44 protein-coding genes and 3 pseudogenes (2 of these 47 running past the window's edge) are annotated in these 57,671 nt (G+C 68.6%); 27 read left to right on the forward strand and 20 right to left on the reverse strand.

Annotated features, from left to right (window positions below):
- The 4 genes and pseudogenes from ACZ3IC_RS05540 to ACZ3IC_RS05555 form a co-directional block, all read right to left on the reverse strand.
- Positions 1–310: the 5' end (the start) of a transposase gene (locus ACZ3IC_RS05540; RefSeq protein ID WP_467413156.1), read on the reverse strand. Its footprint begins 692 nt before the window's first position; only the first 310 of its 1,002 coding nucleotides appear in the window; its start codon is at positions 308–310; its stop codon lies off the left edge, out of view.
- Positions 311–380: 70 nt separating this feature from the next.
- Positions 381–551 (reverse strand): annotated as a pseudogene (locus tag ACZ3IC_RS05545) (transposase domain-containing protein); the annotation flags it as partial.
- A gap of 333 nt (positions 552–884) precedes the next feature.
- Positions 885–1,982, reverse strand: coding sequence for a helix-turn-helix transcriptional regulator (locus ACZ3IC_RS05550; protein ID WP_467412855.1), 1,098 nt, complete (start codon positions 1,980–1,982; stop codon positions 885–887).
- A 349-nt stretch (positions 1,983–2,331) separates the two neighbouring features.
- Positions 2,332–3,183: pseudogene (locus tag ACZ3IC_RS05555) on the reverse strand (IS5 family transposase).
- A 143-nt stretch (positions 3,184–3,326) separates the two neighbouring features.
- Between ACZ3IC_RS05555 and ACZ3IC_RS05560 the strand changes: the two are divergent.
- The 6 genes from ACZ3IC_RS05560 (at position 3,327) to ACZ3IC_RS05585 (ending at position 12,342) form a co-directional block, all read left to right on the forward strand.
- Positions 3,327–3,611: a CopG family transcriptional regulator gene (locus ACZ3IC_RS05560; RefSeq protein WP_467412857.1), complete on the forward strand. Its 285-nt coding sequence runs from the start codon at positions 3,327–3,329 to the stop codon at positions 3,609–3,611.
- A 313-nt stretch (positions 3,612–3,924) separates the two neighbouring features.
- Positions 3,925–7,605: a DEAD/DEAH box helicase family protein gene (locus ACZ3IC_RS05565; protein WP_467412858.1), complete on the forward strand. Its 3,681-nt coding sequence runs from the start codon at positions 3,925–3,927 to the stop codon at positions 7,603–7,605.
- Positions 7,602–9,068: a restriction endonuclease subunit S gene (locus tag ACZ3IC_RS05570; RefSeq protein ID WP_467412861.1), complete on the forward strand. Its 1,467-nt coding sequence runs from the start codon at positions 7,602–7,604 to the stop codon at positions 9,066–9,068. The genes ACZ3IC_RS05565 and ACZ3IC_RS05570 overlap by 4 nt, the downstream gene beginning before the upstream one ends.
- Positions 9,065–10,684 carry a class I SAM-dependent DNA methyltransferase gene (locus tag ACZ3IC_RS05575; protein WP_467412862.1) on the forward strand — a complete coding sequence of 540 codons (1,620 nt, stop codon included), beginning with the start codon at positions 9,065–9,067 and terminating at the stop codon, positions 10,682–10,684. Before ACZ3IC_RS05570 ends, ACZ3IC_RS05575 begins: the two co-directional genes overlap by 4 nt.
- Positions 10,685–10,837: 153 nt before the next feature.
- Positions 10,838–12,181 carry an HsdM family class I SAM-dependent methyltransferase gene (locus ACZ3IC_RS05580; protein WP_467412864.1) on the forward strand — a complete coding sequence of 448 codons (1,344 nt, stop codon included), beginning with the start codon at positions 10,838–10,840 and terminating at the stop codon, positions 12,179–12,181.
- The gene (locus ACZ3IC_RS05585; RefSeq protein ID WP_467412865.1) at positions 12,178–12,342 is read left to right on the forward strand and encodes a hypothetical protein; all 165 of its coding nucleotides are present in this window, start codon (positions 12,178–12,180) and stop codon (positions 12,340–12,342) included. Before ACZ3IC_RS05580 ends, ACZ3IC_RS05585 begins: the two co-directional genes overlap by 4 nt.
- An 86-nt stretch (positions 12,343–12,428) precedes the next feature.
- Here the strand turns inward: ACZ3IC_RS05585 and ACZ3IC_RS05590 are convergent, their stop codons facing one another.
- Together ACZ3IC_RS05590 and ACZ3IC_RS05595 are read right to left on the reverse strand one after the other, a co-directional pair.
- Positions 12,429–12,623, reverse strand: coding sequence for a DUF397 domain-containing protein (locus tag ACZ3IC_RS05590; RefSeq protein WP_467412867.1), 195 nt, complete (start codon positions 12,621–12,623; stop codon positions 12,429–12,431).
- Entirely contained in the window at positions 12,613–13,449 is an 837-nt protein-coding gene (locus ACZ3IC_RS05595) for a helix-turn-helix domain-containing protein (protein ID WP_467413157.1), read from the reverse strand. Before ACZ3IC_RS05595 ends, ACZ3IC_RS05590 begins: the two co-directional genes overlap by 11 nt.
- Before the next feature lie 220 nt (positions 13,450–13,669).
- On the opposite strand from ACZ3IC_RS05595, the gene ACZ3IC_RS05600 reads away from it, so the two are divergent.
- Complete coding sequence (locus ACZ3IC_RS05600; protein ID WP_467412870.1) at positions 13,670–14,074, forward strand: ATP-binding protein; 405 nt, start codon at positions 13,670–13,672, stop codon at positions 14,072–14,074.
- Positions 14,075–14,149: 75 nt separating this feature from the next.
- On the opposite strand, the gene ACZ3IC_RS05605 is transcribed toward ACZ3IC_RS05600, so the two are convergent.
- From ACZ3IC_RS05605 to ACZ3IC_RS05620, 4 genes are all read right to left on the reverse strand, one after another.
- Positions 14,150–16,300 (reverse strand): AIPR family protein, encoded by a 2,151-nt coding sequence (locus tag ACZ3IC_RS05605; protein ID WP_467412871.1) that lies wholly within the window; start codon positions 16,298–16,300, stop codon positions 14,150–14,152.
- A 1,004-nt stretch (positions 16,301–17,304) separates the two neighbouring features.
- Positions 17,305–17,682 (reverse strand): hypothetical protein, encoded by a 378-nt coding sequence (locus tag ACZ3IC_RS05610; RefSeq protein WP_467412874.1) that lies wholly within the window; start codon positions 17,680–17,682, stop codon positions 17,305–17,307.
- 273 nt (positions 17,683–17,955) lie between these two features.
- Positions 17,956–18,354 (reverse strand): PIN domain-containing protein, encoded by a 399-nt coding sequence (locus tag ACZ3IC_RS05615; RefSeq protein ID WP_467412875.1) that lies wholly within the window; start codon positions 18,352–18,354, stop codon positions 17,956–17,958.
- Positions 18,351–18,629 carry a hypothetical protein gene (locus ACZ3IC_RS05620; RefSeq protein ID WP_467412877.1) on the reverse strand — a complete coding sequence of 93 codons (279 nt, stop codon included), beginning with the start codon at positions 18,627–18,629 and terminating at the stop codon, positions 18,351–18,353. The genes ACZ3IC_RS05615 and ACZ3IC_RS05620 overlap by 4 nt, the downstream gene beginning before the upstream one ends.
- Before the next feature lie 123 nt (positions 18,630–18,752).
- On the opposite strand from ACZ3IC_RS05620, the pseudogene ACZ3IC_RS05625 reads away from it, so the two are divergent.
- Positions 18,753–18,941, forward strand: a pseudogene (locus ACZ3IC_RS05625) (leucine zipper domain-containing protein); the annotation flags it as partial.
- A 148-nt stretch (positions 18,942–19,089) separates the two neighbouring features.
- On the opposite strand, the gene ku reads toward ACZ3IC_RS05625, so the two are convergent.
- Positions 19,090–20,151, reverse strand: a complete 1,062-nt coding sequence (gene ku, locus ACZ3IC_RS05630) for a non-homologous end joining protein Ku (RefSeq protein WP_467412880.1) — start codon at positions 20,149–20,151, stop codon at positions 19,090–19,092.
- A 61-nt stretch (positions 20,152–20,212) separates the two neighbouring features.
- Here ku and ligD point away from each other — a divergent pair, with 61 nt between their 5' ends.
- From ligD to ACZ3IC_RS05660, 6 genes are all read left to right on the forward strand, one after another.
- Positions 20,213–21,109 carry a non-homologous end-joining DNA ligase gene (ligD, locus tag ACZ3IC_RS05635; protein ID WP_467412881.1) on the forward strand — a complete coding sequence of 299 codons (897 nt, stop codon included), beginning with the start codon at positions 20,213–20,215 and terminating at the stop codon, positions 21,107–21,109.
- A 243-nt stretch (positions 21,110–21,352) separates the two neighbouring features.
- Positions 21,353–23,533: a HEAT repeat domain-containing protein gene (locus tag ACZ3IC_RS05640; RefSeq protein ID WP_467412882.1), complete on the forward strand. Its 2,181-nt coding sequence runs from the start codon at positions 21,353–21,355 to the stop codon at positions 23,531–23,533.
- On the forward strand, positions 23,530–23,865 hold the full coding sequence (locus tag ACZ3IC_RS05645; RefSeq protein ID WP_467412884.1) for a zinc ribbon domain-containing protein: 336 nt from the start codon (positions 23,530–23,532) through the stop codon (positions 23,863–23,865). The genes ACZ3IC_RS05640 and ACZ3IC_RS05645 overlap by 4 nt, the downstream gene beginning before the upstream one ends.
- A 275-nt stretch (positions 23,866–24,140) precedes the next feature.
- Positions 24,141–25,520 (forward strand): FtsW/RodA/SpoVE family cell cycle protein, encoded by a 1,380-nt coding sequence (locus ACZ3IC_RS05650; RefSeq protein ID WP_467412886.1) that lies wholly within the window; start codon positions 24,141–24,143, stop codon positions 25,518–25,520.
- Between the two features lie 124 nt (positions 25,521–25,644).
- Entirely contained in the window at positions 25,645–27,102 is a 1,458-nt protein-coding gene (locus ACZ3IC_RS05655) for a peptidoglycan D,D-transpeptidase FtsI family protein (protein ID WP_467412887.1), read from the forward strand.
- A gap of 4 nt (positions 27,103–27,106) precedes the next feature.
- Entirely contained in the window at positions 27,107–28,174 is a 1,068-nt protein-coding gene (locus tag ACZ3IC_RS05660) for an amidase family protein (RefSeq protein WP_467412889.1), read from the forward strand.
- A gap of 167 nt (positions 28,175–28,341) precedes the next feature.
- Here ACZ3IC_RS05660 and ACZ3IC_RS05665 read toward each other — a convergent pair whose 3' ends face one another.
- Positions 28,342–29,460: a ferritin-like domain-containing protein gene (locus ACZ3IC_RS05665; protein ID WP_467412892.1), complete on the reverse strand. Its 1,119-nt coding sequence runs from the start codon at positions 29,458–29,460 to the stop codon at positions 28,342–28,344.
- Between the two features lie 178 nt (positions 29,461–29,638).
- On the opposite strand from ACZ3IC_RS05665, the gene ACZ3IC_RS05670 reads away from it, so the two are divergent.
- The 4 genes from ACZ3IC_RS05670 to ACZ3IC_RS05685 all read left to right on the forward strand — a co-directional run bounded on the left by ACZ3IC_RS05670 (position 29,639) and on the right by ACZ3IC_RS05685 (position 33,147).
- Positions 29,639–30,574 (forward strand): AurF N-oxygenase family protein, encoded by a 936-nt coding sequence (locus tag ACZ3IC_RS05670; RefSeq protein WP_467412893.1) that lies wholly within the window; start codon positions 29,639–29,641, stop codon positions 30,572–30,574.
- Positions 30,575–30,615: 41 nt separating this feature from the next.
- A complete protein-coding gene (locus tag ACZ3IC_RS05675; RefSeq protein WP_467412895.1) occupies positions 30,616–31,365 on the forward strand; it encodes a TetR/AcrR family transcriptional regulator in 750 nt (249 codons plus the stop codon).
- A gap of 17 nt (positions 31,366–31,382) precedes the next feature.
- Positions 31,383–31,649, forward strand: coding sequence for a hypothetical protein (locus ACZ3IC_RS05680; RefSeq protein WP_467412896.1), 267 nt, complete (start codon positions 31,383–31,385; stop codon positions 31,647–31,649).
- A 316-nt stretch (positions 31,650–31,965) separates the two neighbouring features.
- Positions 31,966–33,147, forward strand: coding sequence for a C40 family peptidase (locus tag ACZ3IC_RS05685; RefSeq protein ID WP_467412899.1), 1,182 nt, complete (start codon positions 31,966–31,968; stop codon positions 33,145–33,147).
- Positions 33,148–33,233: 86 nt separating this feature from the next.
- Here the strand turns inward: ACZ3IC_RS05685 and ACZ3IC_RS05690 are convergent, their stop codons facing one another.
- Genes ACZ3IC_RS05690 through ACZ3IC_RS05710 form a run of 5 tightly spaced genes read right to left on the reverse strand, consistent with a single transcriptional unit; the run spans position 33,234 to position 39,055 of the window.
- Positions 33,234–34,481, reverse strand: a complete 1,248-nt coding sequence (locus ACZ3IC_RS05690) for a styrene monooxygenase/indole monooxygenase family protein (protein WP_467412901.1) — start codon at positions 34,479–34,481, stop codon at positions 33,234–33,236.
- A gap of 30 nt (positions 34,482–34,511) precedes the next feature.
- Positions 34,512–35,162: a GTP-binding protein gene (locus tag ACZ3IC_RS05695; RefSeq protein WP_467412902.1), complete on the reverse strand. Its 651-nt coding sequence runs from the start codon at positions 35,160–35,162 to the stop codon at positions 34,512–34,514.
- A complete protein-coding gene (locus ACZ3IC_RS05700) occupies positions 35,143–35,556 on the reverse strand; it encodes a DUF742 domain-containing protein (RefSeq protein WP_467412904.1) in 414 nt (137 codons plus the stop codon). Before ACZ3IC_RS05700 ends, ACZ3IC_RS05695 begins: the two co-directional genes overlap by 20 nt.
- On the reverse strand, positions 35,553–36,032 hold the full coding sequence (locus ACZ3IC_RS05705; protein WP_467412906.1) for a roadblock/LC7 domain-containing protein: 480 nt from the start codon (positions 36,030–36,032) through the stop codon (positions 35,553–35,555). The genes ACZ3IC_RS05700 and ACZ3IC_RS05705 overlap by 4 nt, the downstream gene beginning before the upstream one ends.
- Positions 36,029–39,055: a sensor histidine kinase gene (locus ACZ3IC_RS05710; RefSeq protein ID WP_467413159.1), complete on the reverse strand. Its 3,027-nt coding sequence runs from the start codon at positions 39,053–39,055 to the stop codon at positions 36,029–36,031. The genes ACZ3IC_RS05705 and ACZ3IC_RS05710 overlap by 4 nt, the downstream gene beginning before the upstream one ends.
- Before the next feature lie 365 nt (positions 39,056–39,420).
- Between ACZ3IC_RS05710 and ACZ3IC_RS05715 the strand changes: the two genes are divergently transcribed.
- Positions 39,421–40,206 carry a protein phosphatase 2C domain-containing protein gene (locus tag ACZ3IC_RS05715; protein ID WP_467412907.1) on the forward strand — a complete coding sequence of 262 codons (786 nt, stop codon included), beginning with the start codon at positions 39,421–39,423 and terminating at the stop codon, positions 40,204–40,206.
- 33 nt (positions 40,207–40,239) lie between these two features.
- Here the strand turns inward: ACZ3IC_RS05715 and ACZ3IC_RS05720 are convergent, their stop codons facing one another.
- Positions 40,240–40,737, reverse strand: a complete 498-nt coding sequence (locus ACZ3IC_RS05720) for a MarR family winged helix-turn-helix transcriptional regulator (RefSeq protein WP_467412910.1) — start codon at positions 40,735–40,737, stop codon at positions 40,240–40,242.
- 227 nt (positions 40,738–40,964) lie between these two features.
- Between ACZ3IC_RS05720 and ACZ3IC_RS05725 the strand changes: the two genes are divergently transcribed.
- On the forward strand, positions 40,965–41,822 hold the full coding sequence (locus ACZ3IC_RS05725; RefSeq protein ID WP_467412911.1) for a lysozyme: 858 nt from the start codon (positions 40,965–40,967) through the stop codon (positions 41,820–41,822).
- Positions 41,823–42,114: 292 nt separating this feature from the next.
- Positions 42,115–42,795 carry a polysaccharide deacetylase family protein gene (locus tag ACZ3IC_RS05730; protein ID WP_467413161.1) on the forward strand — a complete coding sequence of 227 codons (681 nt, stop codon included), beginning with the start codon at positions 42,115–42,117 and terminating at the stop codon, positions 42,793–42,795.
- A 269-nt stretch (positions 42,796–43,064) separates the two neighbouring features.
- Here the strand turns inward: ACZ3IC_RS05730 and lon are convergent, their stop codons facing one another.
- Complete coding sequence (gene lon / locus ACZ3IC_RS05735) at positions 43,065–45,497, reverse strand: endopeptidase La (protein ID WP_467412912.1); 2,433 nt, start codon at positions 45,495–45,497, stop codon at positions 43,065–43,067.
- Positions 45,498–45,731: 234 nt separating this feature from the next.
- Here lon and ACZ3IC_RS05740 point away from each other — a divergent pair, with 234 nt between their 5' ends.
- From ACZ3IC_RS05740 to ACZ3IC_RS05765, 6 genes are all read left to right on the forward strand, one after another.
- Complete coding sequence (locus tag ACZ3IC_RS05740; protein ID WP_467412914.1) at positions 45,732–46,550, forward strand: nucleotidyltransferase; 819 nt, start codon at positions 45,732–45,734, stop codon at positions 46,548–46,550.
- Between the two features lie 359 nt (positions 46,551–46,909).
- The gene (locus ACZ3IC_RS05745) at positions 46,910–47,722 is read left to right on the forward strand and encodes a hypothetical protein (RefSeq protein WP_467412916.1); all 813 of its coding nucleotides are present in this window, start codon (positions 46,910–46,912) and stop codon (positions 47,720–47,722) included.
- Between the two features lie 236 nt (positions 47,723–47,958).
- Complete coding sequence (locus ACZ3IC_RS05750; RefSeq protein WP_467412918.1) at positions 47,959–48,651, forward strand: spermidine synthase family protein; 693 nt, start codon at positions 47,959–47,961, stop codon at positions 48,649–48,651.
- Positions 48,652–48,875: 224 nt separating this feature from the next.
- Positions 48,876–49,613: a response regulator transcription factor gene (locus ACZ3IC_RS05755; RefSeq protein ID WP_467412920.1), complete on the forward strand. Its 738-nt coding sequence runs from the start codon at positions 48,876–48,878 to the stop codon at positions 49,611–49,613.
- The gene (locus ACZ3IC_RS05760; RefSeq protein WP_467412922.1) at positions 49,610–50,686 is read left to right on the forward strand and encodes a HAMP domain-containing sensor histidine kinase; all 1,077 of its coding nucleotides are present in this window, start codon (positions 49,610–49,612) and stop codon (positions 50,684–50,686) included. The genes ACZ3IC_RS05755 and ACZ3IC_RS05760 overlap by 4 nt, the downstream gene beginning before the upstream one ends.
- 257 nt (positions 50,687–50,943) lie before the next feature.
- Positions 50,944–54,792 (forward strand): multifunctional oxoglutarate decarboxylase/oxoglutarate dehydrogenase thiamine pyrophosphate-binding subunit/dihydrolipoyllysine-residue succinyltransferase subunit, encoded by a 3,849-nt coding sequence (locus ACZ3IC_RS05765; RefSeq protein ID WP_467412925.1) that lies wholly within the window; start codon positions 50,944–50,946, stop codon positions 54,790–54,792.
- A 137-nt stretch (positions 54,793–54,929) separates the two neighbouring features.
- Here the strand turns inward: ACZ3IC_RS05765 and fxsT are convergent, their stop codons facing one another.
- On the reverse strand, positions 54,930–57,671 hold the 3' portion of the coding sequence (gene fxsT / locus ACZ3IC_RS05770; RefSeq protein WP_467412927.1) for an FxSxx-COOH system tetratricopeptide repeat protein. 252 nt of this gene lie beyond the right edge of the window; 2,742 of the gene's 2,994 nt are visible here — the last part of the coding sequence; the start codon falls outside the window, past its right edge; it ends in the stop codon at positions 54,930–54,932.

A 57,671-nucleotide genomic window follows, 5' to 3' on the forward strand; every position in this document is an offset into this window, starting at 1 on the left:
CGGCCAGGAACGTATTGCCGGAGAAGCCCCGGTCGAGCAGGACGATCATTCCGGCGTGAAGGGAGCGTGTCAGTCGCTTGCCGTAGACGGTCTCGCCGCTGGACCGGGGCCCGAAGGCGGCGTCCAGGACTGCCCGCGTGCCGCAGGCCACCAGCGCGGTCAGGCAGATCTGCGGGTAGCCGGAAGCCGCGTACTGGTTGGTGCCCTTTCCCAGGCGGGCCCGGTGTAGCGGGGTGTCGGGGACATCGAGGTAGGTGCCGTCGATCGCGACGGTCAGTAAGCCTTTGAAACGGGCGCCGACGGTACGGATTGCCGTGGCCGGCCCGCATGGGACGGACGCCGAGACGGGCCCGGGCGTGCCAGAGTGCCGTGCCGGTGACCTTCGCGACCGGTATCGTCTCCAGCGCGGCGGTGAGCTTGCGCCAGACGGCCAGGTAGCCGCATTCCTCGAACAGGGCTGCGGCCAGCAGCAGGTAGACCACCACCCGGGCGGGGATCTTCCGCAGTCGTTGCTGGAGGGCACCGGTCTCGATGAGGGCCGCATCGACCATCTCGAACGGGACGATCTGGGTGAGCTCCCCCAGGTGCCCGGGGGCGAACAGGCCCTTGGCTACCCTGATTTCACGCGTGACGACACACTGATCGGACAGCGGAGCCTCCGGTGCTGTGAACGGCTTTCTTGGTCCGACTGCCAGTTCTACCGGGGCTCCGCTTCTCACGTCCGAAGTTGCCGCAGATCAGAGCGCGCTTGCCAACGCCCCCAGAGCCGTAACTTCACGGCCTTGGGCTATAGCCCGTCAGGGCGCGGGCTGAAGGTCCGGGACATGGCGCATGTGTGCCAGTTGTGAAGGCAGGGGCTCTTGGGGGACCGGGAGGGATGCGCCTCACGCGTCGGGGCGCTCGGACCACGTGTCGCGTGGGGTCCGGCGCCCCGACCACGTCCCGCTGTCCGCTACGCCTGAACCGGTCCCGGGGCAACTACCTGGCGCGACGCTTCCACCCAGCCGCGCCTGGCCGCATACCATGCGAGCTGCATCCGGGTAGCGAACCCGGTCCATCAGGCTACGGGCGCGACGCAGTACGGTACGTCGGCCGACGCCCAGGTGCCGGGCGATCGCGTCGTCGGTCAGCCCGCTGAGCAGCAAGGTCAGCAACCGCTTGTCCTCGGTGCCCAGTTCGTCCCTGGCGACACCGACCGCGGTGCCCCCGCGGTCGAAGGGCCAGCTATCGGCCCATACCCGATCGAACAGCTCGATCAGGCCGTCGAGCAGTGGACTGGGGTCGACGATCACCAACTCCCCCGGGTCGCCCTCGCCCTCGCCGAAGGCACAGATGATGGCATGCTCCCGGTCGACGATCATCATCTTCATCGGCAGCCGGGACGTCACCCGGGCCTGCTCCCCGGCCTCCAGGCACTGGTCGATCCGCACCATCGCCCCCGGATACTCGATCGCGTGCCGACCGTAGACGGTGCGGTACGACACTCCGTCCGACAGCTTCCCCAGCTGGACGGTGTTGTCCACGGACCAGTACGGGGGCGCGTCGAAGTACAGCACCTCGTGCCGCGCGCCCCGCTGGATCCGCGCGGCGTGGTCAGGTCCGGCCGGCCGCAGCGCCCCGGGCGCGGGGCCGCGCCCGGACGCGGCAGCGCCCGGCGAACTCTCTTCGGCGACCCCGAGCAGCGCGGACCGAAGAGCAACCGACTGAGCTGCGAGTGGGTGATTCTGAGTTCTCGTCAGGAAGCTCTCCCGCCCTGGAGCGGGCGACGGCGCGGGGACGGGGGGCAACGCCACGGTCCGGGAGCCGACATCGTCCTTCCACATGACCACGCCTCGGGCGAGCAATGCGTCAAGGGCGTGCGCAATATGCGACGTCGGAAACCTGAGTCGCACAGCGAGCCGGCCCGCCTCGCAGACTCCGTCCCGCAGCAGCTCACTGTGGATACGCTCCTCGACATCGGCCAGGTCCAGAGCCCTGGGCATCGCGACCCCTTTCTCCACAATCCGCCTCGCGCCACACAGCATCGGTGAGATCCGTGGCTTTACCGATCTTGAGAAGCTATTCGTTCGGTGGCAATGGCATACGGCGTCCGGGATCGAGATCGATCACACGTTTTGGCAGCAACGCAGCGGGGCAACTGCCCGGCGTCGGCAGGAAGAATCGCGTTATTGACCGGTCGATGGGTAAGCAGGAAAGGGTCCAGCCAAGGCGGTGTGGGCCCCTCGCCGGGGAAGCGGGACGGCGGCGCTACCGGGCGGACGCGACAGGGCGGACGCGGTGCCGTCGCCGAACACCGGATTGTCCGTCGGCTAAGACCGACCGGCAAATGGATCACTTGAGGCGTCGGGTGGTGGGGCGGCCGTCCCAGCGGTAACGCTTGGTCGCGCGTCGGATGAGCACGCGGAGCGTGACGAGGGCGGCGGCGAGGTAGAAGTAGAAGTCCACGACCTCAGCGCGTTTCTCGGTGCAGCGTCACAGCTTGCCGTAGTCGTTCATCCAGGAGTGCGTGCGCTCGATCACCCAGCGTTTCCCGGCCTGGATCGACGCCGGGACTCCCTTGCGGGCGATCTCGGCCGTGAAGCCCAACTCGGCTATCAGCGCACGGGACTTGGCGCTGTCGTAGCTGCGGTCCAGGTTGACATTGACGCCTTCGGGTATCGCGCCGGCCTGGGTGCGGGCCGCCTCCAAGGTCGGGCCGAGCATGGGCGAGTCATGCCGGTTGGCTCCGTCGGAGACGATGCCGAGCGGGACGCCGCAGGCGTCGGAGGCGACCGAGCGTTTCAGTCCCCGCTTGCCCCGGTCGACCGGTGACCGCCCCGCCTTCTCGCCACCGGACGGGGCCTTGGTGATGCAGCCGTCAACCGAGATCTCGGCCAGCCCCAGCCCGATCGTGCGGTCGTAGGCTTCCAGGGCGAGGGCATGAACCTTCTCGGATATCCCCAGCTCAGCCCACTCTTTGACACGCCGTCGGATAGTGCGGTCGGAGCATCCGGGACTGGAGATGCGCTCGTAGCCGGAGCCGTGGACCAGCGCAAGCACGATGTGCTCGAAGACGGTCCGGTCGGCGACCCGGCGGCGGTGACAGCCCAGCGGGTGGTCCGCAACGAACGCCCCCCGCGCGGGCAGGAGCGCGGCGAACTGGTCCCACAGGGGTTCGAGCAGGCAAGATGGCACCGCAGGCACGGGCCCTCCGTGTGATCACTGAGCGTAGAGAACTCCATGATCACGCAGAGCCCGTGCCTGTCTCGCATCCCGGCCCCTCAGTCGACGAGCGGCCAACCATTTGCCGGTCGGTCTAACCCAGGGGAACCGGGAGGATGAGGAGTATGAGGAGTACGGGCGAGCCTACCGACAAGTACTCGATCACCAGGCCTCGCGACATCGCGGAGGCAGCCCGTGCCCGCAGCGGCCCCTCCGGCCTGTCTGCTTATGTCGCCGCCGCCGTCGCCCGCCAGATCGAACGCGACAACCTCACCGAGGTCATCCACGTCGCCGAAGCCGAGCACGGGCCCATCACCAACGAAGAGCTCCAGGCGCTGCGTGACCAGCTTCACCAGGCCTGCCATCAGCAGACTCACAGTGGGGCGGATGCGTACCAAAAGGCCCTCTGACCAACAGCAATGTTGGTCAGGATGCCTTTTCATGTGCCCCTGCGCTCGCGATAAACCACTGCGCGCGGACGCATCACATCGTCGAATGCCCAAGTAAATCTAGGCCAAATCTAGGCCACTTGTGCTCAGCAACTTCCAGAACGTCGACGATCTGGAGCAGCTCCATCCTTGCTTCGTCGCCTCGCCTATCCCGAGGCCGAAAGTCGTGGCACCGCCACCCCCGCGACGCTAGGCTCAAAGATCCCCGCTGCACCCGAACAGCCCGAGGCTACCCGGGTGCCCACAGCTAGCCCAGAGAGAGCATACGCATCTGATGAGCGCAGGTGGCGCGTCACGAACGCCGGACCCAAATCTTGCTCAACTTGCCCGGACTTCACGCAACTTCGGTTTTCTGTACGCCCATCTGCCGCTGCTCGTCGCCTACGGCGCTGCCGCCGAGGCCCATGTCTTCACCGATCCCAACACCTCCCTGCTCAAGTCCCGCCAGTTCGGCGAAGCCCTCGCCTCCGATCTCGTTCTCCGAGGCCGCGTCCAGTACTCCGGCAGCAAGCAGATCGAGCGCCTGGCGGCCCTGGACCGCGAGGGCTATCTGCACGGCAACGTGAAAGACGCCTTCCACGAGGTCCGCGTCCTGGGTAACAAGGCCAACCATGATGGCTACGACAACCCCGACGACGCCTTCCGTGCGCTGCGGACCTGCCACCGCCTGGGCGTCTGGTACTACCGACTCCTGACCGCCTCCCGCGACCAGCAGACCTTCGTGCCGCCGGACCCGGCGCGCACCCCGGCCGGAGAGAGCAGGGCCCTGCGCACGCAGGTGGCGGAGGCCCGTCGTGCTCTGGTAGAGGCCCGCCTCAGTTACGAGGGGCAGGCTTCGCAGGCGCAGGCCGAGCAAGCTGCACGCGCCGCCGCCGAACGGGAACTGGCCGCCGCCACCGCCGAGCGTAAGGATCTGGCCCGCCAAGTCGAAGCCATGCGCGAGCGGCTCGCGGCGCTCCAGCAGGCGCAGTCCGAGGACGACGCCCGGGTGCTGCGCGCGCAGGCCATCGACCGTACTGCCGCCTCCGAGGCGGTGGCGGAACGCGCCCGTCTGCTGGACAACGCCGAGCAGGCCGCCCGCGAGCCCCTCACTGAGGCCCAGGTGCGCACGCGCCTGGACGAAATGCTCACCGAGGCCGGCTGGAGCGTCCAGGACGCCGGGGCCGACCTCAACCTGTACGTACAGGGCGACCGGCGTGGCAGTGGTGTCGCTGTCCGGGAGACGACCACCGCGACGGGCCGCGCGGACTACGCCCTGTACGTGGAGCACAAGCTTGTTGGGGTGATCGAGGCCAAGCGTGAGGGCGCGGACCTGACCGCTGCCCAGGAGCAGGCCGACCGGTACGCGGACCACCCCACCGACGCACAACAGCGCCTCATCGCCTGGCGCACTCCGCTTCCGTTCCGCTACGTCTCGGACGGCGGCGAGACGCGATTCCGCAACACCCTCGACCCGGACTCGCGCACCCGGCGGATCTTCTCCTTCCATCAGCCCCGCACTCTGGCCCGGTGGATTCGCCAGGCAGAGCAGGACCCGCAGGCGCCCTCGTACCGGGCGCGGCTGCGGACCCGGATGCCCGATCTCGACGAACGCCCTCTCCGTCCCGCCCAGATCAAAGCGGTGCGCGGGGTCGAGGAGTCCGTCGCGCTCGGCAAGGGCCAGCAGGGAACAGGCCAGTCCCGTTCCCTCGTACAGATGGCGACCGGTGCCGGCAAGACGTACACGGCCGTTACGTTCGCCTACCGGATGCTCAAGCATGCCCAGGCGGAGCGTGTCCTGTTCCTGGTGGACCGCAACAACCTGGGCGCTCAGGCGCAGACCGAGTTCGAGAACTTCGTCACGCCGGATACCAACCGAGTCTTTGCCGATCTGTTTAACGTCCAGCGTCTTGGCGCCGAGGGCATGAACGCGTCCGCGAAAGTCGTCGTCTCCACGGTGCAGCGCCTGTACATGGAGTTGACGGGTGCAAGCGTGCCCACGAGGACCGGCGCGGACGGCGAGGAGGAGTACTCGTACGAAGTGCCCGGCGGCATCACCGTCGGATACAACCAGGGCATCCCTCCCGAGTCCTTCGACCTGATCGTCGTCGACGAATGCCACCGTTCCATCTACGGCAGGTGGCGCTCCGTCCTGGAGTACTTCGACGCGCCGATCGTCGGCCTGACCGCGACACCCGTCGCGCAGACCTTCGGCTACTTCAACGGCAACCTGGTCAGCGAGTACACCTACCCGGAGGCCGTCGCCGACGGCGTCAACGTCGACTTCCAGGTGTACGAAATCCTGACCCGGATAACGGGTGAGGGTGGTGTCATCGCCCAGGGAACCATCCCGGTCCGCGACCGGCGCACCCGGCGGCAGCGCTACGAGGACTTCGACGAGGACATCACATACAGCGCCGGGCAAGTCGGTGTCGGCGTGATCAGCAAGGACCAGTTGCGGACCGTCATCCGTACCTTCCGCGAGCGACTGTTCACCGAGATCTTCCCCGAGCGCGCCAAACGCGATGAGCAGACCGGTGAGCTTCTGTGGGACGAGATGTACGTCCCGAAGACGCTCATCTTCGCGAAGAACGACAACCACGCCGAGGAAATTGTCGAAGTCGTCCGCGACATCTTCGGCAAGGGCGACGACTTCTGCGCAAAGATCACGCACGCCGCGAAGAAGCCCGCCGAACGCCTCTCAGACTTCCGTAACCTGCCGCAGCTGCGTATCGCGGTCACCGTGGACATGATCGCGACCGGCACGGACGTCAAACCGCTGGAGTGCCTACTCTTCCTGCGGGACGTCAACAGCTGGGCGTACTTCGAGCAGATGAAGGGCCGGGGTGCGCGGACCCTGTCGCTGACCGAGTTCGAGCGTGTCACTCCGGGCGTCGGCCCCAAAACACGCTTCGTGATCGTCGACGCAGTGGGGGTCACCCGGAAGGACAAGGTGGACGCGGGTCCACTGGAGCGACACACGGAGAAGGACCTCAACCTGGAGAAACTCCTCCGCCTCACCGCCCGTGGCATCGCGGAGGACGAGCATGTCTCCACCCTGGCTGCCCGTCTCGCCAAGCTCGATCTCCAAATGACGGACGAGGAACGGGCCGAGACGGAGAGCCTCACCGGCGGCGTGCCGCTGAAGACCATCGTGCACAACATGGTCGAGGCCGTCGCCGTCGACGAACAGGCCAAGACCCGCGAAGCCGCGGAACGCCTGGGCCTCGATCCGGAGCGGGCCATCCGGGACGCGGTCGAGCGCGCCCTCCGGCCGCTGGCATCCAACCCCGAGCTGCGCAACCGCCTGCTGGAGATGCGCCGGGCGAAGGACATCCTGTACGACGAGAACAGCCGGGATGCCCTGGTGTCAGCCGGCGCCGTTCCGGAGGACGAGTCGGCGGCAAACGACACCGTGCAGGACTGGCGTGCCTACATAGACGAGCACCGAGACGAGATCGCGGCGCTCTCCATCGCCTTCGCAGCCGATTCACAGGTCCCGCCTCGCGAAGCTCTCAAGCGCCTCAAGGACCTGGCCCGGTCCATCTCCCGCCCACCACGTGCTTGGACTGCTGACCGGCTCTGGCGCGCTTATGAGCAGGTGGGCGAGGCCGTAGCCGCGGACCGTTCCGCCGCCCGGACAGCAGCCGATCTACTCGCCCTGCTGCGGTACGAGCTGGCGGGGGGAGCGAGGCAGGGCACCGAGCCGCCCCGCCCGCATGCGGAGGTGGTACGGGAGCGGTACGCGGCCTGGCTCGCCCAGCAGGAACAGGCCGGAGTGACCTTTACCAGGGCCGAGCGGTGGTGGCTGGACCACATCGCCGGTGCCACAGTCGAGCGTGTACGCTTCGACACCGCCGACCTCGATTACGCCCCGTTCACTATGAGGAACGGCACGGACGGCTTGCTCGCGGAGTTCGGCGAGACGAGGGCGGAAGAGATCCTCGACGAACTGGACAGGGAGCTGGGCGCGTGACGCTGGAACTGGATGTGGCTGTGGGGGGCGGGGCCGGAGGGCCTGAGGTGCCTTCTGCGGGAGCCCGGGAGGGGTTGCCAGCAGGGTGGGCATGGGCAACCATCGCTGATCTGTGCGATGTGAACCCGCGCGGCTTCGATGAGGAACCTGAAGACGACGACTTCATCTCCCAGGTCCCTATGGCGGCAGTTGAGGCTGAAACCGGACGTATGGAGGCTTCGACGCGCGTACAGTACGGAGCCCTCAAGAAGAAGTCTCTGACTCACTTCCAGGAAAACGACGTTCTCTTCGCGAAGATCACACCGTGTATGGAAAACGGAAAGATCGCAAAGGCGCAAGGGCTCGTTGGCGGTCGCGCCCTAGGCAGTACCGAATTCCACGTGCTTCGCAGTCGTGGAGCTGTCCTCCCTGAGTACTTGATGCACTATCTTTTGCAGGCTTCCGTACGCAGCGCAGCCGAGCACCAAATGTCGGGAGCGGTGGGCCAGCGTCGCGTACCTCGACCCTATCTAGAATCCCTCGAGATCCCGGTTCCACCGATTACCGAGCAAAGAAGAATCGTAGCCGAAATCGAGCAGCAGATCGCTCGCATCGAAGCCGGGGAAAGCGCCGTGCATGGGGCTCGGGAGAAGGTTGCTAATCTAGTTCAGGCAATCCGCACTCAAGCCCTATGGCCGAGCCCCGAGAAGCCGCTCGGCGACGACTGGGAATGGGGAGTCGTCGGCGACGTGCTGGCCGGGATCGAGGCTGGAAGGTCCTTCACCTGCCTTCCCCGCCCCGCAGAAGATGACGAATGGGGCATCATCAAAGTCAGCGCAATGACTTGGGGGGAGTTTCGACCGGAAGAAAATAAGGCATTTCCTCCCGAGAGGGACCCTGATCCCAGTTATGAGATCCAGAGCGGCGACATTCTAGTGAGCCGGGCGAACACCGTTGATTATGTCGGTGCACCGGTACTAGTCGGCCCCACCCGTGAAAAACTACTCCTCAGCGACAAGAGCCTACGCCTCGTCCCGAAGCCTGAAGTATCCCCCGACTGGCTTATCCATGTTCTTTCATCGCCGCCAGTGAGAGCCTACTATTCCGAGTCCGCTACCGGAACAAGCGATTCTATGCGAAACATCTCGCAAAAAATCGTCCAGAGCGCCAGAATCCCAATTCCCCGAAGCGATATCACACGCAAGGAAATCGCTCAGGAAATAAACCGTCGCATCGAGTTGGTAGACGGATTCCGTCGGCCCCTCACGGAACACACCGAACAGGCCCGAGGTCTCCGCGCTGCTCTTCTGTATGCCGCCTTCACCGGAGCCCTCGTCCCCCAAGACCCCACCGACGAACCGGCATCGGCTCTCCTCCACCGTATCCGCGCCGAGCAAGGGACTCGGGCCAAGAAGGCCCCTCGTAAGCGCACGGCACGCAAGCCCCGTCCCTCAGCGCCCGGTCAGGAAGAACTGCCCTCATGAGCACCACCCCCGCCCTAGTGAACAGCGCCACCGCTCCCACCCGGTCCGCCGGGGAGACGACCTCGACACTCGTCAACCGCCTCTGGTCGTACTGCGAGCTGTTGCGGCACTCAGGCGTCTCCACCCTCGACTATGTCGAGCAGTTGACCTATCTCCTCTTCCTGAAGATGGCCGACGAGCGCGCCAACCGCCCGGCGAAGTTCCGCAAGAACATGCCGGAAGAGCCGCTCGTCCCGGAAGGTCTGGACTGGCCAAGTCTCACCAGTCGTTCGGCCGAGGATCTCCTGGACCACTACGAGCACGTCCTGCGGGAGCTGGGCCGCAAGGGCGGCACCATGCTCGGCGAGGTCTTCACCAAGGCGCAGAACAAGATCCATGAGCCTGCCGTCCTGGAGCGGCTCGTCAAGGATCTGATCGACCCCTACACCTGGACCCGCGAGAACCAGGACCTCAAGGGCGATGCCTACGAAGGTCTCCTCCAGCGTGGTGCCGAGGACCGCAAGACCGGTGCTGGCCAGTACTTCACGCCCCGCCCGCTCATCGACGCGATGGTCGACTGCGTACAGCCCCGGCCCGGCGAGTCGATCACCGACCCCGCCTGCGGCACTGGCGGCTTTCTGATCGCCGCGCACGCCCACATTGCCGAGCGCTACGAGGACCAGCTGTACGGCGACCAGGCGCGCAAGCTTCAGACCGGCGCCATCACCGGCTACGAGCTCGTCCGGGAGACCGCCCGGCTCGCGCTGATGAACATGCTGCTGCACGGCATCGGTACGTCCGAGGGCCGTCCTTTGATCACCCTCCAGGACTCACTGGCCAAGTCGCCGCACAAGTTCTACGACATCGTCCTGGCCAACCCGCCCTTCGGCGTGGGTTCGGTCACCGGCGAGGCGTACGGCGCCCGCAAGGACTTCTGGACCCAGACCACCAACAAGCAGCTGAACTTCGTCCAGCACATCTACACCCTGCTGAAGACGAACGGCCGGGCCGCGCTCGTCCTGCCCGACAACGTCCTCTTCGAGGGCGGCGCCGGCGCGGAGATCCGTCGCCGGTTGCTGGACCTCACCAACGTCCACACCCTGCTGCGGCTGCCCACTGGCATCTTCTATGCCAACGGGGTCAAGGCCAATGTGCTGTTCTTCGACAAGGTTCCCCCTCGCCCAGGCGGCAAGCCCGCCACCAAGCAGCTGTGGGTGTACGACTTCCGCACCGATCAGCGTTTCACGCTGAAGCAGCGTGCCCTGCGCCGCGAACACCTGGACGACTTCGTCTCCGCCTTCCACTCGGGGGGCACGGACTACTCCGCCCGGAAACCCAGTGATCGCTTCCGATCATATGAGTACGATGAGTTGGTTGCTCGCGACAAGGTCAATCTTGACCTGACGGTTCTTCAGCCAGCTTCCGCCTCCGCCGCGCTTGCACCGCCGGATGTGATCGCCCAGGAAATTGTGGACGAACTGGAGACTGCCTTGGCCGAGTTCACCGCTGTCGCACAGGCCCTCAAGAAGACCGTCCGTGTGACAACCGAAGCTGCGACCACCCCGGCCGCAGAAAACGACCCGAGCAGCGCTTCCAGCACCACCAGCACCACCGAAGAAGCAGACCAAGAGCGGTAGCCCGGCTCCAGTCCCTCGCCCACCGATGCCCGACACCCGGGCTCATGGCCAAGGGCCCTGCCGGAGTCCGCTCCGGAGACCGGGATGGTGAGCCTTCTGGGGCCGTACGGCCCCAGAAGGCTCACCAGTACTGACAGAGGGACTGGGTGACACATGGTCAACGGGTTCGGCCAAAGCAACGGTTCGGCAGCGGGAACGGTTATTCCGCGGGAGAGTTCCTGGACAGAGGCGAGTATCACCGCACGGCTCTGGAAGTTCTACCGTGAGAAGACCAGCACCCGCGCCATCACCCAGCTCCAGTTCGTGGAGCACATCGGCTATCTGCTGTTCCTCAAGCTGGATTACGAACGTGCCAACCGTTCCAGCAAGTTCGCCCGGACACCGGTAGCGCCTGTCGACGCCTGGCCGAACCTGGTGCTGCTCAGCGGTGAGGCTCTGCACACCGGGCTCTCCTCCATCATGAAGAAACTAGGCGACCAGACCCTGGTCGACCACACCGACCGGCAGACCGCAAGCATGGTCTTCCGCGACGCGCAGCCCTGGCCCCTCGACCGTATGGCCGAGCTCGCCCAGCTGATTACCGACGAGATCGATCCCTACCAATGGCGGACCGTCCCCCAAGTCGAACTGGGTCAGGCCTTCTCCTCGATGCTGCGTGACTGCTCCGAGGACATCGACCGCAAGATCGATACGGGGCAGACGTTAACCCCTGTCCCTGTCCTGAGTGCCGTCAACAAGGTGCTCGGCGTGGGCCCAGACGACATCGTCATCGACCCGGCATGCGGCACCGGAACGACACTCATAGCGGCACACAAGGCGATGCAGTCCCATGACCGCTCCGCGATCGCCGGTGCCGATCTGGACCCGCAGATGTGTCGGCTCGCCACGATGAACATCCTGCTGAACACGGTGCGCCCCTTCTCCGACCCGGCCCCGGTGCGGCTCGCGGACACGCTCACGCGAAAGTTTCCGATCGTACGGGCCGAGTCCGGCGTCATCCCCACCGTGGCGATCTGCAACCCACCGTTCAAGAGCAACGGCGTTGTGCCGGACGCAACCATGCGGGACGATTTCCTGGCCTACGGGGACTTCCCCACGAACTTCCTCCAGCACCTGATGGTCACCCTGCCCAAGGACACGCGAGCTGCTGTATTCGTACCCGACGGGGTCCTATTCGGCAGTGGCGCCGCGGCCACCGTCCGCCGGGCCCTGCTGAAGAACTGCGATGTGCACACGCTTCTTCGCCTGCCCACCGGGCTGTTCCACCGCAAGGGCGTGAAGTCGAACGTTCTCTTCTTCACCGTGTCCACCCCCCGGCCAGATCAGAAGGCCGTCACGCGCGAGTTGTGGGTGTACGACGCCCGCACCGGAATCCACCACACGGACACAGGCAACCCTGTGACGAAGAAGACTTCGACGACTTCATCGCCGCCTGCCTGCCCGCGGACGGCTTCGCCGCACGGACCGAGTCGAAGCGTTTCCGCCGCTATCCGGTGAACGACCTGCTGGACCGCCCGAAGACGAACCTCGACCTACCGGCCCACCTCGCCCCGGACGTTGAGGACTTCGGCTCCCCGAAAGAGATCGCCTTCGAAGTCGCGTCCCAACTCGACGAGGCAGCCGCACACTTCCGCGAGGTGGCGGAAGCCCTGCCGTAGTCACGGCGTACGCAGAGGGGTGCCGTCGGATTCGAGCGTGAACCCGACGGCACCTCCTTACGCATACGGTGGTTAACTGCGGTTGCTCAGCCTTCGGCCGCGAATTCCACGAACGAAGCCCAGCCGACTGACCGTACGAAGAGATGCGGTCGACGTACGTCCTTGGAGTCGCGGACGTGCACGATCCCAGAGGCGAGGGCCACTTCGATGCACTCTCCCCCCTCGTTTCCGCTGTAGCTGCTCTTGCGCCAGACAAGCCGTCGGGAGCTCTCAGTGCTCATCGTTTGTGTGCATCCTCTCGATCAGGGCCAGAGACTCGCTCGGGGTGAGAGCCTGAGCCCTGATGCTGCCGTAGCGTGCGGCCAGGATACGGACCTCCTCGGCATCTGTGGCCAGTCGTGCGACGTTCTGGACTTCTGTGTATCCCACCTGCGGTTTCCCCTTAGGCGTGAGCAAGGTGAACGGCCCGCCCATGCCAGCGTGTTCGATCCGGTTCGTTGGCATCACCTGGAACTCGACGGTGCGCAGCTCTCCAAGCCCGAGCAGTCGCTCCAACTGCTCCTTGTGCACCTCCGCCCCTCCGACAGGTCGCCGCAGCACCACTTCTTCAATCACGACAGTCACCATGGGCGGAGGCCACCGCGTCAAAATCTGCTGGCGGTCCATTCGCGATGCCACTCGCCGTTCGATCGTCTCTTCGTCAAGCAATGGCTTGCGCATCTCATACAACGCGCGAGTGCGGCGTTCGGTCTGAAAGAGCCCAGGAATGTCGTGGTTGTTGTAGAAGTTGACCTCAACGGCCTCTGCCTCCAACCGCGCGTAGTCCCGGAACCACGCCGGATGGCGGACCCTGGCCTTCGCCTTCGCCCGCGCCACGTCCTCCTTCGTCGTCTTCAGCAGCCCTTCGGCGCCCAGCAGGTCGTCCGCCGCGTCCAGAAACTCCGGCTGCGGTGTCCTGCGTCCCCGCTCAATGGACGAGACGAGGTCCTCGCCGTACCCGAGGCTGTCGCCCAATTCCTTCTGGGTGAGTCCGGCCCGCTCCCGCAGCAACTTGACCTGCTTGCCCACAGCTCGGTTCAGGTCGACAAGACCGTCCGCTTCCTCCATCGGCGCATCGGGGCGGCCTTCGCTGTCGCCCTGGCGGGACCCTGATGTCGTCACTCATCCCCCAACCCGCCCGCGCACCGCCCGGTTACTCCCGTCAACACGGACACGCAACCCTCAGCAGCGGTACAGGCGCGTGTCGTACCGGTAGTTGCTCTGGTCAGCGTACGACCAACCAGACACTCTCTGTCACGTGAAAGACGAAATCCGTAGCGGCCCTCTTGTGTCTCCCCTTGCACCTCGCCCAGCGCACTTCCGCCAGCAGTTCAGCGCGACACGGCGCGGGGCGCGCCTTGCCCGCCTGTTCGTGTTCGAGCAACCGGTGGGATGGGGCAGGGACGGCGACCCGGTGGAGGCTGCCGCACACGTCGTTGACGAGCTCGCCTCGAACGCCGTCACTCACGGACACGGGCGGGACTTCCTGCTCGCGATGACACTGACTACTCACCCGGAGGGTGCACCCGGCACTCTCCGCATTGAGGTAGCCGACTGCCGGGGCGAGCCCTTTCCCACCCCGGTACCGAAGCCGTGCCCGGACAGTGAGCAAGGTCGGGGACTGCTCCTCGTGGGTGTGCTCGCCTCCCGACGGGGCGTCGAGCCTCGCTTTCCGTCCGGAAAAACCGTCTGAGCTGAACCGCCCAGCCCGTCCAGGGGCAGCGCGTGATCGACCAAGCGCAGGCTCCTGCTCGCCGGCCCCGCTCGGCTACAGCACGTACTCCTCCAGCAGCTGCCCCCCATCGGAGATCCGCTGCCAGAGCCGCTCGGCAATTTCCACCAGCGTTCCTTCTCCCGGAACCCGCCACTGCTTGGGGCCCTGAACCGCGCTCCACTGTTCCTTCCAGTCAGCGGCATTCCACATCTGGGAAACCAGTCCGGTGGGCGAGTAATGCCGGCCGTCGGCCTCCCAGATAAGCGGTGTCTTGCGGTCGTTCACCCAGCTCGCGCGACGGCGGCGCGGATCGGCGTCGAGCCATGCGCCGATGGCGAGCTCCTCCACCGCGCTGGGGGCGTATTCCAAGCGAGTGCCCTCCTCGATGGCATCGTGGTCGACCAACAGGCGCACCGTCTGAGGCCGTCGCTGACGCTTCCGTCCGGAAGTATCCATCAGGGCCTTGAGGTTCATCGGTGAATCAGGCCCGACGCCCCGTTCGAGCGTCCCGAGCACGGCCACGGCCAGCCGCGCACAGCGTTCCTCATTCGCGAAGGTACTGGTGATGAAACTCTTGTTGGTGAAGAGGGTGTCAACCATGCTGATGAGACAGGCCAGCACGGCCCGCACCTGGTCCGGAGTCTCAGCGAGCGTGCTCTCCCATTCGCTCTCGGACTCGTCGAACCGTTCACGGCCAATACGCTGGAAGACCAGGTGGGCAACGAGGAGCGCGCCGCTGTCCGCCACCGCGGCCGGACGCCCGCTGAGCTTCACTCGCGTTGTCGTCAGTTCGTCACGTACCAGCCGGAACACCTGGACAGCACGCCAGACTTGCTGGGCGCTCGGTTGTTGTCCGAAGAGGCGGGTGTAGGCGCCGCCCTGCCCTTCGCTCCACAGAGCGTTTGTGGAGCCTTTCACCCGGACTGCGAGCGACGAGTCCCGGTGCAGGCAGGCAAGAGCCGTCGCAGCCTCCGTGACCGAGCAGCCCGACTCTGGTGCGGGGTCCAGCTCGCCCCGCCGGAACACGTACTCCTTGTCGAGGGACAGTCGGAAATCCTTCTGGATCTCGCTCTGGACGGGGTCGATGGCGATGAAGTCCCGGCGCTCCATGTGGTTCTGGGTGTTGGTGGCCTTGGTGATGGCCCGGCCGAACCCCTCCGGCGTTCCGTCCAAGGAGATGATCCGCACGATGACGTATGCCTCTGCGACAAGATCGGCGTTCTTCTCGTACGCTCGGAATGCGGAGGTGACCGTCTGCGCGCCATTGACAACGCTGGCGTTGGTCAGGGTGAGGACGGTCGGTTGCCCCACCGCTCTCTTGAAGGGGTATTCCTGCGCGATCTCGTCGCACTGCACGGTGATGCCGTTGTGACGGTAAAAAAAGCCCTCGGGATCCTCCAGCATCGAGTCGACCATGGTCTGGTTGACCCCTGTCAGCCCGAGCGAGCGACGCACGTTGCGGTCGTAGAGGCGCTCGCCATGCCCCTCACCCTCGCCCTTGCCCCCGTACCAGCGCGCCAGTTGGTCGGCGCTGACCTCGCCGATCACGGCTTTGAAGGGGGTGTCGCGGGTATACCACTCCCGGTTCATGGTCGCCTTGAGTGTGATCGGCTGGGGCTCCAGATCCTCCCGGATCGCCCTGTGGAAGTTGGCCTGATTTACCACCCGATATGCAACGGTCCGCCCGAGCCCGCCGAACTCGCGCGCCGCCTCGTCAAGTATGTCGCGGGTCTCCTGAGACAGACGGCCGTCTCCCATGAGCGCGATGACCAGGTTCACCTTGCAGGTGGGCAGCTGAAGGACGCCGTGGACACGGTCGGAGAGAAGTTGCAGCCTCTCGTTGAAGTGGTCGAGGTCGCGGTTGTCGAGCTTCTTCAGCCCGTGCACCAGTTTGAGGGCAGCCTCTGTGTCGAAGCCGGCCGTCCCCTTGTCTCTCCACTTCGCCTGGATCAGCCAGATTTCGGAACCCGACGCAGAGAACGCAACACAGTCGATGCCGAAGTCGTCACGGCCATCGATGACCCCGGCCGCCGCCTCCTCCGAAGTACAATCGGCGAGAATCCGGGCCGCCTTGGCAGACACAGCCCTCGACAGCAGTGCCGTCTCACGCTCTTTTGGATCCTTCTTCTCGAAGTCATCCATGGAGATCAGGCCTTGGAACTCCCGGAGCAACGCCTTCCTGATGTGCTGCACCTCAAGAGGCATCCCCTGCACACTGCTACCCATTCCGCTCCCAACAGCCTTTGCTGACATAACTGTTCAGGATATCCCAGCTGCACAGCAGGCAGCTGAAATGTGCGACAGGAGAACGTTGGCATGGCTGGCAGCAGCTCCGTCAAAGCCTACGATCCGGGCGGATCAGCGTGAAACTACGACCCTCTGCCGCAGCCGGACGAGCCCGGGCGTGAGAGCAACCGCACGGACCCCGGCCGCAAGCAGCAGGAAACACGATAGAGATCCACCCGATGAACAGCTCCAGCGAGAGCGCTGCCGACGAGCAGCCCGCGCGTCGGCGTCGGACCGGCGCGCGGGCCACAAGGTCGGGCAGCGCTGCGACACCGGATTACTGTCCTTCGTTCTGCCCAGCGAGGAGGCTGAAGCGTACACGGGCCGGCTTGTCCGGGAAGGCACCAAGATGATCGGGAACTTTCATCAGAATCTGCTTCCCGTCGCAGTGGAAAGCCATCTCGGGGGAGACGCCCCAGTCGGCGTAGTGCTTGGAGTCCGAGTCCGCCCGAACCCGGGCAGCGGCACGACGCCGGAATCAATGCTGCAGAAGTTGCAGGACACCAGCTGCCCAGAGGAGCCGTGTGCAGGGCGGGCCCGAACAGTCCTCGGTCGTGGAGCTGCCGGGCGTGGGTTCTCGGTCCTGCCGTGCATCTGGGGACCGTAGAACTGGAATCCGACCTGCTGCCAGTAGGTGAGTCCGCCCTTCGCGTAGACGTAGTCGTAGCGCTGCTGTCCCCGGAGGACGACTTCCGGCACCCGCTCCGACACGGAGAGTTCGTCGCCTCGGGCCCCACACGTCCTGCGCATAGGCGCTGGAGCGCTCGTGTCCATAACCATGGAAGGCGTTGGTGGTCTTGGCGAAGTCCTTGCGCCCCCTCGCCGGGGAGACGGGGAGGCGGCGTTACCAGGTGGACGTGACATGGCGTACCCGGTGCCGCCGCCGGCCGACAGATCTTTTGCCGGCCCGTAGGCCGCGCGGCCTACGGGTCCATGTCGTCCGGTCCGCCGGAGCCGATCTGTTCCGCTCGCAGCGCCAGGTCCTGCAACACGTCGGCGGAGGACACGTCCGTCTGGCCGGAGTCGTGCACCTGGGCCAGCATCGCGAACGCCAGCGTGAACGCGCCGACCAGCTGCTCCACCGCGCCGCCCACTTCCCGGCCGACAAGGACGGCGACCTCTTCGATCGAGGCGTCCTCGGGAATCGTGATGCGGGGCATCGTCTCGTTGAGGAGCGCGGTCACCACGCTCGAATCGGTCTGTACGTCGTCGCGGTCGACGTTCTCTTCGAGGAGCCGGCGGATCTCGCCCGCCTCCGTGAGGATGCCTACGACTCGCTTCACCACTTCGCTCTGCTCCATGCTGTGAGCATAGGCGCGGAACCTGGCGACCTGTGGTCGGTCGATATTGCGGCTCGACTCTTCCGGACCGGGTTCCGGCCCTCTGCCCGGCTCCGCGCAGGCCCAGGGTGTCCGCTGCGGCGTGACATCCGTGCTCGCGAGCCGGAATGGCGGGCCTCGGCGGCTGAGAGCCTGTCGGGTGAAGCCGGGGTGTCCGGGAGCGTTCGTCAGCAGCCGGCTGAGCTGAGTACTGCACTGGAAGGCGCCCGATGCCGTCAAGGGCGCCCCCACCTCTCACACCTTCTCGACCAGGACCCGGGAGTACGGGGCCGTGAGCATCTCGATGTCCTCCACGTCGGAGGTCAGGATCGTCACCCGCCCCGGCAGCGCCAGAACGGTCGCGCACAGCATCGCGTCGATGGCGTACTTGTGACCGTGCAGCCCTGCACTGCGCAGCAGGGTCGCGGCAGACTGCGCGTGAGCCTGAGTGACCGGCTCCACGCGCAGCCGGGACAGCGTCCACTTCAGGGCGGCGTCATTGATCTTGGGGTGAATGACCTCGACCAGGACAGCGGCCGAGGTCACCACCGGAACGTCGGCGTCGCGGGCCGCTGTCAGCCACTCATGAACTTCCCGGTCACGCCCCACCGCCTTCGCCAGACCCTCGCTGTCCAGAACGAGTGCACCGGTCATGCGGCAGCCTCGGCGTCGGATGCATGCCCGGTGAGCCTGGCCCTCTTGGCGTCCACGGCTCCCCGGTCGGCCGGCCCATTGGCCTTGTCGAAGTCCGCGATCAGTTCGTCCAAGCTGTCGCGCTCGATCTGGCGCTGCGCGGCCTTCTCCAGATAGGCGGACACACCTCGCTTACCGACGCGCTCACGGATCGCCTGCAGCGTTCCGGCAGCCAGTGTGACCGAAATGCCACTGCTGGGGCCATCGCCAGGCAGGAATTCGGAGTCATCACTCATGAAACCCACTATAACATTTGAAATGCCATAGCGTGTGGTGAGCGCTATCTACCTCTGAAGTCGCTCCCGCCGTCGGCGGGTCCCGGGTTCTGCACGAACGGTAACGCACCCCTGGCATGAGGCCGCTGCGTCGTCGAGGACGGCTGGACCCTGCGCCGGGCCACCGAACGCTTCCAGGTCTGGCCCACGACGGCTCACTGGTGGGCCGACCGCTACCGCGAGCTGGGCGAGGCAGGCATGACCGACCGATCCTCGCGCCCGCACCACAGCCCGCGCCGGAACCCCGCCCGCCGAACCGAGACCTCGCGGCGGCCCAGCCCGACTTCGCCAATGACTTCGACGCGGCGGACGGCGTACTGACGTCGGTGCGGAGCCTCGGCAAGGACGCCTCACTCAAGGCGGTCACGGGGTACGACGACGTGACGCGTACGGGCCCGGGCTCGTACCGCTCGCCCCCGTCTCAGGCCGAGGCGCGTTTGCGAGGGGCTGCCTTCTTCGTCGACTTCGTGTCCGACTTCGCCGTGGTCTTCTTCGCCGTCGTCTTGGCGGCCGACTTCGCCGTCGACCGCGCGGCGGTCTTCTTGGCGGGTGTCGTGCGCGGCGCGGACTTCTTCGCGGCCGTCTTCTTGGTGGCCGTGGCCTTCTTCTTCGCCCCGGTTCCGCCCGACTTCTTGCGGCCGGTGAGCGAGGTGACGTCGGCGACGGGCGTGTTCGCCGATTCCTTCTCCGCCTCCGGCTCCTCACCACGAGCCTCCTTCGCCGCCCGGACGCTGTTCTCCAACGCTGCGATCAGGTCGATGACCTTGCCGCTGCCGGAGTCGCCCGCTCCCGCCGGCTCCAAAGTCCGGCCTTCCGCCTTCGCCGCGATGAGTTCCTCGACCGCCTCGCGGTAGTCGTCGTGGAGCGAGTCCATGTCGACCTCGCCGAGGGTGGCCATCAGCGCGTCGGCCAGGTCGAGTTCGGCGTCACGGACCGTGACCTCGACCTCCGGGGCGACACCCTCCGGGCTGCGGATCTCGTCCGGCCAGAGCAGGCCGTGCATGGCGATCACATCGTCGACCACCCGCAGCATGCCGAGCCGTTCGCGGCCGCGCAGCGCGTACTTCGCCACGGCGACCTTCTGGCTCCGCTTCAGCGCCTCACGCAGCAGGGTGTACGGCTTGGCCGCCGGGACCCCGTTGGCGGAGAGGTAGTACGCCGCGTCCATCTGGAGCGGGTCGATCGAGGCGGCAGGCACGAAGGCGACGATCTCGATCGTCTTGGCGGTGGGGAGCGGAAGCGAGCTGAGGTCCTCGTCGCTGATCGGGATCACCGAGCCGTCGGCGTCCTCGTACGCCTTGCCGATCTCGGCGGCGGTGACTTCCTGCTCGTCGATCTCGCAGACCTTCCGGTAGCGGATCCGGCCGCCGTCGGAGAGGTGGATCTGGCGGAAGGAGACCGAATGGTTCTCGGTGGCGTTGACCAGCTTGATCGGGATGCTGACCAGCCCGAAGGAGATGGCGCCGTTCCAGATGGACCGCACTGTTCACCCCTTGTGTCCTTATAGATACCCATAGATCCAGGAAACGTGTGACTCTTATCGTATGACGCCGATCACAGAGGTGGAGGGGCGGCGGCTGGCTCTCAGCAATCTCGACAAGGTGCTGTATCCGGCCACCGGAACCACCAAGGGCGAGGTGCTCCACTACTACGCGGCCACCGCCGCGGGGTCCCTGCTGACGCATCTGCACGACCGGCCCGTGTCCTTCCTGCGCTATCCGGACGGGCCCGACGGACAGCGCTTCTTCACCAAGAACCCGCCGCCGGGTACGCCGTCCTGGGTACAAACCACCCCGGTGCCGCACCATGAGGACCAGCGGGCCAGACAGGTGGTCGTGCAGGATCTGGCCTCGCTGATGTGGGCGGCCAACCTGGTGGTGGAATTCCACACCCCGCAGTGGCGGGCCGATGCGCCCGGGGTCGCCGACCGAATGGTGTTCGACCTGGACCCCGGTGCGCCCGCGACCGTGGTGGAGTGCTGCGCGGTGGCGCTGTGGCTGCGCGAACGCCTGGCGGCGGACGGGTTGCTCGCGTACGGGAAGACCTCCGGGTCGAAGGGGCTGCATCTGCTCGTACCGCTGGAGCCGACCCCCGCCGATCGGGTGTCGGCGTACGCGAAAGGGCTGGCCGTCGAGGCGGAGCAGGAGCTCGGGGAGCTGGTCGTGCACCGGATGACGCGGACCCTGCGGCCGGGGAAGGTGTTCGTCGACTTCAGCCAGAACGCGGCGTCGAAGACAACCGCCACCCCCTATACGCTGCGCGCCCGGCCCGAACCGACCGTCTCGGCGCCCGTCACCTGGGCGGAGATCGAGGAGTGCCGGGCACCGGGGAACCTGGTGTTCCTGGCCGGTGACATGGGGGCGCGGCTGGAGCGGTACGGGGATCTGCTCGGGCCGCTCGTCGATCCGAACCGGGCCCGGCCGCTGCCGGCTGCGCGGTAGGGGCGAGGGCGCTCCGGGTCCGGGTGGGATGGCCAGCGTCCTGTCCTCGATCGCCGGACGGGCTTGATTCATCGAACCGAACGGTCAACGCGTCCGAAACTCGCCCCCGAACCGCATGGCGCATAGCGGACGATTTTGTCATGTCCGTAAGGAAGAGACCGCATGTGGAGGGCAGATCGTCCGAGCCGTGGTGCACACTCCTCGCAGACACTGCTGTGTGGAATTGCGTGGGGAGGCGATGGCGTGTTCGCAGAGATCGACGAGGTCGACTGGGCCTCGATGGAGCATGCCTACGGGCCTGCCGATGACGTGCCGTCGATGCTGCGGGGTCTCGCGTCCGACGATCCGGCCGAGCGCGAGGCGGCGCTGGACGGCATGTACGGGGCCGTTCACCACCAGGGTGACGTGTATGCCTGCACGTTGGCCTGCATCCCTTTTCTCTTCGAGCTGGTCGTGGACCCGGGGATCCAGGACCGGGGCAGCATCGTCGAGCTGCTCACCAGCATCGGCGGTATCGATCTGGGCGAGGACGACGAGGACGAGATCGACGAGGAGGAGATCGAGGGCGCGGCGAACTACGCGATGGCGGCGACCGCCGTCACCGCGGGTGCCGGGGTGTTCTTCGAGCTGATGGCCGACGAGGACCCGGGGGTGCGGCTCTCCGTCCCCCTGGCACTCGCCACGCTCCACAGCCACCCGGTGCGGGTCCTCGACCTGTTGCGGGAGCGGTTGCCGGTGGAGCCGGCCGAGGAGGTACGGCTCGCCCTGGTCGAGGCCGCGGGGCGGGTCGCTCTGCGCCATCGTGCGCTGGCCGGGCAGGCGGCCGGCTGGCTGACCCGGCTGGCCGCTGAGGGGTTTGCGCCGGGGCTGCGGCTCGCCGCGCTGGCCCAGCTGGCGCGGTGCGCGCCCGATGCGCTGCCGGGCGATGTCGTACGGGTGGTGACGGGGCTGCTGCGGCAGCTGCGCTCGGTACCCGGGCGCCGGGCCGGGGCGGCCCCCTCGGTCGATGCGCAGACCGGTCCGGCCGAGGCGGTCACGGCCGTCGACGCGCACACGGAGGCGGCCGGGGCCGGGGAACCGCCCGTCGAGGAGCGGGCCGCGCCGGTGACCCTGGTGGGGCAGTTGCGGGCGCTGTCCGACGAGGAGACCTCGGGGCGCACCGCCCCCTGGACGGCGGATCTGCTGCGGACGCTGCATGTCGGGCTCGACGACCGGGTCGCCGAGCGGACAGCGCTGCTGACCGACCAGCTGCGCAGCCCCGACCGCCGACAGCGCATCGATGCGCTACGGATGAGCAGTGGGCTGATCCGGGCCTGGCGCGGCTCGTACGAGGAGCTGGTACGGCTGGTCGGTGAGCAGCTGGCCACCCCTGAGCCACTGCTGGCCGAGGCCGCCGCGCATGTGCTGGAGGAGCTCTTCGGGCTCGCCGCGCCCGCCGCCGATGCGCTGGCGGCGCGGGTGGCGGCGGACTCCGGCTCCTGGGTGAGGGACTGGCCGAGCGGGCCTCCGGGGCTCGGCAGCGCGGTGAAGGCGCTGGCCCGGCTGGGCGATGCCCGTGCCGTGCCCGCGCTGGCCGCCGCGCTGGAGCGGCCCGAGGTGCCGCACGACGTGGGGTTCGCCATCGGCTGCCTGGGGGCGGCGGCGGACCCGCTGACCGCTGTGCTGCGCCGCAGGCTCGGCGAGGTCCGTCTCGACGAGGCCGCGTACGACCGGGCAAGCCCGCTGCTCACGGGGCTGACCGCGCTGCGGGCGGACGAGGCGTTGCCGGAGGTGCTGCGGGTGCTGCACGGCGCGCCGGAGTACCGGGGCGAGTGGCTGCGTACGGCGGCGCTGCGGGCGCTCGGTTCGTTCGGGCCCGCGGCGCACGGTGCCGTACCGGAGCTGCGTGCGTTGCTGCGCCGTCCGGGGTCCACCTCGGCGACCGAGGTGGCGGAGGCCCTGTGGGCGGTCGACGGTGATGCCGACGCCGTGCTGCCGGTGCTGATCGAGGGCCTGCAGGCGGAGCGCGCCCACGAGCGGCGCTCCGCCGTGAACGCGCTGGGCAGGCTCGGGCCGCGGGCGGCGGTGACCGCGCCCCGGCTGCGCGCGCTGCTGCGGCACGAGGAGCTGTGGCTGCGGGTGGATGCGGCCATCGCTCTGTGGGACGTGTCCGGGCGGGCCGAGGAGTCCGTACCGGTGCTCCTGGCGGCCTGGGAGAAGAACCGTCACGCCCGGGTCCGGGTGGCGGAATGTCTGGCGCGAATGGGTGTCGCTGGTGCAGGGTCGGACGCGGCACCCGTGCTGCGCGCCGAGCTCGCCTCCGTACGCCGTCACAACGCGATGGACGGTGGCTTCGGCAGCCACGACACATACGAGGACGAAAAGCTGCTGGCGCTCTGCCGGCAGGCACTTCTGGGAAATACGGGGAAGGGACCCATAACATGATCATTTTCGGTACGCGGGGTTATCTGTACCAACTGGCCGTCCTGACGTTGGTCTGCGGCTGGTGCGGCAATCCGGCGGCGCACACGCTGCGCAAGCGGGTCACCAAGTTCACCCTGTTCTTCGTGCCGCTGTTCCCGTTCTCGACGAAGTTCGCGACGCAGTGCACGTTCTGCGGCGGGGAGCAGCAGATCCCGAAGGAGCAGGCCGAACAGCTGCTGGCTCAGCATGCGGCCTCGCAGGGCGGCAACCCGTTCGGGCAGGCACAGGGACAGGGGCAGGGGCACCCGGGATACGCGCCGGGCGGACAGGGGCAGAACCCGTACCAGCACTGAAACCGCACCCCGAGCAGCTTCACGAGCAGCATGCCAAGCAGCAACGCAACCGGTACTAAATAGGCATAAAGCGCTTCCTTCCGAATAAGGTCTATGAGGCATGGACCGCGGGAAGGGAGGGGGTCCGGAATCCGGGCCGCATCACGGGAAGTGAGGGAACGTCGGCGCGGCATCCTGACGCGCCGGCCACCGGGCAGACCCTCTTGAGCATGTCGGCGGACATACCCGCTATGACATAAGGGAAATACACACCACCTCTTGCTACGTTGCCTGGCATGACCGCAATGACGGCGGACGCGCCCCCGCCCGATCCACGTCTGCCCAAGCGGCGCGGAGTCGAGCTTCTGCTTCTCATCGGGGCAGTTTTCATCTCCGTCTACGGCTACGCCGCCGTCGGCCTGGCCAAGAACGACGCGGTCCCGCCCGATGTGGCCGGCTACAGCGCGGGCCTGGGGCTGCTCGCCCTCCTCGCCCATCTCGCGGTCCGCTTCCGTGCCCCGTACGCCGATCCGCTGCTGCTGCCCATCGCCTTACTGCTCAACGGGCTCGGCCTGGTACTGATCTACCGGCTCGACCTGGAGACACCGAAGGACCAGGCGGCCCCCACCCAGCTGATCTGGTCCACGCTCGGCGTGACGCTCTTCATCGTGGTGGTCGTCTTCCTGCGCGATCACCGGGTGCTCCAGAGGTACGCCTATCTCTCCGTCGCCACCGCACTGGTCCTGTTGATCGTGCCGATCTTCTTCCCCGCCGTGAACGGCGCCAAGATCTGGATCCGGGTCGGCGGATTATCCTTCCAGCCGGGCGAGTTCGCCAAGATTCTGCTCGCCGTGTTCTTCGCCGCGTATCTCGCCGCGAACCGCAACGCCCTCGCCTACACCGGCCGCAAAATCTGGAAACTCCAGCTCCCCACCGGCCGGGTGCTCGGCCCGATCGTCGCGATCTGGCTGCTCAGCGTCGGTGTGCTGGTCCTGGAACGCGATCTGGGCACCTCGCTCCTCTTCTTCGGCCTCTTCGTGATCATGCTGTACGTGGCGACCGGCCGCACCGGCTGGATCGCGGTGGGCCTGCTACTCGCGTCCGTCGGCGCGTTCGTCGTCGGCTCCTTCGAACCGCATGTGCACAGCCGGGTCCAGGACTGGCTCGACCCGTTCGCCTCCATCGACGCCGGTCAGGGCCCCAGCCAGCTGGCCCAGTCACTGTTCGCGTTCGCCGCGGGCGGGATGCTCGGCACCGGCCTCGGGCTCGGCCACTCCATCCTCATCGGCTTCGCCGCCAAGTCCGACTTCATTCTGGCGACCGCGGGCGAGGAGCTGGGCCTTACCGGGCTGACCGCGATCTTCCTGCTGTACACGCTGCTCGTCGCCCGCGGCTACCGGGCCGGCCTCGCCCTGCGCGACCCCTTCGGGCGGCTGCTGTCTATCGGTCTCGCCTCGATCCTGGCGCTCCAGGTGTTCGTGATCGCGGGCGGGGTGATGGGGCTGATCCCCCTGACCGGCATGGCGATGCCGTTCCTCGCCCAGGGCGGTTCGTCCGTCGTCACCAACTGGATCATCGTGGCGCTGCTGATCCGGGTCAGCGACCAGGCCCGCAGACCGCACCCCGGCCACGTGGAGACCGGCGTCATCGCGCCGATGGTGGAGGACGAGCTGTGATCCCGAACCCACGAGCCGTGATCCCGCCGAACCCACGAGCCGTGATCCCGAACCCGCGAGCCGTGATCCCCCCGAACCCACGAGCCGTGCTCCCGTACCCGCCGCAAGTCCCGGAGGCCAGGCCGTGATCCGCTACATCCGCCGGGCCGCCGCGTTCTGTCTGCTGCTGCTCGTGGCGCTGCTGCTGAACGCCGCCCGCATCCAGGTCTTCAATGCCGACAGCCTGAACGCCAACCCTGCCAACCGCCGCCTCACAATCGCCCGTTACGACCAGCCGCGCGGCAACATCCTGGTCGACGGCGAGTCCGTCACCGGTTCCAGGAACACCGGCGAGCAGCTCAAGTACGAGCGCACGTACACGAACGGCCCGCTGTACGCGCCGGTGACCGGTTACGCCTCGCAGACGTACGGCACGACCCTGATCGAGAACGCCGAGGACGACATCCTCTCCGGCACCGACTCGATGCTCGCCCCGTTCCCGCTGTGGAACGAGATCAGCCGCAGTCAGCAGCCCGGTGGCAATGTCGTCACGACCATCAAGGACTCGATGCAGCGAGCCGCCTACAACGGGCTCGGCGGGCGGCGGGGCGCGGTCGCCGCCATCGAGCCGTCGACCGGCAGGATTCTGGCGCTGGTCTCGACCCCGTCGTACGACCCCGGGCGGCTCTCCGGCACCGGTTCGTCCGTCACCGACGCCTGGCAGCAGCTGAACGCGTCGAAGAGCCAGCCGATGCTCAACCGGGCGATCCGGCAGACCTATCCGCCGGGCTCCACCTTCAAGATCGTGACGGCGGCGGCGGCGCTCGACGCGAACGTCGTCACCGATCCCGACGACGAGACCGACACCCCGTCCCCCTATGTGCTGCCGGGTACGACGACCACGCTCCCCAATGAGGCGGAGGGCTGTGAGGATGCCTCGCTCGCCGAGGCGATCCGGGTCTCCTGCAACACCGTGATGGCGGAGCTGGGGGTGCGGGTCGGGCTGGAGGGCATGGTGGACGCGGTGCGGAAGTTCGGCTTCAACGACACCGGGCTGAAGATCCCGTCGGGGGTGACGAAGAGCAACTTCGACACCGAGATGTCCGACGACCAGTTGGCGCTCTCGTCGATCGGACAGTTCGACACGACGGCGACACCGCTCCAGATGGCGATGGTGGCCTCGGCCGTGGCGAACGGCGGCGACCTCAAGTACCCGTATCTGGTGGACCGTACGACCACGAGAAGCGGCTCGACCGTCCACCGGAACGGCTCGCACACCTACCACCGGGCCATGAACCTGCGGACGGCGATGCAGTTGCGGAGGATGATGGTCGACGTCGTGGAGGAGGGCACCGGTTCCAACGCCGCGATCGACGGGATGACGGTCGGCGGCAAGACCGGCACCGCGCAGCACGGCATCGACAACTCGGGCAGGCCCTACGCCTGGTTCATCTCGTGGGCGCAGGCGCCGGACTCGGGGCAGCCGGCCGTCGCGGTCGCCGTGGTCGTCGAGGACGCCGCCGCGAACCGGGCCGATATCAGCGGCGGCGGGAGCGCGGCCCCCATCGCCCGTTCCGTCATGCAGGCGGCCCTGGGAGACTGACCGCGTGGCGGATGCGGGTGCGGTGGGCCGGGCTCTGGAGCGGATCGGGCGGGAGGATCCGCGCCTGTGCGCGTTCATCGAGGTGTGGCCCGAGGCAGCGGTCACCGCTGCCGAGCGGGCCCGTCGGCTTCCGCTGGACGGGATGCCGTTCGCGGTCAAGGGTCGTGCCGGTATCCGTTCGTACGCGGCCCGGCGGCTGATCGCGGCCGGTGGAGTACCGGTCGGCGCGACCTCGGTGCCCGGCCCCGGTACGCCCTGGCAGACCTGGGGACTGGGCGCGCACGGCCGTACGGTCAACCCGTGGCGCCCCGACCGCACGCCCGGCGGGTCCTCGGCGGGCTCGGCGGTGGCGGTCGCGGCGGATCTGGTGGAGCTGGCGACCGGCAGCGACGGGGCGGGTTCGGTGCGGATTCCGGCGGCGTGGTGCGGGGTGTTCGGGTTGAAGACGACGAATGGCCTGCTGCCCTCCCCCGACCGGTCCGGTCTCGCTTCCGCCGGGGTGCTGGCCCGTTCGGCGGCTCACGCCCGGACCTATCTGCGCTGTGTCCTGGACGGCTGCGAACCGGCGACGGCGGATCTTCCGATCCCGGCCGTCTTCAGCCCCGGTCTGGGTTACGCGGACGTCGACCCGGAAGTCGAGTCGGTCGTCCGGCGGGCGGTGGGCCGGCTCGTGGCGGCCGGGGTGGTGCGGCTCGTGAGCCGCACGTGCGAGCTGCTCGACCCGCGAGAGGCGTGGCAGGCGGTCCGGGGTGGGGAGCCGTCCCCGGCCGCCACGGAGATCCGGCGCGAGAACGACCTCCGGCTCGACGCCCTGTTCGCCCGTACTCCTCTGTTGCTCACCCCGACCACCCCCAACCGCCCGCACGGCCACGACGGTCCGGGCGAGCTCTACTCGACCGCGCTGACCTGGGCGTTCAATCTCAGCGGGCATCCCGCCGCGACTGTGCCCGCCGGGTTCACGGCGGACGGCTGCCCGGTCGGGCTGCAGTTGGCCGCAGAGCGCGGGGCGGACGTCTCGCTGCTCGAAATGGCCCTGGCGGTGGAGAAGGTGCTGATTACTGTGCGGCCATGACACACAGCGACCGAAAGGTCGGCCATGAGCCGGCCCGGGCGACCGGCCGAGGGCATCGGGGCGACGCTCGCGATACTGCTGGAGGTGCCCGAGCGGGTGGCGGAGCTGGTGCGGGGATTCGTCTCATGGCTCCGAGGTCCCCGGCCCCTCGGCGGGCCGTTCCGCCCTCAGTCTCCGGATGAGCCCGATTCGCCCTGCGCCATCGCCTCTTCGACTTCGGCGACCCTGGCCCTTTCCTCTGCCGCGAAACGGTCCCGGTCCAACTGCTCGGCCAGCTCCTCGTCCTGGGCCATCAGCAGGTCCAGGTCGGAGTCGCCGAGCTCGAAGACGCCCATGTCGATGTAGGCCTTCTGGAGCCGTTCGCCCCACAGGCCGATGTCCTTGACGCACGGCACTATCCGGCTGAACAGCAGCTTGCGGAAGAGCTGCAGAAATTCCGAGTGTTCGGAGAGTTCCCTGGCCTCCTGCTTGCCGATGCCGAAGTTCTCCAGCACCTCGACACCGCTGAGTCGGTCGCGCATCAGATAGCAGCCCTCGATGACGAACTCCTCGCGCTCCCGCAGTTCGGCGTCGCTCAGCTGCTTGTAGTAGTCGCGCAACGCCATCCGCCCGAAGGCGACGTGCCGGGCCTCGTCCTGCATGACGTACGCGAGGATCTGCTTGGGCAGCGGCTTGGTCGTGGTGTCGCGGATCATGCCGAACGCGGCCAGGGCGAGGCCCTCGATGAGGACCTGCATGCCGAGATACGGCATGTCCCAGCGGGAGTCGCGCAGGGTGTCGCCGAGCAGCCCCTGGAGGTTGTCGTTGATCGGGTAGAGCATCCCGATCTTCTCGTGCAGGAACCGGCCGTATATCTCCGCGTGCCGGGCCTCGTCCATGGTCTGGGTCGCGGAGTAGAACTTCGCGTCCAGGTCGGGGACGGATTCCACGATCCTGGCCGCGCAGACCATGGCGCCCTGCTCACCGTGGAGGAACTGGCTGAACTGCCAGGAGGTGTAGTGCTTGCGCAGCTCGCCCCGATCCTTGTCGGTCATCTTCGCCCAGTGCGGCGTCCCGTACAGGGTCAGGGCCTCGTCCGGGGTGCCGAGCGGGTCGGCGGGGTCGACCTCCAGGGACCAGTCGATGCGCTTGTTGCCGTCCCACTGCTTGTCCTTGCCCTTCTGGTAGAGGGCGAGTAGGCGTTCACGGCCGTCGTCGTAGTCCCAGCTGAAGCGGGCCGCGCCTGAGGCGGGCACCTGCCAGAGCGATTCCTGGGGGGCGGTGGTGTAGAGGTCGTGTGTCGACACGAACGGCTCCTTCGCCTTACGTGCTCCGATAAGTTCCGTGGCGGTTGCGTCAGTTGGCAGGTTCACACGTTGGTAGACGCCGGGTCAACAAGTCGCGCGCAAGGGATTGACGACCTTGCTGACAGAGAGTCTCATAAGGGGTGACCTTCGGTAACCCATGTGTGAGGTGCCTCCAGCCATGACGACAGCGACGGAACGCGACGTGCAGTTGCTCCGCGATGCACTCGGCCCGCTCCGGGACCGCGAGCAGATCGCCGAGCGGCTGCTCGAATCCTCGGCCAAGCACTCCTTCGACCCGGACAAGGAACTCGACTGGGACGCGGCGATCGAGGACGGCAAGTGGTTCTGGCCGCCCGAGCTCGTCTCGCTCTACGACACCCCGCTGTGGCGGAAGATGTCCGAGGAGCAGCGGATGGACCTGGCCAGGCACGAGACGGCGTCACTGGCCTCACTGGGCATCTGGTTCGAGATCATCCTCATGCAGTTGCTGGTCCGGCACATCTACGACAAGCCGGTGACCAGCAACCACGTACGCTACGCGCTCACCGAGATAGCCGACGAGTGCCGGCACTCGATGATGTTCGGCCGCCTGATCAAGTGGAGCGCGTCCCCCGACTACCCCGTACCGCGCGTCCATCACAACCTCGCACGCGTGCTGAAGACCATCTCCACCACGCCCGGTTCGTTCGCCGCGACGCTGCTCGGCGAGGAGATCCTCGACTGGATGCAGCGGCTGACGTTCCCCGACGAGCGCGTCCAGACCCTGGTGCGCGGCGTGACCCGCATCCACGTCGTCGAGGAGGCACGCCACGTCCGCTACGCCCGCGAGGAACTGCGCCGCCAGATGGTGACCGCGCCGCGCTGGCAGCGGGAGTTCACCCGGGTGGGCTGCGGCGAGGCGGCCCGCGTCTTGTCCATCTGCTTCATCAACCCGCAGGTGTACGAGAACGTCGGCCTGGACCGCCGCGAAGCCGTCGCCCAGGTGAGGGCGAGCGGCCACCGCGCGGAGGTCATGCAGACCGGCGCGAAGCGACTGACGGACTTCCTGGACGACATCGGGGTGCTGGGCGGGGTGGGGCGCAGGCTGTGGAAGAGCTCGGGCCTGCTGGCCTGAGCCGGGTTCCCCTTCGGCCGGGCTCGCTTAGGCTTCGACGTATGACCTCTGCCGCCGCAGCGCCGCCGACCCGTGCGTACCGAAGGCTCAGCGTCGAGGAACGCCGCACCCAGCTTCTCGGTGCGGCGCTCACCCTCTTCGCCCACCGGGCCCCCGACGAGGTCTCGCTCGACGAGGTGGCGACGGTGGCCGGGGTCTCCCGCCCGCTCGTGTACCGCTACTTCCCAGGAGGGCGGCAGCAGTTGTACGAGGCGGCGCTGAGGTCCGCCGCCGAGGAACTGATCCTGTGCTTCACCGAGCCGCCCGTGGGGCCGCCCACCGAGCGGGTGCTGCGGGTGCTCGACCGCTATCTCGCCTTCGTCGACGAGCACGACGCGGGCTTCAGCGCACTGCTGCGCGGTGGCAGCGTCGTCGAGACCTCCCGTACGACCGCGATCGTCGACGAGGTACGGCGGGCGGCGGCCGAGCAGATCCTGCTGCACCTGGGCCGGGGCGGGGCGGGTGCGGGGCCCCGGCTGCGGATGATGGTGCGCACCTGGATCGCGGCGGTCGAAGCGGCTTCCCTGATCTGGCTGGACGAGGGGAAGCGGCCCGCCGCGGCCGATCTGCGCGACTGGCTGGTCGACCAGCTGATCGCACTGCTGGCGGCGACCGCGGCGACGGACCCGGAGACCGCGTCGGCGGTGGCGGAGCTGCTGCCGTCGGAGACCGCCGCCGGTCCGGCCGGACGGCTGGCCGAACGGCTGATCCCGGTGGTCGGCGGGGCGGCCCATCTGCTGCCCGAGGGCTGATCGGTCAGACTGGGGCGGTGAAAAGCGAGAACACCCACTTCACCGGCGGGCCCCTGGACGGACGGGTACTGCCCGTCCTCGTCGGTCCGACCGGCCATCCGCCCAAGTGGTACGAGGTCCCGGTGCCGGCCGCCGACGGCGGGCCCGCCACCGTGTACGCGTACCGCCGGGTGGCGGCCGGTCACTCCAAGCGGCTGGGGATTCCGCGCGGCTGGGTGTACGAGTACGCCCCCGAGGGCCGTAAGCAGCACAGCCCCAAGTGGCCCTGGTCGAAGCCGGGCTGACATTGGAGCCCAGGGCCCGAAGGGGCCCACGGCCACCGCTCCGTACCGGGTGTTGGCGGTCGGAAGGACCGCCGTCGTCCAGCGCGACCGGGTGTTCTACGCGTTCCCGGTCGCCTGGGGCCGGCCAGTCCGGCGGATCGGAGTCGGGCCGGTCGTAGCCGAATCCCCGGGATTCCGCACCCGCCCTTCCGGGCGAACCCGTCTGCCGCCACACCGCACGGGTTCTTGCATCTCCTGACACCGAGTGACCGTATTGATTCATCGCGCTCACTTATGGGGCAGTCCCATGTTTCACCCCGTCACCGGAGGTGGTCTCGTGTCAGGCGGAGCTCTGCGTGCGGTCTGCACAGCGGCCCTGACCACGCTCGTCGTGACCTCGCCTGCAGCCGCCGCACCCGTTGACCCGGGCCCTGCCGCGAGGAGCACCGCGAAGCGGTCCGCCGCTTTCACGGCCACGGCCACGAACAAAAGCATCGCCCAGCTGCTGACCGAGCTCCAGAAGCTGTACCAGCAGGCCGAGGAGGCCACCGAGACATACAACGGGACCGCGGCGGAGCTGAAGAAGCGCACGGCGGAGGCGAAGAAGCTCAGCGCCTCCCTCGCCACCGCCAGGCTCGCGCTGACCGACAGCCGCGACGCGGCGGGGCAGCTGGCCCGGGAGCAGTATCAGGGTCGGTCCGACCTCTCCTCGTACATGCAGCTGCTGCTGGCCCGTGATCCCGAGCACCTCCTGGACCAGGAGCATGTGATCCGGCGTGCGGCGGCCGGGCGGGCGGCGACCGTGAAGCGGCTCACCGGCGCCGAGAAACGCGCCGACGACCTGGCGGCCGAGTCCCGCAGGGTGCTGGGCCGGCAGCAGGTCCTGGCCGCGAAGCAGAAGAAGCAGAGGGACACGGTGCAGTCGCGGCTGAAGGCGGTCGAGGCGACGCTGGCCACGCTATCCGGCGCGCAGCTCGCCGAGCTGTCCCAGCTGGAACAGCAGGGCATGGCGAGGGCGCAGAGCGCCCTGGTCGCCTCGGGAGCCCTGTCCTCGACCAGGCCGCCGTCCGAGGCGGGCGGCGAGGCGGTGAAGTACGCGATCGGGCAGGTCGGCAAGCCGTATGTGTGGGGCGCGGAGGGGCCGGACTCGTTCGACTGCTCGGGGCTCACCTCGCAGGCCTGGGCGAAGGCCGGTCGGATCATTCCGCGGACCTCGCAGGAGCAGTGGCGGCAGCTGCCGAAGGTGCCGCTGAACGCACTGCGTCCGGGTGACCTGGTGATCTACTTCCCGAAGGCGACCCACGTGGCGCTGTACATCGGCAACGGTCAGGTGGTGCAGGCACCCCGGCCGGGCTCGCAGGTGAAGGTCTCGCCGGTGGCGTCGAATCCGCTGCTGGGCGCCGTACGGCCGGATCCGCGGAGCGTGCCGCTTTCCGTGTACCGACCGCCACAGCTCCCGCAGGGGGCATCCGCGGGCTCGGACACGGGGTACGGCTCGTCGTCGGCGCCCAAGGAGTAAGCAACCGGCGATCGGACCGCGACCGCACACGGCAACCGGGCCGAGTGCCGTCGGATTCCCGACGGGACTCGGCCCGGCTCCTGCGGTCAGGCGGCCGACACGGCGCCGGAGACCTCGGCGAGGTACGCGTTGGTCTTCTCCGGGTCGAAGAAGAAGTTGTCGAAGTCCGCCGGGTTGTTGAAGCCGTTGGCGAAGCGGTTGGCGACCGGCTGGAGCTGGCCCGCGGCGCCGATCAGGTTCAGCACGTGCTCCGGCGGAACGCCGAGCATCGCGTTGGTCCACTTCACGACGTGCTGCGCGGTGTCCCAGTAACGGTCGAACGTGGCCTGCATCCAGTCCGCGTCGAACTCCCGGTCGCCGTGCTCGATGATCGAATCCAGGTACGCGTTGGCGCACTTGGAGGCCGAGTTGGAGCCCTGGCCGGTGATCGGGTCGTTGGCGACGACGACGTCCGCCACACCGAGGACGAGGCCGCCGCTGGGCAGTCGGCCGATCGGGTTTCGGACGGTCGGGGCGTAGCGGCCCGCCAGGGTGCCGTTGGCGTCGGTCAGTTCGACCTTGGTGGCGCGGGCGTACTCCCACGGCGTGAACCGCTTCATGAGCTCCAGCGTCTTGGCAAGGTGCTCGGAGGGGTCCCTGATGCCCTGGAACGCGTCGAGCGGGCCGCCCGGGATGCCCTCCCAGAACAGGATGTCGGCGCGGCCGGACGTGGTCAGGGTCGGCATCACGAAGAGCTCACCGACGCCGGGGACCAGGTTGCAGCGGACCGCGTCGAACTCGGGGTGCTCGGGGCGCGGGCCCATGCCGTGGACGTATGCGACGGACAGGGCGCGCTGCGGGGCGTCGAACGGCGAACGGGACGCGTCCCGGCCGAACATGGAGACCAGCTCACCCTTGCCCGCGGAGACCATCACCAGGTCGTAGGTACGGGAGAAGTAGTCCAGGTCGGAGACAGCGGCACCGTGGATGACAAGCTGTCCGCCACGCTGGGCGAACGTCTCCATCCAACCGGCCATCTTCACACGCTGGTCGACGGACTGGGCGAAGCCGTCCAGCTTGCCGACCCAGTCGACGGCGCGCGAGGAGTCGGGCGCCGCGACCGAGACGCCGAGGCCCTCGATGCGCGGGGCCTGGGACTCCCAGAAGTTGAGCTGGTAGTCACGCTCGTGCTGAAGCGCCGTGTGGAACATGCACTGCGTCGACATGACCCGGCCGGAGCGGATCTCGTCGGCGGTGCGGTTGGACATCAGGGTGACTTCGTACCCTTTGGACTGCAGTCCGAGGGCGAGCTGGAGACCGGACTGACCGGCTCCGACTATGAGTATCTTCCGCATCACGGTTCTCCGTTACCTATGGCGTGCGAGCTATGCCGGGGTGGCGTCGAGGGCGTGTCCGACGAGGGCCAGCAGCGACTCGACGACGGTGATCCTGTTGCGCGCGTCCATGACCACAACAGGCACGTGCGGTGGCACGGTCAGGGCCTCCCTGACGTCCTCCGCGTCGAACCCCTGTGTTCCCTCGAAGTGGTTGACGGCGACGATGTACGGCAGGCCGCAGCTCTCGAAGTAGTCGAGTGCGGGGAAGCAGTCGGCGAGCCGCCGGGTGTCGGCGAGCACGACCGCACCGATCGCGCCGCGCACCAGGTCGTCCCACATGAACCAGAAACGCTGCTGGCCCGGCGTGCCGAAGACGTACAGCACGAGGTCGTCGTCGAGCGTGAGCCGGCCGAAGTCCATCGCGACGGTCGTGGTGACCTTGTCGGGCGTCGCGGAGAGATCATCGGTCTCCTCGCTGGCCTGGGTCATCATCGCTTCGGTCCTCAGCGGGGTGATCTCGGAGACCGAACCCACGAAGGTCGTCTTGCCCACGCCGAACCCGCCCGCGACCACGATCTTCGTGGCGATGGGGGCCCTGGTGTGGTCCAACTGCCAGGCCTGCAGCGATTCCTCGGCCTGGTCCTGGGCCCCTGGCTGGCGCGGGGCGAAGAGCGGCGACTCAGAGACGGCGGAGTCCATTGAGCACCCTTTCGAGCAGTGCGCGGTCGGGCTGGCCGGCGCCGTGACCGGTCCCGTACACGCGGATCTTTCCCTGGTCGGCCAAGTCGCTGAGCAGCACCCGGACCACACCGAGCGGCATCTTCAACAGGGCGGAGATCTCCGCGACCGTACGCATCCGGCGGCAGATCTCGACGATGGCCTGGAGCTCCGGCATGACACGGGTGCCCAGGTTGCCGTTGGTCAACTCACGGCGCTCCTCGGGCGCTTCGAGCGCGGCGACGAACGTCTCGACGAGCAGAACGTGGCCGAAGCGGGTGCGTCCGCCGGTGAGTGAGTACGGGCGGACCCGTGCGGGCCTTCGGTCGGCCCCGCGGACAGGAAGCCTGCGGGCGGGTTCAGCAGCGGGCGTCACTGGGCGCTCTCCATCGATTTGCGCAGTTCACTGCGGAGTTCGGGGGTGAGTACGTGTCCGGCACGGCCGACGAAGAGCGCCATGTGGTAGGCGATGACACTCATGTCGCAGTCCGGGGTGGCGTGCACGCCGAGCAGCGAGCCGTCGCTGATCGACATGACGAAGACGCTGCCCTCGTCCATGGCGACCATGGTCTGCTTGACGCCGCCGCCGTTCATCAGCTTGGCGGCGCCGACGGTGAGGCTGCCGATGCCGGAGACGATGGTCGCCAGGTCGGCGCTGGAGCCCTTGGGGCCGTCCTGTCGGCCGGTGTCCTGAGTGGCCAGATGGCCGGGGTCGGAGGAGAGCAGCATCAGTCCGTCGGACGAGACGACGGTGACCGAGTGGACCCCTGGCACCTCCTCCACCAGATTGCTCAGCAACCAGTGAAGGTTCCGGGCCTCGGTACTCAGCCCGAATGTGCTGGGCGCAGTCAACTGCGTGCCTCCTCGACTGTGTCCCCCGTCTCATCGGTTCGGCCGTCTCTACGGTCGGCCGACTCACTGCGCTCGCTTCGTGCGGAACGCCCGCCGTGCGCGACGGCACCGGGGAACGGCTGGGTTGCCGTGCTCTCGGCGATCTCCGCCTCGACGTCCCGGCGCCCGTCCTTCGCACCCTGGTGGAAGCCACCGAGCCGACGGCGCAGCGCCTCCTTGTCCAGGCTGCCCTTGCGCTCGGTGCTGGGTGCCGTGGTGGGCTTGACGACCTTGGGGGTGCGCTTGGGCAGCCCCTTGTCCGTGATGCGCTCCTGCGGCAGTTGCTCCGGCTGCCGGGGGCCGGGCAGGGCATCGGCGACGGACGCGGGGGCGGCGTACGGCTCCGGGGACGGCGCGGGGGCCGGGGCGGCGTACGGCTCCGGGGACGGCGCGGGAACCGGGGCGGTGTACGGCTCCGGGGACGGCGCGGGAACCGGGGCGGTGTACGGCTCCGGGGACGGCGCGGGGGCCGGGGCGGTGTGCGGCTCCGGGATCTCGTCGGTGGTGCGCTCGTGGTGGTCGGGGCCGATGGCGTACGGGTCGGGCGCCGTGAACTCGGGGGCGTCGGCAGACTCCGGAACCACCGGGAGCCTGACCTGCATCGTGATCTCGGTCTCGGCGGCCGGAGCGGGCGCGGGGGCATGGCCCGCCGCGTACCCGGGTGCCGGCTCGGCCACGGGTTCGGCCACAGGCTCGGCAGCGGCCCCGGACTCGCGGATCGTCTGCTCGGCCGCGGCGATCAGCGGGTCGTTGGGCAGGGCGAGCGTACGCCCCGACAGTGCGTTGGAGTTGGCCTCGGCGACCGAGCCCGGCAGGTTCAGCGCGGGCGTGTCCCCCGGGACCTTCGCCGGAGGCGGTGCGGCGACCGGCGTGGCCTCGGGGAGCAGAGCCTGGGGCAGGACGACGACCGCTGTGACCCCGCTGCCCTCGTGGTCGCGCAGCTGGACCCGTACGCCATGGCGCGCGGCCAGCAGGGCGGTGACCTGGAGGCCGAGTCCGGCCCCGTCCGCGCTCGGTTCACCGGCCTCGAAGAGCGTGGGGTCACCGAGCCGGGTGTTGAGCTCGCCCATCCGTTCGGCCGACATGCCGATGCCCTCGTCCTGGACGGAGAGCATCACCTCGCCGCTCTCCAGCAACCAGCCGGAGAGCTGGACATGGGAGTCCGGCGGCGAGAAGGAGGTCGCGTTCTCCAGAAGTTCGGCGACGAGGTGGCTGAGGTCGTCCGCGGCGAAACCGGCGATCTGCGCGTGCGGCGGCAGGGACTGGATAGTGACCCGCTCGTACCGCTCGATCTCCGAGACGGACGCGCGCAACACGTCGACCAGCGGGATCGGGCTCGCATGCCCGTGGCCGTGCTCGGCGCCCGCGAGGACCAGCATGTTCTCGCTGTGCCGCCGCATGACCGTGGCCATGTGGTCGAGCTTGAAGAGGGTGGTGAGCCGCTCCGGGTCGTGTTCCTGCTCCTCCAGGCTCTCGATGACACCGAGCTGGCGCTCGACGAGGCCGAGGGTGCGCAGCGAGAGGTTGACGAAGGTGTGGTGGACCGTGTTCTTCAACCGCTCCAGCTGGGCGGTGAGGTCGGAGGCCATGACCTGAAGTTCGGCGCGCTGGACAGTGAGAGCCTCGCGTTCTGCGATCAGCTCGGCGCGCTCGCTCTGCAGGCTCTCGAAGCGGCCGTTGAACTCGTGGAGCAGTCCGTGCAGCTTGCCGTGCAGGGCGTTGAGGGACCGTACGACCTGGGCGAACTCGTCGTTGCGGCCTGTGTAGCGGACCGGCTCGGCGGTGGCGGGTTCCTCGGCGAGGCGGGCCGCACCGATCCGCAGGACGGCGAGCGGCTGGGTGAGGGTGCGGGCCACGGCGGTGGAGACGCCGACGGCGATCAGCAGACAGCCGCCGAGCAGCGCGATCCGCAGTTCGAGCGCGGTGACGTCGTCGTCGCGCAGCTGCTCCATACGCTGGATCTGTGCGGTGCCGAGGGCCGACTCGACACTCCGCATCCGGTCGATCCGGGCGGAGAGTGCCGCCTCGACCTTCTTGCTGTCGGTCCTCAGGTCGGAGTCGGACAGCTCGGGGCGGTCGGTGAGGGAGTTGAGGTACTTCTCCGCGCTGTTGACCTCGGGTCCGGTGACGGTGGACGACAGCTTGTCGCGGGCGGTGGAGCCCGCGGCCTGGTCGAAGTCGGCGAGCGAGGAGAGTTCGCGGACCCGGGCCTGCTGGGCGGCGGCGCTCAGCTCGTCACGGGTGCGGTCGTCCTTGCCGCTGCCCTCGTCCTGGGTCTGGACGGGCAACCCGGTGATCGGGTCGACCTGCTGGGACGTGGTCCCATCGGGCACGGAGAGCGCGGCAAGCAGCAGCCCGCGGGTGGCGGAGGCCTGCTCGGTGGCCTGGCCGAGGGCGAGCGGGGCGCGGGTGGACTCGGCGGCACGCGGCGGGGTCTTCTCGGCCAGTTCGTCAGCGAGGTCGTGGAGCTTGGCGATGACCTCGGAGTACGCCTGGTGGGCCTCCAGTGCCGTGTCCTTGCCGCTGAGCGCGTCACGGCGCAGGGAGGGGATGGTGGAGAGGTCTCGGCGCAGGGCGGCCGGGGCCGCGCCCCTGATCTCGTCCACCTGTTGGTCGACTCGGGCGCTCCGGCTGCCGATGTCGCCCTCGTCGTCCGCCGAGCCGGATTTCTCGTCACGGCCGGCCGCGATGTGGGCGGTGACCTCGTCGCGCTCGTCCGCGAGTGCGTGGGCGAGCGCGATGGCCTGCTGGTTCAGCTCCGCGAGGGTGACCAGCCGTTGTGACTCGTTCAGTTCGGAGGATGCGGTGAGGACCGCCGGCGCGCCCGCGGCGATGACGGTGACACCGATGACCGCGACACCGGCGACCAGCCGGCTGCGCACGCGCACAGTGCGCCGGGTGCCCTCGCTCTCGGCGGGTGCCGGAGGCGTCACCCCGGAACCACTGTGCTTGCTGCCCTTGCTCCGAGGCCGCTTCTTCTGCACCGGTGCTCGCATTCTTGACTCGTCCGCCCTTGAAGCAGAGGTGACGCACGGTCACATATGAACGAGCGCCCCGCCCCCTGGTACGGCTTCTGACCATTCCAGTGCTTTTGAGAGGGGGGCGCGCATCAACCACTCCGCCACCTGAACGAGTGAACATCACTCGGGAGTTGACGAACAAGTCTCCCCCCGGGGGCCGTCCGGCACACCTGAACCGTCGGTTGGAACTTCCGCCCGGGCTTTGGCAAGATGCCCGCCCGCACGCCGCACGGAGCCGTTCCTTCCATTCCAAGCGTCTGCCTGACCTGCCGGTACAGGCCGATCTCGGCTCGTGCAGGGCTCGTGAAGGCGTCGTGCAGACTGACTGCATGCGCATTGAACTGGCCACCGCCGCCGGCAGCCCCGACCGCCCGAACGAGGACTGGGCCTCCACCGCCCTGCCCGCTTCCGGCCGGGGCGGGACACTGGTCCTGCTCGACGGGGTGACTCCACCGCGAGGTCACGACGGTTGTGCGCACTCGGTCCCCTGGTTCACCGCACGGCTGGGCGGTTCACTGATCGAACTGTCCGGTTCGCGATGGGATCTGACCCTCCAGGAGATCCTGGCCGATTCCATCCGACGCACCGCCGATACACACCGCTCAACGTGTGACCTTTCTCACGCGAGGACGCCACAGGCGACGGTCGTCATGGCGCGCTGGGACGAACGTGAGATCGAGCATCTGGTGCTCTCCGATTCCGTACTGCTGTTCGAGGCACCCGACGGAACGGTGCGCCCCCTCCTCGACGACCGACTGGACCACCTGCCGCCGGGCTCACTGGCCGACGAGGCGACCGCCGACGCACAGGTACGGAACAAGGAGGGAGGTTTCTTCACCGCCGCCGCCGACCCCTCCGTGGCGGCCCGCGCCGTCACCGGGCGCACCCCGCTCGGCCGGGTGCGGGCGCTGGCCGCGATGACCGACGGGGCGGCCCGCTGGACCGAGATGTTCCGCGAGGGCGACTGGGCGGACTGCCTCGGAGTGCTCGGCAAGGAAGGGACACAAGGACTGATCGACCGCGTCAGGGCGCTGGAGGACGCGGACACGGAACGCACGCATCTACGCCGCGGCAAGACCCATGACGACGCGACGGCGGTCTACGCGGTGCTGTGACGGCGCACCGGGCAGGCGGGCCGGTGCGGGGCGTCAGTCCTCTGCCACGGCGTTCAAGTGGCGCAGCAACCGGGCCAGTTCGGCGACCTCGGCCCGGTCCCAGTCGGCGAGCTTGCGCACGTAGCGGTCGCGGCGGGCGTCGCGGACGCTGCGATAGCGGGCCAGCCCCTCGGTGGTGAGGTGGACGAGAGAGGCCCGGCCGTCGGCCGGGTCGGGCTCGCGCGCCACCAGTCCGAGGTCTTCGAGAGCGCGCAGTTGACGGCTCATGGTGGCCTTGCCGACCCCGAAGTAGGCCGCGAGATCGGTGGCCCGCTGCTGCCCGGCCGACTCCAGCCGTACGAGAAGTCCGTACGCGGCGGCCTCCAGTTCGGGGTGGACCTCGCGGGCCATCTCCCCGGAGTTGGCCCGCGCCCGGCGCAAAAAGACGGCCAACTCCCGCTCCAGGGCAAGGAATGCGTGGTCCACACCACCCTCTCCGGTCGCGCCGGGTTCACTACCGCTCTCGCTCCCGTGCACGTCAACACCCCTCATGAGCTTTCCTGCCGCTGAAAGTTTCTTTCGCCGCCGGTCATCGCCGCAGCTCGGCCAGTATTTCGCAGGCGTAGACCAACGGCAGCACCCAGGCCCCCTTCCGCAGCACGGGTCCACGTACGTAGCGTCATGCATGACATGTCCACACCATGACATGCCGTCAGGGGTGCGCCCGGCGCCCTCCTGGGATCAGCGCGTCCCCCCACCAAGGCCTCGGAGGCACTCACATGCCGGTGCTCAGATCCGGATCCAGAACCTCCCGCCGCTCGCGCTTCGCGGCGGCCGGAACCCTGCTCGCAGCCCTCTCCCTCCTCCTCACCCTGCCCGGCGCGGCGAGCGCCGCGGGCACCCACGACACCGCCGCCGCGGCCAAGAAGCCCGCCCGCGGCACGGCCACGATGGGCATGGGTGTCATCGCCCACGACGGCCGGGGCGGACTGCCCCGCGACACCCGCGCCGTCCAGACCGAAGGCGTGGACGTCAGCGGCCACCAGGGCAACGTCGACTGGGCGACGCTCTGGAACAGCGGCGTGAAGTGGGCCTACAACAAGGCCACCGAGGGCACTTACTACCGGAACCCGTACTTCGCCCAGCAGTACAACGGTTCGTACAACATCGGCATGATCCGGGGCGCGTACCACTTCGCCACCCCGGACACCACGAGCGGTGCCGTCCAGGCCAACTACTTCGTGGACCACGGCGGCGGCTGGTCGAAGGACGGCAAGACACTGCCCGGCGTCCTCGACATCGAGTGGAATCCGTACGGCGCCCAGTGCTATGGCAAGACCCAGGCCGGCATGGTGTCCTGGATCCGCGACTTCGTGAACACCTACAAGGCGCGCACCGGACGCGACGCGGTCATCTACACCGCGACCAGCTGGTGGCAGACCTGCACCGGGAACAACGCGAGCTTCGGCACCACCAACCCGCTGTGGGTGGCCCGTTACAACACCACGGTCGGCGAACTCCCGGCCGGCTGGAGCTACTACACGATGTGGCAGTACACCTCGTCCGGCCCCTACGTCGGCGACCACAACCGCTTCAACGGCGCCCTCGACCGCGTACAGGCGCTCGCCAACGGCTGAACCGGCCCGCCGCGACCGCCACCTCACAGAGTCCCGGTGACCCAACCCAGTCACCGGGACTCCGCCCTGTTCACCCTTCCCCTGACCAGACATTTCCCCTTCGAGCTGACACCGAAGGCCCACTATGCACCCGGCGTATACACCGTGTGTATAGTCCTTTTCTGCTGCACGCCGTGCGCCCTGTTCAGCTACGGAGGAGTGACTCGCGTTGTCCATCAAGACGAAGTCGATCGGTGCGGGGTTGGCCGCCGCCCTTGTGACGGCGCTCACCCTGGCGCTGAGCGGCTGCACCATGCAGACCACCGCGCCGGCCTCCGCGCGCGGCGACGCGGGCTCCGACGCCAAGGGCTCCTTCGGCCCGGTGGACTGCCGCAAGGCGAAGTGCATAGCCCTGACCTTCGACGCGGGACCGGGCGAGGACACCCCTCATCTGCTGGACATCCTGAAGGAGAAGAAGGTGCACGCGACCTTCTTCCTGCTGGGCAAGAATCACGTCAAGAGACACCCCGACACCGTGCGCAGGCTCGCCGCCGAGGGGCACGAGGTGGCCAACCACACCTGGACCCACGAGATCCTGACGAACCGGAAGCCCGCCGAAATACGCGCCGAGCTGGAGAAGACGCAGGACGCGATAGCGGAGATCACCGGCAAGAAGCCGCGCCTCATGCGCCCGCCGCAGGGCCGCACCGACGACACCGTCTCGGACATCAGCAAGGACCTGGGCCTCTCCCAGGTCCTGTGGAGCGCCACCGCCAAGGACTACTCCACGACCGACTCGGCGCTGATCAAGAAGCGCATCCTGGACCAGGCGAGCCGGGACGGCATCATCCTGCTGCACGACATCTACAAGGGGACGGTGCCCGCCGTGCCGGGCATCATCGACGCGCTGAAGAAGCAGGGCTACACCTTCGTCACCGTCCCGCAGCTGATGGCGCCCGCCGAGCCGGTCCCGGGGACCATCTACCGCCCCTGAGCCGTACGGCCCGAGACGCGAGAACGCCCGACGCGCGGACGCATCGCCCGATACGCGAGAACGCCCGGCGCACACGGAACGGCCGGTAGGCAAGAACGCCCCTCACGCGGACGCATCGCCCGGGACGCGAGAACGCCCGACGCATGGACGCATCGCCCGATACGCGAAAACGCACAACGCACGCGGAACGGCCCGCCCACCCGTTGCCGGGAAAGCGGGCCGCCCGTACCGGTCGCGCACGTGATGCCACGCCCGTCACGCCGTGGCGCCTACGCCGCGGCCGGGATCCTCTCCTCGGGCCTGGCCGCGGAGGCCGGGGCGAGGGCGATCTCCAGCACCTGGCGGACGTCCGTCACCGGGTGGACCTCCAGGGTGTCCAGGACCTCGGCCGGGACATCGTCCAGATCGGCCTCGTTCCGCTTCGGGATCACCACGGTGTTGGTTCCGGCCCGGTGCGCGGCCAGCAGCTTCTGCTTCAGGCCGCCGATCGGCAGCACCCGTCCGGTCAGCGAGACCTCACCGGTCATCGCCACATCCGTACGGACCAGCCGCCCGGACAGCAGCGAGGCCAGCGCCGTCGTCATCGTGATGCCGGCGCTCGGGCCGTCCTTCGGGACCGCGCCCGCCGGGAAGTGGATGTGCACGCCGCGGTCCTTCAGATCCGCGACCGGCAGCTCCAGTTCCGCGCCGTGCGACCGCAGGAAGCTCAGCGCGATCTGCGCGGACTCCTTCATGACGTCGCCGAGCTGACCGGTGAGGGTCAGTCCGGACGCCCCGGTCTCCGGGTCGGCCAGCGACGCCTCCACGAACAGCACGTCACCACCGGCGCCGGTCACCGCGAGTCCGGTGGCCACGCCCGGCACCGCGGTGCGGCGCTCGGCCGGGTCCTGGGCGGACTCGGGGACGTGGTGCGGCCGTCCGATCAGGCCGCGCAGATCCGCTTCGGTGACCGTGAACGGAAGCTCGCGGTCGCCCAGTTCATGCTGGGCCGCGACCTTGCGGAGCAGCCGGGCTACGGCCCGCTCCAGGTTCCGTACGCCCGCTTCACGGGTGTACTCACCGGCCAGCTTGCGCAGCGCGGACTCGTCGAGCGTCACCTCGTCCTTCTCCAGACCGGCCCGCTCCAGCTGGCGCGGGAGCAGGTGGTCGCGGGCGATGACGACTTTCTCGTCCTCGGTGTAGCCGTCGAGCCTGACCAGCTCCATCCGGTCGAGCAGGGCCTCCGGGATGGCTTCGAGCACATTGGCCGTCGCCAGGAAGACGACATCGCTGAGGTCGAGTTCAACCTCCAGGTAGTGGTCGCGGAAGGTGTGGTTCTGCGCCGGGTCGAGGACTTCGAGGAGGGCGGCGGCCGGGTCGCCCCGGAAGTCGGAGCCGACCTTGTCGATCTCGTCGAGCAGGACGACCGGGTTCATCGAACCGGCCTCCTTGATGGCGCGGACGATACGTCCTGGCAGGGCGCCGACGTACGTACGCCGGTGGCCGCGGATCTCCGCCTCGTCCCGTACACCGCCGAGCGCGACGCGGACGAACTTGCGTCCCATGGCGTGCGCGACGGATTCACCGAGCGAGGTCTTGCCCACGCCCGGAGGACCCACCAGCGCCAGCACGGCGCCGCCGCGCCGCCCGCCGACGACACCGAGACCGCGGTCGGAACGCCGCTTGCGCACCGCCAGGTACTCGGTGATCCGCTCCTTCACGTCCTGCAGGCCCGCATGCTCGGCGTCGAGGATCTCCTGAGCGCCTCGGATGTCGTAGGCATCCTCGGTCCGTTCCGTCCACGGCAGTTCGAGGACGGTGTCGAGCCAGGTCCTGATCCAGGAGCCCTCGGGGCTCTGGTCGGAGGAACGCTCCAGCTTGTCGACCTCCTTGAGCGCCGCCTCGCGGACGTGCTCGGGAAGATCGGCGGCCTCGACGCGCGCCCGGTAGTCGTCGGACTCGTCTGCGCCGGAACCAGCACCGCCGTTGAGATCGGAGAGCTCCTTGCGTACGGCGTCGAGCTGGCGCCGCAGCAGGAATTCGCGCTGCTGCTTGTCGACGCCCTTCTGGACGTCCTTGGCGATGGACTCGGCGACATCCTGCTCGGCAAGGTGTTCACCGAGCCACTGGATGGCGAGCTTCAGCCGGGCGACCGCGTCCACGGTCTCCAGGAGCTGCACCTTCTGGGCAGTGGTGAGGAAGGGTGAGTAACCCGAATTGTCGGCGAGTGTGGAGATGTCCTCGATCTGCTGGACCCGGTCCACGACCTGCCAGGCGCCACGCTTCTTCAGCCAGCTGGTGGCGAGTGCCTTGTACTCCTTGACCAGCGCGGCGGCGGCTCCGGGGAGCGGATCGGGGACGACCGCGTCGACCCGTGTCCCCTCTACCCAGAGCGCGGCACCCGGTCCGCTGGTCCCGGCCCCGATCCGCACCCGGCCACGGCCACGGATGAGCGCGCCCGGATCTCCGTCCGAAAGCCGTCCCACCTGCTCGACGGTGCCGATGACACCGGTGCCGGTGTACGTCCCGTCGATGCGCGGCACAAGCAGCACCTCGGGCTTGCCACCGCCCTCGCGGACTGCGGCCTGTGCGGCCTCCACGGCGGCGCGTACATCAGGGTCGGACAGGTCCAGAGGCACCACCATCCCGGGCAGCACGACTTCGTCGTCGAGCGGCAGCACGGGCAGGGCGAGCGGAGTGACCGCATTGGACTCGGTAGCCATGATCTCCCTTTCGGCAGTCAAGTTGAGCTATGCAGACTCAATGCTCCTGAGTCGCCCATTGTTCCCGGGGTGCGTTCGCTGTGAGCGATCGCCCGAACGCGCTCGCGGTGCTCAGGCCCCGTCGGGCCCCGCGTAGCCATGAGAACCCCGCGGGCGTCCGCTTTGATCCCGACACCGCTCCGGCCCCTGAAGAACCGGTCGGCAGCCGGACAGGACACCGGGCAGAGCGCCGGTATGAGCGACGATCGTGGACTGAACCAGGACGGAACAATCCGGCGGGAGGGCTTGCTGAGCCGGGTGTCGGCGGCGTTCGCGCCCGTGGTGGAGGCGGCTTGCTCCCGGATCACCGAAGCCTTCGGCACCGCGCGGCTACACAGCGCGTACATCTACGGCAGCATTCCGCGTGGCACGGCCGTTCCCGGTGTTTCCGATCTGGATCTGCTGCTCGCCCTGCGGACCGAGCCCACCGAGGCCGACGAGGCAGCGGCCCGTGTCCTCGAGGCCCAGCTGGACGCCTCGTTCAACCGGATCGACGGTGTCGGCATCCTCCTGTTCGGCGCCGACACCCTCACCAGCGAACTCGAACGCAACGACCTCGGCTTCTTCCTCGCCTGCCTCTGCACCCCGCTGCTGGGCGAGGACCTCGCCGTACGGCTGCCGCACTACCGCCCCACTTCGCTGCTCGCCCGCGAGACCAACGGGGACCTCCACCTCGCGCTCCCCCGCTGGCGACGAAGGGCCGCCGCAGCCACCACCGACGCCGAGCGTCGAAACCTCAGCCGCGGCGCCGCCCGCCGTATCGTCCGGTCGGGCTTCACCCTGGTCATGCCACGGTGGGGCGGCTGGACCAGCGATCTGGCGGAGTCCGCCGAGGTGTTCGCCCGCTACTACCCGGACCACCCGGAGCGGATCGAGCAGATGCGGGCGGCCGCGCGCACGGGCCGCGCCCCCTCCGCCGACCCGGCCGTCCTTGCCATGCTCATCGACGATCTGGCGCCCTGGCTGGCAGCCGAGTACCGCGCTGTGCACGGCGAGAAGGCCCCACGCCCCTGACCACCGCTCCCCGACCGCACCCGGTGGGTGCAGCAGCGGCCCTCGATGCGCGCAGCACGGCGGGGACGGTGTCCGGATCGGCGTACTCCAGGAAGAGGGACATGGCAGCCATGCGTCTGTCCTTGCGGGCGGAAGGAACGGCGGTCTCTCCCGTACGGCGCTGACGCGGAATTGCGTCGAGCAGCGGCCCCGCGAGTCGTTCTTCGCGGACCGCCTTGTCCGTAGCCTGATGCGCCGCGCGAGGCCTCTTTTCGTACAAGCCCCCGAAGCAACGTCCCGCCCTCCGTGATCACCCCCGCGCCGCCTGTGGCGTGAGCCACATGTGAACCGACCCGGGTCCGGTACCCGATAGAGGGGGTGTGAGCCTATTGCGCCCCTCGGGGGAAGACCGAAACAACGACAACGCGCTGCTGCGTGCCGTCGTGCAGGGGGACGCGACGGCCCCTGGCCCGAAGGACGGCGAAGCCGCGCTCTCGTACGTGACGCGCGGCTGGGGCATCACCAGGAACCGGCTGACCGATCCCCGCAAGTACGCCTCGGACACCGCCTCGCGCCCGGCCGGCCCACGCCGCACTCCCCCTCCTCTATATCCGCTCCCGCGCCCTCCCCCTCACCGCCGCCGCCTTGACCTGCGTCGTCCTCGTCGCCGCCTGGGCGGCCCACTGGCTGCAGATCCAGCCGTACTCGACCACACCGCCCGTGTCCCGGTCATCGTGCTGGCTCCGATGCTCGTCTCCGCCGCGATCGGCACCAGCCTGCACGCGCACAGTGACGAGCTGGACCGGACCGCCGTACGCCGCTGGTGGCCGCGTCGGCTGCTGCATCTGCTGATCCTGACCGCACTGGCGGCCGCGGCACTCGCAGCGGCCGTACCTGGTCACCCGGAGGCGTTCGGCGCACCGGGCATGGTGCGCAATGTGCTCGGCGCGACCGGGGTGGCCGCGGCCTCCGCGGCCCTGATCGGTGCCCGGCTGAGCTGGCTGCCGATGACGGTCTACGGCGGCGCCGTCTATCTGGGGGCGCCCGACACTCCGGGCGGCGTGGCGCCGGTGTGGGCCTGGCCGATGCAGCCGGGTCCGCAAATTGCGACGTGGGCGGCGGCTCTGACGGCGTACGCGGTCGGGGCCGCCCTCCTCGCTGAGCGCGGCGCACGCCCGGAAAGCGCACCATAGCTCTCACCGTCCGTGCGCTCCGAGAGCGTGCAGCTTTCGGGGCGCATGCCCCAGGCCGCGTAGCCCCTCGACGGCGTACGCCCCAGCCCCCGCGACGGCGCACGCTCCTCCGGACGGATCGGATGGATCGGACGGATCGGACGGATCGAATGGATCCGGCAATCCGCTGGCCCCGGGCCGCGTCGAGCGGCCAGGATGGCGGTGAACCTGTCCGCCATCCACCGGAGACCCGCACCATGCCCGACATCCACGGCCCCGACACCCTCGCCCCCGTCACGCTCGACCGCCGCGAAGGCCCGTACGGCGAGGTCGTTCTGCGGGAGCGGGGCGACGACTTCGAGATCATCGCCAACGGGTGCTTCCTCATGGACACCTCGGACGGACGCTCCGAGCGGCTGCTGATCGACGCGGCACTGGCCGCATTGCCCGCCGACCGGCCGGCCCCGGCGGTGCTCATCGGAGGTCTCGGGGTCGGCTTCTCACTGGTCCGGGCGGCCGACGAACCGCGGTGGGGGCGGATCACCGTCGTCGAGCGGGAGCAGGCAATCGTGGACTGGCATCTGGACGGGCCGCTGGCCCAGATCTCCAGTACGGCGCTCGCCGATCCGCGGACCGCGATCCTGACGACGGACCTGGTTTCGTACCTGCGCACGACTACGGACCGTTACGACGCCCTGTGTCTGGACATCGACAACGGACCGGACTGGACCGTCACCGAGGACAACACGAGCCTGTACTCGCCCGCGGGTCTGGCGGACTGCCGGGAGCGGCTGACACCGGGCGGCGTTCTCGCAGTGTGGTCCGCACAACCGTCCACCGACTTCGAACAGGCCTTGCGGAATGCCGGATTCGGCGGGGTTAGGACGGAAGAGGTGAGTGTTGCCCGAGGTGTGCCCGACGTGGTGCATCTCGCACTTCGGACAGCCTGAGAGCCCCCACCGAGCATCCTTGACCCCCGGACGCCCGGGGTCCAAGCGCCACAAGGCCGACAACTCCGCCACTTCGTCGCGCCCAAGCCGTTACACCCTGCGTAGCCGAGAGCACTCCGCTGCCTTTACGCTGCTGACCGGTGACGGGATCACCCACGAAATCCACAAGCGAAGACCGTGCGTCCGGGGGAATGGCCCCCGTGCGAGCGGGCAGGGGCGGGGCGATGGAACAGACACACACCACCCACACCGGTGTCGCGGCCACCCCGGGCGCGCAGCGCCGGGTGCTGGTGGTCGAGGACGACGTCACGATCGTCGATGCCATTTCCGCCCGGCTGCGGGCCGAGGGCTTTCTGGTGCAGACCGCACTCGACGGACCCGCGGCCGTGGACGCGGCCGCGGCGTGGCAGCCCGATCTGATGGTGCTCGACGTCATGCTTCCGGGCTTCGACGGCCTGGAGGTCTGCCGTCGCGTGCAGGCCCAGCGGCCGGTGCCGGTGCTGATGCTGACCGCCAGGGACGACGAGACCGACATGCTGGTCGGCCTCGGGGTCGGCGCCGACGACTACATGACCAAGCCGTTCTCGATGCGCGAGCTGGCGGCCCGGGTGCATGTCCTGCTGCGCCGGGTCGAGCGTGCGGCGCTGGCGGCGGTCACACCGCGCAGCGGCATACTGCGCCTCGGTGAGCTGGAGATCGATCACGCGCAGCGCCGGGTCCGGGTGCGCGCCGATGACGTCCACCTCACGCCGACCGAATTCGATCTGCTGGTCTGCCTGGCCAATACGCCGCGTGCGGTGCTTTCCCGGGAGCAGCTGCTGGCCGAGGTCTGGGACTGGGCGGACGCCTCCGGCACCCGTACCGTCGACAGCCACATCAAGGCGCTGCGCCGGAAGATCGGTGCGGAGCGGATCCGTACGGTGCACGGCGTCGGCTACGCCCTGGAGACCCCCGCCCCATGACCCGGCCCGGTTCCGGACTGCGTCCTTTCTCGGTCAAGGCCAAGCTGGGCACGCTCGTGGTGGTCTCGGTGTTCATCACCACCGGGCTGCTGATGGTGGCCCTGCGCACCAGGACCGAGCTGCGCTTCATCACGGTGTTCTCGGTGATCGCGACCCTGCTGATCACCCAGTTCGTGGCACACGGCCTGACGGCACCGCTGGACGAGATGACGACCGTGGCCCGGTCGATCTCGCACGGCGACTACACCAGACGGGTGAGCGGCGCCGACCGGCGTGACGAGCTCGGCGATCTGGCCCAGACGATCAACCTCATGGCGGACGATCTGGAGGCCGTGGACCGGCACCGGAAGGAGCTGGTGGCCAATGTGTCGCATGAGCTGCGCACTCCCATCGCGGCGCTGAGAGCCGTGCTGGAGAACGTCGTGGACGGGGTGTCCTCGGCCGATCCGGAGACCATGCGTACCGCGCTGAAGCAGACCGAGCGGCTCGGCAGGCTGGTGGAGACACTGCTGGACCTGTCCCGCCTGGACAGCGGGGTGGTCACGCTGAAGGCCCGCCGTTTCGAGGTGTGGCCATATCTGTCGGGTGTGCTGAAGGAGGCGAACCTCGCCGCCTCGCACCGCCGACTGTCCTCCGGTTCCGGGAATCACACCCGCAAGGACGTACATCTGCATCTGGATGTGTCTCCGCCCGAGCTGACCGCGCACGCGGACGCGGAACGGCTGCACCAGGTGGTGGCCAATCTGATCGACAACGCCGTCAAGCACAGCCCGCCGCACGGCCGGGTCACCGTACTGGCCCGGCGCGGGGCCGGACCGGAATCCCTGGCGCTGGAGGTGCTGGACGAGGGTCCTGGCATCCCGGAGTCCGAGCGGCACCGGGTCTTCGAGCGTTTCAACCGCGGCGAGGTGCCGTCCCCGCACGGCCCGGGCAGCGACGGCGGTACGGGTCTGGGCCTGGCGATCGCCCGCTGGGCGGTGGATCTGCACGGCGGACGCATCGGCGTGGCCGAATCTGCTCGCGGCTGCCGCATCCAGGTCACTCTTCCGGGGATCACGCAACCGCGAGGTTGACATAGGCTTCGAACCGGAGGGGCACGTTCTACGTGTTCTGTTCAAGGGGTACGGTCCAGCGGGCCGTGGCTGCGGTCCCGCGTACCCGAGGTGAAGCGGAACCATGCTTGTTTCCCGCCATTTCCTGCACCGAAACCCGCCTTCCGATGTGACTTGCACGACGAAGACGGGCCCGGCCTGCATGGAACGGCCGGGAAGGCGTAGCCTTGATTTCCGCTGTCCATCACCTTGTGAAGCGGAAGAGGGCGGTTGCCGCCGTGTCGTCTCAGTCCCCCAGTAACTCGAGCATCTCGACCGACCAAGCCAGCCCGGGTTCGAGCCCGGCTGCAGCTTTCGGCCCCAATGAGTGGCTCGTCGACGAGATCTACCAGCAGTACCTCCAGGATCCCAGTTCGGTCGATCGCGCCTGGTGGGACTTCTTCGCCGACTACAAGCCGGGTACATCCGGCACGGCGGACAAGCCCGTTCCCGGCGCCGCAGCCGCGGGGGCTGCGGTGACGCCGGCCCCGGCCGCCACCGCCCCCGTCATCACACCCCAGGCCGCTCCGGCGCAGGCCCCGGCTCCGGCCGCACAGGCGCCCGCGGCCCCGGCGCCCGCACAGGCCGCTCCCGCCACCGCTGCTCCGGCAGCCCCGGCGAAGGCCGCGCCGGCCCCGGCCGCGAAGGCCGCCGCTCCTGCTCCGGCGGAGCCCGCCGCGGCTCCCGCCACCGAGGCCCCGGCCGGCCCCGAGTACGTGACGCTGCGCGGCCCGTCGGCCGCCGTCGCGAAGAACATGAACGCCTCGCTGGAGCTGCCGACGGCCACGTCCGTCCGCGCCGTTCCGGTGAAGCTGCTCTTCGACAACCGCATCGTCATCAACAACCACCTCAAGCGCGCCCGGGGCGGGAAGATCTCCTTCACGCACCTCATCGGGTACGCGATGGTGCAGGCCCTCAAGGCCATGCCGGCGATGAACCACTCCTTCGCGCTGAAGGACGGCAAGCCGACCCTGGTCAAGCCGGAGCACGTCAACCTCGGTCTGGCCATCGACCTGGTGAAGCCGAACGGCGACCGCCAGCTGGTCGTCGCGGCCATCAAGAAGGCCGAGACGCTCAACTTCTTCGAGTTCTGGCAGGCCTACGAGGACATCGTCCGCCGCGCCCGCAACGGCAAGCTCGGCATGGACGACTTCACCGGGGTCACCGCCTCGCTGACCAACCCCGGCGGCATCGGTACCGTGCACTCGGTGCCCCGTCTGATGCCCGGACAGGGCCTCATCATGGGCGTCGGCGCGATGGACTACCCGGCCGAGTTCCAGGGCACCTCCCAGGACACCCTGAACAAGCTGGGCGTCTCCAAGGTCATGACGCTGACCTCGACGTACGACCACCGGGTCATCCAGGGCGCCGCCTCCGGCGAGTTCCTGCGGATCGTCGCCCAGCTCCTGCTCGGCGAGAACGAGTTCTACGACGAGATCTTCAAGTCGCTGCGCATCCCGTACGAGCCGGTCCGCTGGCTCACGGACATCGACGCCTCGCACGACAACGACGTGACCAAGGCCGCGCGGGTCTTCGAGCTGATCCACTCCTACCGGGTCCGCGGCCATGTCATGGCCGACACCGACCCGCTGGAGTACCGCCAGCGCAAGCACCCCGACCTGGACATCACCGAGCACGGCCTCACCCTGTGGGACCTGGAGCGGGACTTCGCGGTCGGCGGTTTCGCCGGCAAGTCGATGATGAAGCTCCGCGACATCCTCGGTGTGCTGCGTGAGTCGTACTGCCGCACCACCGGCATCGAGTTCATGCACATCCAGGACCCGAAGCAGCGCAAGTGGATCCAGGACCGGGTGGAGCGCACGCGCACCCAGCAGCCCGAGCGCGAGGAGCAGCTGCGCATCCTGCGCCGGCTGAACGCCGCCGAGGCGTTCGAGACGTTCCTGCAGACCAAGTACGTCGGCCAGAAGCGGTTCTCGCTGGAGGGCGGCGAGTCCGTCATCCCGCTGCTCGACGCGGTCATCGACTCCGCCGCCGAGGCCCGCCTCGACGAGGTCGTCATCGGCATGGCCCACCGCGGCCGGCTGAACGTGCTGGCGAACATCGTCGGCAAGTCGTACGCGCAGATCTTCCGCGAGTTCGAGGGCAACCTCGACCCCCGGTCGATGCACGGCTCCGGCGACGTCAAGTACCACCTGGGCGCCGAGGGCACCTTCACCGGTCTGGACGGCGAGCAGATCAAGGTCTCGCTGGCCGCGAACCCCTCGCACCTGGAGGCGGTCGACCCGGTCCTGGAGGGCATCGCCCGCGCCAAGCAGGACATCGTCAACAAGGGCGGCACGGACTTCACGGTCCTGCCCGTCGCACTCCACGGCGACGCGGCCTTCGCAGGCCAGGGCGTCGTCGCCGAGACGCTCAACATGTCGCAGCTGCGCGGCTACCGCACCGGCGGCACCGTGCACGTGGTGATCAACAACCAGGTCGGCTTCACCGCCGCCCCGGAGTCCTCGCGCTCCTCGATGTACGCCACCGACGTGGCGCGCATGATCGAGGCGCCGATCATCCACGTCAACGGTGACGACCCCGAGGCCGTCGTCCGGGTCGCTCGCCTGGCCTTCGAGTTCCGGCAGGCGTTCAACAAGGACGTCGTGATCGACCTCATCTGCTACCGCCGCCGCGGTCACAACGAGGGCGACAACCCGGAGTTCACCAACCCGCAGATGTACACCCTGATCGACAAGAAGCGCTCGGTGCGCAAGCTCTACACCGAGTCCCTCATCGGTCGCGGCGACATCACCCTGGAAGAGGCCGAGCAGGCACTCCAGGACTTCCAGGGCCAGCTGGAGAAGGTCTTCGCGGAGGTCCGCGAGGCCACCTCGCTGCCGGCTCCGGCGCACACCCCCGAGGTCCAGCCCGAGTTCCCGGTCGCCGTGGACACCGCGGTCTCCCAGGAGGTCGTGAAGGCCATCGCGGAGTCCCAGGTCAACATCCCCGACCGGATCACCGTCCACCCCCGTCTGATGCCGCAGATGCAGCGTCGCGCCGCCTCGGTGGAGAACGGCACGATCGACTGGGGCATGGGCGAGACCCTGGCCATCGGTTCGCTGCTGATGGAGGGCACCCCGGTCCGGCTCGCCGGCCAGGACACCCGCCGCGGCACCTTCGGCCAGCGGCACGCGGTCCTCGTCGACCAGGTGACCGGCGAGGACTACACCCCGCTGCTCTACCTCGCCGACGACCAGGCCCGTTACAACGTCTACGACTCGCTCCTCAGCGAGTACGCGGCGATGGGCTTCGAGTACGGCTACTCGCTGGCCCGCCCGGAGTCGCTGGTCATCTGGGAGGCCCAGTTCGGTGACTTCGTCAACGGTGCGCAGACCGTCGTCGACGAGTTCATCTCCTCGGCCGAGCAGAAGTGGGGACAGACCTCCGGCGTCACGCTGCTGCTGCCGCACGGCTACGAGGGCCAGGGCCCGGACCACTCGTCCGCCCGCCCGGAGCGTTTCCTCCAGCTGTGCGCGCAGAACAACATGACGGTCGCCATGCCGACCCTGCCGTCGAACTACTTCCACCTCCTGCGGTGGCAGGTGCACAACCCGCACCACAAGCCGCTGGTCGTCTTCACCCCGAAGTCGATGCTCCGCCTCAAGGCGGCCGCGTCGAAGGCGGAGGAGTTCACCACCGGCGGCTTCCGCCCGGTGATCGGCGACGACTCGGTGAACGCGAACGACGTCCGCAAGGTCGTCTTCTGCGCCGGCAAGGTCTACTACGACCTGGAGGCCGAGCGCGAGAAGCGTGGCGTCACGGACGCTGCAGCTGCCAGCACGGCGATTATCCGTCTGGAGCGCCTGTACCCGCTGCCGGGTGCTGAGATCCAGGCCGAGATCGCCAAGTACCCGAACGCCGAGAAGTACCTCTGGGCGCAGGAGGAGCCGGCCAACCAGGGTGCCTGGCCGTTCATCGCCCTGAACCTGATCGACCACCTGGACCTGGCCGTCGGCGCCGACGTCCCGCACGGTGAGCGCCTGCGCCGCATCTCGCGGCCGCACGGCTCGTCCCCGGCGGTCGGCTCGGCCAAGCGCCACCAGGCCGAGCAGGCACAGCTGGTCGCCGAGGTCTTCGAGGCCTGACCGGTCGCTGTATCGCACCGAAGGGCCCGGTCCCGCGAGACAATCGCGGGACCGGGCCCTTCGGCCTGTGCGCTCGGGGTGCTTCGGATCACCGGAGTGCTTCAGACCATCCGAATGCTTCAGACCATCCGAATGCTTCAGATCATCTGCGGTTCGAAGTCCCAGTACGGACGGTTGCGGGAGCGCGCCGAGACCGTGTGGACGTGCTGCTCGCCCAGGGTCGCCGCCAGGTCGCTCAGCGCCTCCGTCTCGACCTTGCCCGCACGCTGTAGATCCCGGAGACCGCGCAGGTCCGCGGCGTGCGCGATCCGGGCGGAGAGGGTCAGCGGATGGGTCCGGCCGAGTACCTCGACGGCCCGGGTGACGACCGAGTCCGTCAGTGCGGCGGCGGATTCCGGGTCGCCCACCAGGTTGCGCAGCGCCGAGGCGTTGATCGCGCAGCCCAGCGTCCAGGGGTGGTTCTCGCCCACGGCCCGCGTCATGTCGGCGAGCGCCTCCTCCAGGAGGGTGTGCGCATGGTCCCGCTCCCCCACGTTACGGAGGATCAGGGCATGGTTGGCCCGGGTCCCCGCCACATACGGGTGTTTCTCGCCGAGCATGGTCACATACCCGCCGACGACCTTCTCGCTTATGTCCCTGGCCCGGTCGATGTCGGCGTGCTCACGAGCGAAGAAGCTCTGGCTGGCCGCGAACATCATCGTCAGCGGATCGTCCTCGCCCAGCACACGCTCGGACCGTTCGAGAACCCGGGTGAACAGGGTCGCGGCCCTGGCTCGCTCCCCCGAGCGGTACTGGCACAGCGCGAGATTGTGCTCGGCGCGCAGGGTCTGCGGGTTGTCGGGGCCCATGACCAGCCGGTGCACGCGGGCGCTCTGGTTCTGGAGCGACAGAGCGTCGCCGTACCGGCCGAGCAGACGCAGGTCGGTGGCGTAGTTGATCTCGGAGTAGAGCGTCCAGCTGTGGCGCGGTCGCAGCAGTCGGCGCCGGGCCTCCAGGGTTCGTTGGTTGAGTTCGAGCGCCTCCTCGTACCGGCCCAGCAAGCGCATCGAAGTGCCCAGGTTGTTCTGCGCGTTGAGCGTGCGTGAGTCCTGGTCACCCAGCAGTTCGCGGTAGGCGCCGAGGATCCAGCTGGAGATGTTCAGCGCCTCGTCGTACCGGCCCAGGCCCCGCAGGTCGGCGGCGAGTCCGCTGGCGGCGCGCAGGTGTTCCAGGTCCTGCGGGCCGCGTTCGGCACGCAGATGGTCGACGGCGGCCCGTTCGATGGCCTCCGTACCGTGGTAGTCGCCGACGGCCCGCAGCAGGTTGGCGTAGTGGTATCGGAGGTCCCAGACCCTGGAGTAGTCCTCGCCGAGGAGTTCCCGCCAGGCCTCCATGGCCCGTGCGCCCAGCTTGATGCCGGCCCGGTACTCCCCGGAGAGGTACATGTAGCGCAGGCAGTTGAGTACCAGGGTCTGCACCGCCGGGTCGGTGCTCTTGAGGACGTCGGCCCATTTCAGGTGCGGGGTGATCTCGGCGTAGGCGGGCCACAGCCGGGTGTCGGTGGGCCGGCCGGGGTCCGCGGCCGCGAGAGCCCGGCGGACCACGCCGATGAACTCCTGACGGTCCCGTTCCGGCATGTCCTTGCCGACGATCTGGTGGACCATGCGGTGCATGTAGAGCGATTCGCCGGACGACGCCTCGTCGGCGACCGATTCATGGGACTCCAGGCGGACCACGGAGTACTGACGGAGCTGGCCGATCGCCTTGTTCCACAGCAGCGGGTCGTTCATCAGGCCGGAGAGCTGTTCCGGCAGTTCGCCGGGGGGCATCTCCTTCAGGAGCCGTACGGGGATGGAGCCTGGCGCGAAGAAGCTGCACAGGCGCAGCAGGTCGACGGACTCGGGGACGGTGTCCTTGAGCTTGTTCAGCAGTATCGACCAGGCGGTCTGGAAGGCGAGCGGGAAGTCCGCGGAGACCTTGACGACGTCCTGGTCGATGCCGCCTTCGAGGAGTTCGATGTACTCCTCGACCGACATGTCGGAGTCGTTGAGCCAGCCCGCTGTCTGGTCGAGGAGCAGCGGGAGGTCTTCGAGGGCGTCGGCGAGCTGGTCGGCCTCGTTCGGGGTCAGGCGCGGGGCCCGGCGGCGGATGAAGGCGACGGACTCGTCGCGGTCGTAGACCGGGATCTCGACGAGGTTGCTGTTGTGCTCGCTCCACTCCGGGTTGCGGGAAGTGATCAGGACGTGTCCGGGGCCGGTCGGCACCAGGTCCCAGATGTGTTCGGGTTCGTCGGCGCCGTCGAGGACGAGGAGCCAGTGGGAGTGGGGTTCGCCGCGGCGCAGTGCGTCGCGTACCGCGCGCAGCCGTTCGCCGTACTCGGCACCGGTGGACAGGCCCAGTTCGGGGGCGAGTTCGGCGAGCTTCTGGCGGTAGAGGGCGCGGCGGTCGGCGGGCACCCACCACACGACGTCGTACTCGGAGCCGAAGCGGTAGACGTACTCGGCGGCCAGCTGGGTCTTGCCGACGCCGGACATGCCGTGCAGGGTCACGACGCCCGCGCCGGGTCCGGCGTCCTGGAGGGCCCGGTACGCCTTGCTGAGCAGTCTCTCGCGGCCGGTGAACCGTGTGTTGCGGCGCGGCACCCCGCCCCACACCTCGGGGGTATCGGCCGGATACCGGATTCCCGGCCTGCCCTCCACGGACTCGGGGAGCGGGTCGGTGGGCAGGCCCAGGCGTACGAGGAGGCGCCGTTCGGCCTCGTCGGCGCCGACGTTGGTCAGGTCGGCGGCAGCGAAGACCGAGGTGGCACCGGGCAGCGCGGAGGTGGTGACACAGACGGCGGCGAAGCGGTCGGGGTCGGCGGCGACGACCTCGCGCAGGGCCCTGTTCCACTCCTCGTG

The sequence above is a fragment of the Streptomyces sp. NPDC002958 genome (genome assembly GCF_055563255.1).

Bases quoted from the DNA above. Each gene is read 5' to 3' on its own strand.
- ACZ3IC_RS05590 (WP_467412867.1), bottom strand. From the start codon at position 12,623: ATGAGCACTGAGAGCTCCCGACGGCTTGTCTGGCGCAAGAGCAGCTAC.
- ACZ3IC_RS05725 (WP_467412911.1), top strand. From the start codon at position 40,965: ATGCCGGTGCTCAGATCCGGATCCAGAACCTCCCGCCGCTCGCGCTTC.
- ACZ3IC_RS05650 (WP_467412886.1), top strand. From the start codon at position 24,141: ATGACCGCAATGACGGCGGACGCGCCCCCGCCCGATCCACGTCTGCCC.
- lon (WP_467412912.1), bottom strand. From the start codon at position 45,497: ATGGCTACCGAGTCCAATGCGGTCACTCCGCTCGCCCTGCCCGTGCTG.
- ACZ3IC_RS05760 (WP_467412922.1), top strand. From the start codon at position 49,610: ATGACCCGGCCCGGTTCCGGACTGCGTCCTTTCTCGGTCAAGGCCAAG.
- ACZ3IC_RS05615 (WP_467412875.1), bottom strand. From the start codon at position 18,354: ATGACCGGTGCACTCGTTCTGGACAGCGAGGGTCTGGCGAAGGCGGTG.
- ACZ3IC_RS05550 (WP_467412855.1), bottom strand. From the start codon at position 1,982: ATGCCCAGGGCTCTGGACCTGGCCGATGTCGAGGAGCGTATCCACAGT.
- ACZ3IC_RS05620 (WP_467412877.1), bottom strand. From the start codon at position 18,629: ATGAGTGATGACTCCGAATTCCTGCCTGGCGATGGCCCCAGCAGTGGC.
- ACZ3IC_RS05730 (WP_467413161.1), top strand. From the start codon at position 42,115: ATGCAGACCACCGCGCCGGCCTCCGCGCGCGGCGACGCGGGCTCCGAC.
- ACZ3IC_RS05575 (WP_467412862.1), top strand. From the start codon at position 9,065: ATGAGCACCACCCCCGCCCTAGTGAACAGCGCCACCGCTCCCACCCGG.
- ACZ3IC_RS05610 (WP_467412874.1), bottom strand. From the start codon at position 17,682: ATGGAGCAGAGCGAAGTGGTGAAGCGAGTCGTAGGCATCCTCACGGAG.
- ACZ3IC_RS05750 (WP_467412918.1), top strand. From the start codon at position 47,959: ATGCCCGACATCCACGGCCCCGACACCCTCGCCCCCGTCACGCTCGAC.
- ACZ3IC_RS05605 (WP_467412871.1), bottom strand. From the start codon at position 16,300: ATGCCTCTTGAGGTGCAGCACATCAGGAAGGCGTTGCTCCGGGAGTTC.
- ACZ3IC_RS05690 (WP_467412901.1), bottom strand. From the start codon at position 34,481: ATGCGGAAGATACTCATAGTCGGAGCCGGTCAGTCCGGTCTCCAGCTC.
- ACZ3IC_RS05580 (WP_467412864.1), top strand. From the start codon at position 10,838: ATGGTCAACGGGTTCGGCCAAAGCAACGGTTCGGCAGCGGGAACGGTT.
- ACZ3IC_RS05675 (WP_467412895.1), top strand. From the start codon at position 30,616: ATGACCTCTGCCGCCGCAGCGCCGCCGACCCGTGCGTACCGAAGGCTC.
- ACZ3IC_RS05695 (WP_467412902.1), bottom strand. From the start codon at position 35,162: ATGGACTCCGCCGTCTCTGAGTCGCCGCTCTTCGCCCCGCGCCAGCCA.
- ACZ3IC_RS05720 (WP_467412910.1), bottom strand. From the start codon at position 40,737: ATGAGGGGTGTTGACGTGCACGGGAGCGAGAGCGGTAGTGAACCCGGC.
- ACZ3IC_RS05755 (WP_467412920.1), top strand. From the start codon at position 48,876: ATGGAACAGACACACACCACCCACACCGGTGTCGCGGCCACCCCGGGC.
- ACZ3IC_RS05645 (WP_467412884.1), top strand. From the start codon at position 23,530: ATGATCATTTTCGGTACGCGGGGTTATCTGTACCAACTGGCCGTCCTG.
- ACZ3IC_RS05740 (WP_467412914.1), top strand. From the start codon at position 45,732: ATGAGCGACGATCGTGGACTGAACCAGGACGGAACAATCCGGCGGGAG.
- ACZ3IC_RS05565 (WP_467412858.1), top strand. From the start codon at position 3,925: ATGAGCGCAGGTGGCGCGTCACGAACGCCGGACCCAAATCTTGCTCAA.
- ACZ3IC_RS05560 (WP_467412857.1), top strand. From the start codon at position 3,327: ATGAGGAGTACGGGCGAGCCTACCGACAAGTACTCGATCACCAGGCCT.
- ACZ3IC_RS05670 (WP_467412893.1), top strand. From the start codon at position 29,639: ATGACGACAGCGACGGAACGCGACGTGCAGTTGCTCCGCGATGCACTC.
- ACZ3IC_RS05715 (WP_467412907.1), top strand. From the start codon at position 39,421: ATGCGCATTGAACTGGCCACCGCCGCCGGCAGCCCCGACCGCCCGAAC.
- ligD (WP_467412881.1), top strand. From the start codon at position 20,213: ATGACGCCGATCACAGAGGTGGAGGGGCGGCGGCTGGCTCTCAGCAAT.
- ACZ3IC_RS05595 (WP_467413157.1), bottom strand. From the start codon at position 13,449: ATGGAGGAAGCGGACGGTCTTGTCGACCTGAACCGAGCTGTGGGCAAG.